Source organism: Actinomycetota bacterium, from assembly GCA_014360655.1.
Classification (GTDB): Bacteria; Actinomycetota; Geothermincolia; order Geothermincolales; family RBG-13-55-18; genus JACIXC01.
Genome location: JACIXC010000017.1, coordinates 1 through 57671, shown reverse-complemented (window position 1 = coordinate 57671; position 57671 = coordinate 1). Strand labels below are relative to the sequence as shown.

49 protein-coding genes are annotated in these 57671 nt (G+C 65.5%); 19 read left to right on the top strand and 30 right to left on the bottom strand.

What is annotated here, in order from left to right; genetic code table 11:
• Positions 1–176 precede the first annotated feature (176 nt).
• On the bottom strand, positions 177–335 hold the full coding sequence (locus tag H5T73_11085; GenBank protein MBC7248305.1) for a rubredoxin: 159 nt from the start codon (positions 333–335) through the stop codon (positions 177–179).
• Positions 336–738: 403 nt separating this feature from the next.
• Here H5T73_11085 and H5T73_11080 point away from each other — a divergent pair, with 403 nt between their 5' ends.
• From H5T73_11080 to H5T73_11065, 4 genes are all read left to right on the top strand, one after another.
• Positions 739–1755, top strand: coding sequence for a 2-hydroxyacyl-CoA dehydratase (locus H5T73_11080; protein MBC7248304.1), 1017 nt, complete (start codon positions 739–741; stop codon positions 1753–1755).
• 9 nt (positions 1756–1764) lie between these two features.
• Positions 1765–3018: a 2-hydroxyacyl-CoA dehydratase gene (locus H5T73_11075; GenBank protein MBC7248303.1), complete on the top strand. Its 1254-nt coding sequence runs from the start codon at positions 1765–1767 to the stop codon at positions 3016–3018.
• Between the two features lie 388 nt (positions 3019–3406).
• Positions 3407–3736, top strand: coding sequence for a hypothetical protein (locus H5T73_11070; protein MBC7248302.1), 330 nt, complete (start codon positions 3407–3409; stop codon positions 3734–3736).
• Positions 3737–3993: 257 nt separating this feature from the next.
• Entirely contained in the window at positions 3994–4269 is a 276-nt protein-coding gene (locus H5T73_11065; GenBank protein MBC7248301.1) for a GyrI-like domain-containing protein, read from the top strand.
• 532 nt (positions 4270–4801) lie between these two features.
• Here H5T73_11065 and H5T73_11060 read toward each other — a convergent pair.
• The 11 genes from H5T73_11060 to H5T73_11010 form a co-directional block, all read right to left on the bottom strand.
• Positions 4802–5161 (bottom strand): hypothetical protein, encoded by a 360-nt coding sequence (locus H5T73_11060; protein MBC7248300.1) that lies wholly within the window; start codon positions 5159–5161, stop codon positions 4802–4804.
• A gap of 121 nt (positions 5162–5282) precedes the next feature.
• On the bottom strand, positions 5283–7010 hold the full coding sequence (locus H5T73_11055; protein MBC7248299.1) for an NAD+ synthase: 1728 nt from the start codon (positions 7008–7010) through the stop codon (positions 5283–5285).
• 224 nt (positions 7011–7234) lie between these two features.
• Positions 7235–8566 carry a glutamine synthetase gene (locus H5T73_11050; GenBank protein MBC7248298.1) on the bottom strand — a complete coding sequence of 444 codons (1332 nt, stop codon included), beginning with the start codon at positions 8564–8566 and terminating at the stop codon, positions 7235–7237.
• A gap of 114 nt (positions 8567–8680) precedes the next feature.
• Complete coding sequence (locus H5T73_11045) at positions 8681–9019, bottom strand: P-II family nitrogen regulator (GenBank protein MBC7248297.1); 339 nt, start codon at positions 9017–9019, stop codon at positions 8681–8683.
• A 1-nt stretch (position 9020) separates the two neighbouring features.
• Positions 9021–10355 (bottom strand): ammonium transporter, encoded by a 1335-nt coding sequence (locus H5T73_11040; GenBank protein MBC7248296.1) that lies wholly within the window; start codon positions 10353–10355, stop codon positions 9021–9023.
• 838 nt (positions 10356–11193) lie between these two features.
• A complete protein-coding gene (locus H5T73_11035) occupies positions 11194–11841 on the bottom strand; it encodes a winged helix-turn-helix domain-containing protein (protein ID MBC7248295.1) in 648 nt (215 codons plus the stop codon).
• 447 nt (positions 11842–12288) lie between these two features.
• Complete coding sequence (locus H5T73_11030) at positions 12289–13086, bottom strand: hypothetical protein (GenBank protein ID MBC7248294.1); 798 nt, start codon at positions 13084–13086, stop codon at positions 12289–12291.
• 256 nt (positions 13087–13342) lie between these two features.
• Entirely contained in the window at positions 13343–14854 is a 1512-nt protein-coding gene (locus tag H5T73_11025; protein ID MBC7248293.1) for an alpha-hydroxy-acid oxidizing protein, read from the bottom strand.
• 19 nt (positions 14855–14873) lie between these two features.
• Positions 14874–16040 (bottom strand): glutamine amidotransferase family protein, encoded by a 1167-nt coding sequence (locus H5T73_11020; protein ID MBC7248292.1) that lies wholly within the window; start codon positions 16038–16040, stop codon positions 14874–14876.
• Between the two features lies 1 nt (position 16041).
• Complete coding sequence (locus tag H5T73_11015) at positions 16042–17394, bottom strand: NAD(P)/FAD-dependent oxidoreductase (GenBank protein MBC7248291.1); 1353 nt, start codon at positions 17392–17394, stop codon at positions 16042–16044.
• A gap of 3 nt (positions 17395–17397) precedes the next feature.
• Complete coding sequence (locus H5T73_11010) at positions 17398–17835, bottom strand: 4Fe-4S dicluster domain-containing protein (GenBank protein ID MBC7248290.1); 438 nt, start codon at positions 17833–17835, stop codon at positions 17398–17400.
• 349 nt (positions 17836–18184) lie between these two features.
• Between H5T73_11010 and H5T73_11005 the strand changes: the two genes are divergently transcribed.
• The 4 genes from H5T73_11005 to H5T73_10990 all read left to right on the top strand — a co-directional run bounded on the left by H5T73_11005 (position 18185) and on the right by H5T73_10990 (position 22015).
• The gene (locus H5T73_11005) at positions 18185–19180 is read left to right on the top strand and encodes a DUF128 domain-containing protein (GenBank protein MBC7248289.1); all 996 of its coding nucleotides are present in this window, start codon (positions 18185–18187) and stop codon (positions 19178–19180) included.
• A 46-nt stretch (positions 19181–19226) separates the two neighbouring features.
• On the top strand, positions 19227–20060 hold the full coding sequence (locus H5T73_11000; protein ID MBC7248288.1) for an ABC transporter ATP-binding protein: 834 nt from the start codon (positions 19227–19229) through the stop codon (positions 20058–20060).
• A 117-nt stretch (positions 20061–20177) separates the two neighbouring features.
• Positions 20178–20969 carry an ABC transporter permease gene (locus H5T73_10995; protein ID MBC7248287.1) on the top strand — a complete coding sequence of 264 codons (792 nt, stop codon included), beginning with the start codon at positions 20178–20180 and terminating at the stop codon, positions 20967–20969.
• A gap of 281 nt (positions 20970–21250) precedes the next feature.
• Positions 21251–22015, top strand: coding sequence for an acetoacetate decarboxylase family protein (locus H5T73_10990; protein MBC7248286.1), 765 nt, complete (start codon positions 21251–21253; stop codon positions 22013–22015).
• Positions 22016–22586: 571 nt separating this feature from the next.
• Here H5T73_10990 and H5T73_10985 read toward each other — a convergent pair.
• Genes H5T73_10985 through H5T73_10970 form a run of 4 tightly spaced genes read right to left on the bottom strand, consistent with a single transcriptional unit; the run spans position 22587 to position 25906 of the window.
• Positions 22587–23030, bottom strand: a complete 444-nt coding sequence (locus tag H5T73_10985; GenBank protein ID MBC7248285.1) for a Zn-ribbon domain-containing OB-fold protein — start codon at positions 23028–23030, stop codon at positions 22587–22589.
• A gap of 13 nt (positions 23031–23043) precedes the next feature.
• Positions 23044–24282, bottom strand: coding sequence for a hypothetical protein (locus tag H5T73_10980; protein ID MBC7248284.1), 1239 nt, complete (start codon positions 24280–24282; stop codon positions 23044–23046).
• A gap of 6 nt (positions 24283–24288) precedes the next feature.
• Positions 24289–25434, bottom strand: coding sequence for a thiolase family protein (locus H5T73_10975; GenBank protein ID MBC7248283.1), 1146 nt, complete (start codon positions 25432–25434; stop codon positions 24289–24291).
• 13 nt (positions 25435–25447) lie between these two features.
• The gene (locus tag H5T73_10970) at positions 25448–25906 is read right to left on the bottom strand and encodes a Zn-ribbon domain-containing OB-fold protein (protein MBC7248282.1); all 459 of its coding nucleotides are present in this window, start codon (positions 25904–25906) and stop codon (positions 25448–25450) included.
• 432 nt (positions 25907–26338) lie between these two features.
• On the opposite strand from H5T73_10970, the gene H5T73_10965 reads away from it, so the two are divergent.
• Positions 26339–27673: an alpha/beta hydrolase gene (locus H5T73_10965; GenBank protein MBC7248281.1), complete on the top strand. Its 1335-nt coding sequence runs from the start codon at positions 26339–26341 to the stop codon at positions 27671–27673.
• 90 nt (positions 27674–27763) lie between these two features.
• Here H5T73_10965 and H5T73_10960 read toward each other — a convergent pair whose 3' ends face one another.
• From H5T73_10960 to H5T73_10950, 3 genes are all read right to left on the bottom strand, one after another.
• On the bottom strand, positions 27764–28513 hold the full coding sequence (locus tag H5T73_10960) for a class I SAM-dependent methyltransferase (GenBank protein MBC7248280.1): 750 nt from the start codon (positions 28511–28513) through the stop codon (positions 27764–27766).
• A gap of 8 nt (positions 28514–28521) precedes the next feature.
• The gene (locus tag H5T73_10955) at positions 28522–29628 is read right to left on the bottom strand and encodes a DUF362 domain-containing protein (GenBank protein ID MBC7248279.1); all 1107 of its coding nucleotides are present in this window, start codon (positions 29626–29628) and stop codon (positions 28522–28524) included.
• A gap of 154 nt (positions 29629–29782) precedes the next feature.
• A complete protein-coding gene (locus H5T73_10950; protein ID MBC7248278.1) occupies positions 29783–30583 on the bottom strand; it encodes a C_GCAxxG_C_C family protein in 801 nt (266 codons plus the stop codon).
• A gap of 418 nt (positions 30584–31001) precedes the next feature.
• Between H5T73_10950 and H5T73_10945 the strand changes: the two genes are divergently transcribed.
• Positions 31002–32942, top strand: a complete 1941-nt coding sequence (locus H5T73_10945) for a HAMP domain-containing protein (GenBank protein MBC7248277.1) — start codon at positions 31002–31004, stop codon at positions 32940–32942.
• Between the two features lie 242 nt (positions 32943–33184).
• A complete protein-coding gene (locus tag H5T73_10940; protein ID MBC7248276.1) occupies positions 33185–33994 on the top strand; it encodes an enoyl-CoA hydratase/isomerase family protein in 810 nt (269 codons plus the stop codon).
• A 295-nt stretch (positions 33995–34289) separates the two neighbouring features.
• Here H5T73_10940 and H5T73_10935 read toward each other — a convergent pair whose 3' ends face one another.
• From H5T73_10935 to H5T73_10915, 5 genes are all read right to left on the bottom strand, one after another.
• On the bottom strand, positions 34290–35495 hold the full coding sequence (locus H5T73_10935; protein ID MBC7248275.1) for an acetyl-CoA acetyltransferase: 1206 nt from the start codon (positions 35493–35495) through the stop codon (positions 34290–34292).
• 1 nt (position 35496) lies between these two features.
• Positions 35497–36954, bottom strand: a complete 1458-nt coding sequence (locus tag H5T73_10930) for an OB-fold domain-containing protein (protein ID MBC7248274.1) — start codon at positions 36952–36954, stop codon at positions 35497–35499.
• A 73-nt stretch (positions 36955–37027) separates the two neighbouring features.
• On the bottom strand, positions 37028–37279 hold the full coding sequence (locus tag H5T73_10925; GenBank protein MBC7248273.1) for a hypothetical protein: 252 nt from the start codon (positions 37277–37279) through the stop codon (positions 37028–37030).
• A 243-nt stretch (positions 37280–37522) separates the two neighbouring features.
• Positions 37523–38995 carry a radical SAM protein gene (locus tag H5T73_10920; protein MBC7248272.1) on the bottom strand — a complete coding sequence of 491 codons (1473 nt, stop codon included), beginning with the start codon at positions 38993–38995 and terminating at the stop codon, positions 37523–37525.
• Between the two features lie 338 nt (positions 38996–39333).
• Positions 39334–39849 (bottom strand): ferritin, encoded by a 516-nt coding sequence (locus H5T73_10915; protein ID MBC7248271.1) that lies wholly within the window; start codon positions 39847–39849, stop codon positions 39334–39336.
• A gap of 441 nt (positions 39850–40290) precedes the next feature.
• On the opposite strand from H5T73_10915, the gene H5T73_10910 reads away from it, so the two are divergent.
• Both H5T73_10910 and H5T73_10905 read left to right on the top strand, forming a co-directional pair.
• Entirely contained in the window at positions 40291–40782 is a 492-nt protein-coding gene (locus tag H5T73_10910) for a rubrerythrin family protein (GenBank protein MBC7248270.1), read from the top strand.
• A gap of 342 nt (positions 40783–41124) precedes the next feature.
• Positions 41125–42903, top strand: a complete 1779-nt coding sequence (locus tag H5T73_10905; protein MBC7248269.1) for a hypothetical protein — start codon at positions 41125–41127, stop codon at positions 42901–42903.
• Between the two features lie 180 nt (positions 42904–43083).
• On the opposite strand, the gene H5T73_10900 is transcribed toward H5T73_10905, so the two are convergent.
• The 4 genes from H5T73_10900 to H5T73_10885 form a co-directional block, all read right to left on the bottom strand.
• A complete protein-coding gene (locus tag H5T73_10900) occupies positions 43084–43863 on the bottom strand; it encodes a crotonase/enoyl-CoA hydratase family protein (GenBank protein ID MBC7248268.1) in 780 nt (259 codons plus the stop codon).
• Positions 43864–44100: 237 nt separating this feature from the next.
• On the bottom strand, positions 44101–45219 hold the full coding sequence (locus H5T73_10895; protein ID MBC7248267.1) for a hypothetical protein: 1119 nt from the start codon (positions 45217–45219) through the stop codon (positions 44101–44103).
• Positions 45220–45553: 334 nt separating this feature from the next.
• Positions 45554–46162 (bottom strand): TetR/AcrR family transcriptional regulator, encoded by a 609-nt coding sequence (locus H5T73_10890; GenBank protein ID MBC7248266.1) that lies wholly within the window; start codon positions 46160–46162, stop codon positions 45554–45556.
• A gap of 297 nt (positions 46163–46459) precedes the next feature.
• Entirely contained in the window at positions 46460–47374 is a 915-nt protein-coding gene (locus tag H5T73_10885; GenBank protein ID MBC7248265.1) for an alpha/beta fold hydrolase, read from the bottom strand.
• 613 nt (positions 47375–47987) lie between these two features.
• Here H5T73_10885 and H5T73_10880 point away from each other — a divergent pair.
• The 6 genes from H5T73_10880 (at position 47988) to H5T73_10855 (ending at position 55652) form a co-directional block, all read left to right on the top strand.
• Positions 47988–48443 carry a hypothetical protein gene (locus H5T73_10880; GenBank protein ID MBC7248264.1) on the top strand — a complete coding sequence of 152 codons (456 nt, stop codon included), beginning with the start codon at positions 47988–47990 and terminating at the stop codon, positions 48441–48443.
• On the top strand, positions 48440–50032 hold the full coding sequence (locus H5T73_10875; protein ID MBC7248263.1) for a GMC family oxidoreductase: 1593 nt from the start codon (positions 48440–48442) through the stop codon (positions 50030–50032). The genes H5T73_10880 and H5T73_10875 overlap by 4 nt, the downstream gene beginning before the upstream one ends.
• 51 nt (positions 50033–50083) lie before the next feature.
• Positions 50084–50881, top strand: coding sequence for a hypothetical protein (locus H5T73_10870; GenBank protein ID MBC7248262.1), 798 nt, complete (start codon positions 50084–50086; stop codon positions 50879–50881).
• A 596-nt stretch (positions 50882–51477) separates the two neighbouring features.
• A complete protein-coding gene (locus H5T73_10865; GenBank protein ID MBC7248261.1) occupies positions 51478–53247 on the top strand; it encodes a methylmalonyl-CoA mutase in 1770 nt (589 codons plus the stop codon).
• Between the two features lie 17 nt (positions 53248–53264).
• Positions 53265–55109 (top strand): radical SAM protein, encoded by a 1845-nt coding sequence (locus H5T73_10860; GenBank protein ID MBC7248260.1) that lies wholly within the window; start codon positions 53265–53267, stop codon positions 55107–55109.
• Between the two features lie 117 nt (positions 55110–55226).
• Entirely contained in the window at positions 55227–55652 is a 426-nt protein-coding gene (locus H5T73_10855) for a cobalamin B12-binding domain-containing protein (GenBank protein MBC7248259.1), read from the top strand.
• A gap of 184 nt (positions 55653–55836) precedes the next feature.
• Here the strand turns inward: H5T73_10855 and H5T73_10850 are convergent, their stop codons facing one another.
• Both H5T73_10850 and H5T73_10845 read right to left on the bottom strand, forming a co-directional pair.
• Positions 55837–57198, bottom strand: coding sequence for an MmgE/PrpD family protein (locus H5T73_10850; protein MBC7248258.1), 1362 nt, complete (start codon positions 57196–57198; stop codon positions 55837–55839).
• Positions 57199–57529: 331 nt separating this feature from the next.
• The coding region (locus tag H5T73_10845) for a transposase (GenBank protein ID MBC7248257.1) at positions 57530–57671 on the bottom strand (142 nt) is incomplete at its 5' end.

Here is a 57671-nt window from a genome sequence, read left to right as displayed (position 1 = left end):
CCCTCGATCACCTTTCTTCACGGCTACTTTTCCGCCGTCCACCCCTTTTCCTGTTTCCGACTTCCCCCTCTTCCCCTTCCTGCTGTCCCTTATCCACCTTTCCCCGCCCACCGTTGCGGTACGGCATGTCCTTCCTTTTCCCTGCCCGCCCCTTCCCCCACCGCACGCAGGAAGGCTCACACTTTCTCGAAGAGGTCCTTGTCGGCGCCGCACTGGGGGCAGACCCAGTCGTCCGGAAGGTCCTCGAAGGGTGTCCCGGGCTCGATGCCGCCCTCGGGATCTCCCTTGTCCGGATCGTAGATATACCCGCAGACGGTGCACTCGTACTTGTCCATGCTCTCCTCCTTTTTCACGAATCCTTTACCGTGGCCGTTCGGCTTGGCGAGCATCCCGCGCCGCTTTCTCCCTTATTACATGCCCCCATCAGGCAAGCTACCAGCGGCAAGGGCTGCGAAGGTTGCCCGGCCTTACCGCTTGCGCAACCGGGTCAGTCCTTACGTGCGATACCACGACCAATGCAGGCCGCGCGCCATATATAATATACCCGCAAGTCGATTTTTATACCGTCGCGGGAGACGGCGTATTGACGGGGGTCATGCGCACCTCCACAGACGATGATCGCGGTCGAGGGCGGCGGCCTGACGGGGACCACGCGGATGACGTTATCCTGTTACGCGGGAGTGCGTAAGCGGAGGAAGTGATAGCGTGAAACGATACGGGGAGGGTGAAGGGGTCGCTATGGACGAGGATCTCATAACCTGGTTCTGCGCCTATACGCCCCTCGAGCTCTTGACGGCAGCGGGCCTCAAGCCCGTGCGTTCCTTCGGAGACCCCGACCGTATCGACGACTCCGACGCCTTCCTGCACCCTGCCATATGCCCCTACGTGCGGTCCTGCCTGGCGCAGGCCATGCAGGAGGAGGGCCCGCATCATGCCGTCTTCGTCAACTCCTGCGACGGCATGCGCCGCCTCCACGACGCCTGGAAGGACCTCTTCCCGGACGGCTTCGTCTTCCTCCTCGACCTGCCCCGCAACGTGGGAAAGAGCGGCGAGCGCATGCTGGCCGGGGAATACCGCCACCTGCTGGAAGCCCTGCGCTCGTGGCGGGGGAGGGAGATAAGCCACGCGGAGATAAAGGCCGCCTGCCGCGCGAGGGAGGAACTGCGCCGGGAGTACATCCGCGCGGCGGAAGGGGCGGGCGGAGGGGAGAGGCTGCTCCTTGCCAGGCATTTCCAGTCCGCGCCGCAAGACGCCGCGAGCCCCGCGGCGACGCGGGGGCCCGCCGCCACCGCTCCCGGGGCCGGTCGCGGGGTGCCGGTGCTTCTCACGGGCAACATCCTCAACCCGGCGGGGATGGTCTCCCTCCTGGAGGAGGCGGGGGCGCGGGTGGTCTGGGCCGACCTCTGCAACGGCGACCGCGCCTTCGCGGCGCCCACCCTGGCGGAAGGGGAAAGCCTGGGGGAGGTCCTCGGAGCGCTGGCCGCCGCCTACCTGGCGCGCCCTCACTGCGCGCGCATGCTCGACGGGGAGAGGCGCCACCGCACCCTGGTGGAGAACGCGCTCCGCGCGGGTGCGCGGGGCATCATCTATGCCTCCCTGAAGTTCTGCGATTCATACCTGTACGAATACCCGCGCACGCGGGAGATGCTGCAGCGCGAGGGGATACCCGTCCTGCGGCTGGAGAGCGACTATGCCGACGGGCACGCGGGACAGGTGCTGACCCGCGTGGAGGCTTTCCTGGAAATGATCTCCTGAAAGGTCGCCATGGAGCTGCTCGAGCAGATAAAGGAGCGTTACCTGGACCGGCTCTCGCCGGCCACCTTCCGCTCCCGCCTCTTCTGGAAAACGGTGGAGGGGCTGGCCCTCTCCCCTCTCAACCGGCCGCAGTGGAAGGCGGACCGCGTCTCGCTGGCATACTTCCTGCGCGCCACCCGCGACGCCTACCTGCATCGCGCCCCCGTGGTCTGGTGCAACCTGCTCACCCCGAGCGAGCTGGTCCTCGGGTCTGGATGCATACCCTTTTACCCGGAGATGGCGGCGGCCGTGGCGGCCTCGGCCGGCCTGGCCCCGCGTTTCATAGACCGCGCGGCGGAGGAGGAGTTCCCGTCCGACGCCTGCTCCTACCACCGCTGCCTCCTGGGCTGCGCCCTGGAGGGCTTCCTCCCCGAACCCGACCTCCTGCTGGCCGTCAACTATCCCTGCGATTCCGCGCCCCTCTCCTTCGCCTTCCTGGGCGACCTTTACCGCGCTCCCCTCTTCGTCCTGGAGGCACCCCTGCCGGGCAGGGAACGCGGCGTGGAGGAGCTCGCCGGCCGCATGGCGGAGGCGGCGCGCGCCATGGCCGGCCTCAGCGGTCGCAGGGAGAGGGAGATGATGGAGGGGCTCTCCACCGCGGTGGAGCTCTCCAACCGCGCCCTTCGCCACCTGCGCGAGGTGGAGGAGATGCGCAAGCGCGACGACTGTACCCTGGACGGCAAGGACGCCATGGGGAACGTCAGCGTCCTCGCGGGGTGCCTGGGGTCGCAGGCGGGCGCGGATTTCTACCGCCTCCTCGCCGAGGAGCTGCGTGAGAGGGGGTGCAGGGGAAAGAACGGGCTGCGCATCATGTGGATGCACCTGAAACCCTGGTATTCCCAGACTATATTCCAGATACTGGAAAAACACGGCGCCCGCCTGGTTTGCGAGGAATACACCCACGCCACCTGGGAGGCCATGGACCCGCGGGACCCTTTCCCATCGCTGGCCCGCAAGCTGGGCGGTCATTTCCTGGTGGGAGCGGCGGAGAGAAGGGTGTCTCACCTGGTGCGCCTGGCCCGGGAGTACCGCGTGGACGGCGCCATCCATTACAACCACTGGGGATGCCGCCAGAGCTGCGGGAGCGCCCCCCTGGCGAAGGGCGCCCTGCAGCGCGCGGGTGTTCCCACCCTCATCATCGACGGGGACTGCATCGACGACCGCGAGTACCAGGAAGGCCAGGTCGCCACGCGCCTGGAGGCCTTCCTGGAGTCCCTGAAATAGGGGACGGCGGGATTCTCCTGCGGCAACCGCCAACAGGGCCCTCAAGCGATGCCGTATCGTTCCGGTAGGCGCTTTTCGGGTTGAAAGAGGTTGGGAGACCACCCTATCATCCTGGCAAAGCAGGCCAATTCGACAAGAGGAAAGGATTGATCTCCTAAATGTTCGATCCGAGAACCATGGCACTACGTCTGGTCTCCGAAGCGAAGGGTATGGATGAGATCGAGGAAAAGGTGACCGAGGCCGTCTTCGAGCTCGGCAGGTCCTCAATCCCGCTCCGCGACGGAACGCGCACGTCGGTTGTAGAATTGGTAGCATGTGCGAAGCGCGTGGGCCAGGTGGTGTCACCATCGAGGACGGCAGGCTCCGTAAACAGGGAGGTTAAAGAGAGATGGCTTTCGGACTACCCGCCGCATACGAGGAGGTACGCAGGTACAATGTCCACCACGACTACCTTGCCTCTGCCGTCAGCCGGGCGCTGGCCGACCTGGGGTGGAGGGCTTTCGCGTACTCCCCTTACCAGGTCGAGGTCAGGTTCCCCTTCAGCCTGCTCTCCTACGGGGAACGCATGAACATCACCATCTTCCAGGACGGCAGCATCCACGCCGTCAGCAAGTGCGTCTTCGTCCTCCAGTGGTTCGACTACGGGAGAAACAAGAAGCACGTGAACGAATTCTTCGACCGGCTCACCGCGGTCAGTGGCTATCGGCCCGTCGCCTGACCATGAAAAGTTGCGTCGCTTGTGTGCGGCGCTTGGGCGGAAAGGACGCGGTCAGGCCCAAGCTGAAACGCGAGGGCTTGCTTCGTGCCGGCCGCGCTGTCGGCAACCGGCATCCGGGAAGCGTCGTACATGTACCGCGACGTGCGTGCCGTCACGCGGGAAGGGTTTAGCGATGATGCCCTTGACATGCGTATAATCATGTCGGCACGGGAAAACACGTTTATGGAAAGACCTCACGCATAAAGACAGGAGGCAGCATGAGACCACTGGAACCGCCGGAGGAGATAAAGCGCATGGCGGAGACGGGGGAGGCCGGTGTGAAAACGGTGCCCGCCCAGGAAGTGGCCTTCCTGGTGCACAAGGGGCCGCACTCCGGGGTGCAGGACTCCTTCTTCAAGCTCATGCGCTGGATCTCCGAGAACGGGTACGAGCTCATGGGGCCGGGAGTGGCCGTCTTCCACAACGACCTCATCACGGTGAAGTCGGAGGAGGACCTGGTAACCGAGCTGCAGTTCCCGGTGCGCAGGAAGTAGTCCTCTCGCACGCGAAAAAAGGGTGGTCATATCACCCCCGGCAATGACCACCGGTGGCCCGATATGGAACACGGTGATGCCGCGCGAAGCCTCTCCCTTCTTCCCGCCGCGCTTCGCCCGTGTCCGGCAGCGCGGTGGCCCGTACGGTCATCGCCGCGCGAAAGCTGCCGCGAAACGGCGAGAAATATCCTGGAAGCGCCGTTTCTCGCCTCAGCGTGGACGACGATATGCCGTGGGAGATCCTCCAGGAGGAACCCGTCGATCTCGAGGCATTCATTCACGCCTTGGGGGATTTCCTCAAGCGCATCTGAAGCGCGGGTTCCCGCGAAGACCGGTGCTGCCGCCGGCCGCCCGGAATCTCTCTCCTTTCGTCTCTTTCCGCTTCGCGACCGTCTCCGCGCTGTAAGGATGCGGGAGAAGGACCCTTGCCGCAGCATGGCCGGAGCGGGCGTGCCGCGTGAATGGCGGACGTGCGGGGATTCATCCACGTCCGAGATGGGAGAGGCGACGATGTTACGTAAATATTTCCGGATCAGGGATTTTCCGCGCCGGGATGGAAGATGAACAGTTCGACGCCTTTGCGCTCGAAGACCCCGTCGAGAATGCCCTGCTTCACCTTCTCCAGCTCCTTGATCCCGGCAAGTATGTCGCTGTAGCTGCCCCCGGCCCCGCAGTTCCTGGAGAAGGCCTGTGACGATTCGCTGTGGGCGCCCGTCTGCAGGTGCACGAACCTCATCGCCCTTCCCCTCCAGGAGGTGAACAGTATCAGCAGGGAGGTGTCGGATGCCGGCGCGTCAAGATCACGCAAATCGGACGCCCTGTACTTCTCCGCGAGGGCTTGCCCTTCCTTGATGAAGGATTCGGCTTCCGCCAGGTCATGCTCCATGGCCATCTCATCGACCCCCCGACCTATGCCTTCCGTCTTGGCCAGTCCGCCACCTACACGGCGATTATATTTCCAACCGTGCAGGCGAGTAAACCCGGCCGCCGCCGTGGATGCGGGGATTCTGGCGTCAACGGTGAACGGAGATGGGGAGGCGCCAGTCGCGGCCGAAGGCGCGCGTGGTGATCTTGATGCCCACGGGGGCCTGCCGGCGCTTGTACTCGTTGGCGTCCACGCGCCGGACCACCTCTTCCACGAGAGCGCGCTCGTACCCCCTGGCGGACATCTCCTCCACCGTGAGCCCGTTTTCTATGTAATCCTCGAGGATGGGGTCCAGCAGCTCGTACGGGGGAAGGGCGTCGCTGTCTCTCTGGGCCTCACGCAGTTCCGCCGTAGGCTCCCGCTCCAGCACCACGGCGGGGATGATCTCCCTCCCCTCCCGTTGGTTGACATGTCTGCAAAGGCGATATACCTCGCCCTTCAGCAGGTCCTTGATGAGCGCGAAACCACCGGCCATGTCCCCGTAAAGGGTGCAGTATCCCATGGAGAGCTCGCTCTTGTTGCCGGTGGCCAGCACGAGCCACCCCCGGCTGTTGGAGATACCCATGAGGATGTTCCCCCGGATGCGCGCCTGCAGGTTCTCCACAGCCACGCTCTCGCCTTCTCCCCGCAACGACGTCCCCGCGTCGCGGACATAGGAAGCGAGGATGCCTTTTATGGGATATTCTTCCATCTCAATGCCCAGGGCGGCCACCAGCCTTTCAACTCCTTCCCGGGAAAGGTCGGAGGTGAGGCGGGAAGGCATGAAGATGCCGTGCACGCGATCCCTCCCCAGGGCCATGACCGCCAGGGCGGCGACCAGGGAGGAATCCACGCCGCCTGAGAGCCCTATCACCACCTCCCGGAAGCCGTTCTTGCGCACGTAATCGCGCAATCCCAACAACAGCGCCTGCAGCACCTCCTCTTCTTCCTCCGCTATGTCCGCCGCCTCATCCGGTATATTCAGGGGTGGGCACTCCCCCGCGGACGGACCCCGTTGTCCGTCCAGCTCGATGACCCGCGTCGTCCCGGGGAGAGCGCCCTGTCTCGCGTACCTGTGCAGGGGTCTGGACATCCTCCCGGCCCACAGCCCGGCCGTATCCAGGTCGTGAAGCAGCAAGTGTTCCTGGAAACGAGGAGAAGAGGCAAGTCTCCCATGGCGGGGGTGCACGACGAGCGAGCCGCCGTCGAAGACCAGCTCGTCCTGCCCTCCCACGCAGTTGACGTAGGCCACGACGGCCATGGCATCAGCGGCCCTTGACCGCACCAGGCGCTCGCGTGTGCCCTGTTTGCCGCGGTGATAGGGCGACGCGGAGATGTTCACCACCACCTCCGCTCCACCGAAGGCGACCTCCCATTCCATGGGGCCACCGGGATGCCATATGTCCTCGCATATGGTGATTCCGACGCGCGTGCCCCTCACCCTCACCACCAGTCCCTCCTTGCCGGGGGCAAAATAGCGGCTCTCGTCGAAGACGCCGTAACTGGGGAGGTAGCACTTGTGGTACGTGGCGGCGACCTTGCGGCGGTGCAGGAGGGCGGCGGAATTGAAAACGTCCTCGCCGAGCTCCGGCACGCCTACAAGGGCAGGAGTGTCTCCCACTTCCCGCGCCAGCCCGTTCAGGGCGCGGGCGCAGCAGAGCAGGAAATCCCGCTTGAGCAGCAGGTCCTCGGGGGGATATCCGCAGAGGGAGAGCTCGGGGAAGCAGACCAGGTCGGCCCCCATCCTCTCCGCCTCGCGCAGGGCTTGCAGGATGAGCGCGCTATTCCCCTCCAGGTCCCCCACGGTGGAGTTTATCTGCGCCAACGCGATCCTCATCCCCGCCACCTCTCCGGTGCCTCTTCGTGCTACCTGTTCCTGCCAGGTCCGTGCCGTGCGGCTTCAACCATTTATTTCCACATATCCGCCTCCGGACCCGGAAAGCCCCGCGAGCACTCTCCCATGCACGGGGTCCCCATGCACGGGGTCCGCCCGAGCCCCCACGCCGCGCATCCGAACGACATCCGCGCCCGGCATCGTCCTTTCCCTGGTCGTTTCGGGCCTCACAGCACCGGTAGGTACTGGCCCAGCTCCCACTCGGTCACCTGGGCGCGGTAGCGCTCCCACTCGATCTTCTTGTTCTCGATGAGGGACTCGAATACGGGGTCCCCCAGGGTCTTGCGCAGGAGCTCGCTCCTTTCGGCGCACTGTATGGCCTCGTAGAGGTCCTCCGGCAGCTGGCCGATATTGAGCTCCCTCCTCTCCGCCTCCGTCATCTCGTAGACGTTGCGGTCCACCATGGGAGGAAGCTCGTAGTCGTTGACGACGCCCTCCAGCCCCGCGGCCAGCATGCACGCGAATGCCAGGTAGGGGTTGCACGCCGGGTCGGGGGAGCGGAACTCTATCCTGGTGGCCTTCTCCTTCCCCGGCTTGTACTCCGGCACGCGGATGAGGTCGGAGCGGTTGCGCACCGCCCAGGTGAGATAGACGGGCGCCTCGTAACCCGGCACCAGCCGCTTGTAGGAGTTCACCCACTGGTTGCAGACCAGCGTTATCTCCGGCGCGTGGCGCAGTAGGCCGGCGATGAACTTCTTGGCGACATCAGAGAGGTGGTGCTCGTCTCCCGGGTCGTAGAAGGCGTTCCTCTCCCCCTGGAAGAGGGACATGTGGGTATGCATGCCGCTGCCGTTCTCCCCGAAGAGGGGTTTGGGCATGAAGGTGGCGTGCAGGCCGTTGAGGAGGGCGATCTCCTTCACCACCAGCCGGAAGGTCATGGCGTTGTCGGCCATGGTGAGCGCATCCGTGTAGCGCATGTCGATCTCGTGCTGGCTGGGACCCACCTCGTGGTGGCTGTATTCCACGCCGATGCCAAGTTCTTCCAGGGCGATGACCGTGTCCCGTCGCAGGTCGCTCGCCACGTCCATGGGGGTGAGGTCGAAGTAACCGCCGCGGTCCAGCACCTCCGGCGCCTGCGGAGACCTGAAGTAGAAGTACTCCAGTTCGGGGCCCACGTAGAAGGTGTAGCCCATCTCCGCCGCGCGTGCCAGGTTACGCTTGAGTATGTAGCGGGGGTCGCGCTCGTACGGCTCACCGCCGGGCCGGAGGATATCGCAGAACATGCGCCCCACGGCGTTGTGCTCCCGCGGCCTCCATGGGAGGATGGCGAAGGTGGATGGGTCGGGCATGGCGATCATGTCGCTCTCGTCGATGCGGGCATAGCCCTCGATGGACGAGCCGTCGAAGCCCATGCCGTCCTCCAGGGCCTCTTCCAGCTCGCCGATGGTGATGGCGAAGCTCTTGAGAAAACCCAGGATGTCGGTGAACCACAGGCGGATGAAGCGCACGTCGTTCTCGCGCGCCGTTTTCAGGACGTATTCCTTGTCCTTGGCGGTCATCTCTTTTCCTCCTTTTTCCCTCCCGCCCTTTGCGGCGTTTTATCTCTTCCGTGCCCTCATTTCAATTCTCTCCCAAGCCTGTTTCTGACCGTTTTCCGGCCTGTTAAATCCGTGTTAAATCGCGTTGAAACCGGTCTCGCCGGTGCGTACCCGCACCGCGTCGGCCACCTCGTAGATGAAGACCTTGCCGTCGCCGATGTTGCCGGTGCGGGCGGCGCGCACCACAGCGGACACCACCCTTTGCAGGTCCTCGTCCAGCACCACCGCCTCCAGCTTGAGCTTGGGCAGGAACTCCACGCGGTACTCCGATCCCCTCCACATATGGGTCACGCCCTTCTGTTTGCCGTGCCCCTTGACCTCGGTGATGGTCACGCCAGGGTAACCCAGATCGCGCAGCTCCTTCATCACCGGATCCAGCCGCTCCGGCCTGATGATGGCCTCCACTTTTTTCATCTCACAACACCCCCTTCTCGGAGGTCGTGGGCTGGAAATCCGGGTATGCCTCCAGGTTGTGCTCGGTCACGTCCAGCCCGATCTTCTGTCCCTCTTCATACACTCGGATGCCGATGGTTTTCTTGAGGATGAAGAAGAGGATCCCCGCCGCCACCGCCGCCCAGGCCAACACGGATAAGACGCCCAGCAGCTGTTTGCCCAGTTGGGCCACGCCGCCCCCGAAGAACAGCCCGTTCACGACAGCCACCCCGTTCGCCTCACCGTAGGAAGCCTGGGCGAAAAGGCCCAGGGCGACGGTCCCCCATATGCCGTTGACCGCGTGGACCGATATGGCGCCCACGGGGTCATCCACTCTCAGCTTTCGGTCTATGAACTCGACGGCGAAGACGACCAGTACGCCGGCCACCAGGCCTATCGCCACAGAGCTGGCCATGCTGACATAAGCGCACCCGGCGGTTATGGCCACCAGACCCGCCAGAGCGCCGTTGAAGGACATGCTGACGTCGGGTTTGCCGTACCGGATCCATGTCAAGAACATGGCCGCGGCGGCCCCGGCGGAAGCAGCCAGGGTGGTGGTCATGGCGATTGTGGCGATGGCCGGGGTCGCGCTGAGTGTGCTGCCGGGGTTGAAGCCGTACCAACCGAGCCAGAGGATGAAGGTGCCCAGAGCCGCCATGGGGATATTGTGCCCCGGTATGGCGTTCGGCCTTCCATCTGGACCATATTTCCCGACCCGTGGCCCCACCAGCCAGGCGCCAACCAGCGCGCATACCCCTCCCACGGTATGCACCACCGCGGAACCCGCGAAGTCGAGCATGCCCAGCCGGTAAAGCCATCCTCCCTCTGCCCAGACCCAATGCCCGACCACGGGGTAGATCAACCCGGTGATGCATACCGTCGCCACGCAGTAGGAGGAGAATTTAATGCGCTCCGACACCGCGCCCGCCAGGATGGTGGCCGCGGCCCCCGCGAAGGCGATCTGAAAGAGAAGGAAGGCATAAAGCGGAAGCCCGTTCCATTCCGGGTTCGCGAGGTTGGAAAAGAAACCTCGCGCACCTATGAAGCCTCCCCTGTCGGCGCCGAACATGAAGGCGAAGCCGACGGCCCAGAAGACCAGCGCACCCAGGCAGAAATCCATCACCCCCTTGAGCATGGCGTTGGAGACGTTCTTGGCCCTGGTCAGCCCGCCCTCCAGAAAAAAGAACCCCGCCTGCATGAAGAAGACCAGCGCCGCTGCGATCAGCACCCAGACCGTATCCAGGGAGGTCTGGATGAACAGCGGCGGCTTGGCTTCCTTGTCTTCCTGCGCGCAAGCGGGTGCGGCGGTGATCGCCATGATCAGAGCCAGCAGGATAAGAACGAGGAACCATCGCCTCAAGAGCCCTCACCTCCTCTCCTTCGCGCGGTCAATACCTCTTCACATCCCGTTTCCTTTACCATCTTTTACCACCCTTCCTTCAAGGCCACATCCTTATCGTCCGCTGTCACCAGTCTAGGGTCTCACCGTTTCTCGCTTGTTGCGGCCCCATTAAAGCTCCGTTAAGGGCCTGTTTCCGTATCGTTAAGCGGGGACTCCCGCACGCCGCCGGGAAGCCGGCCCGGCCCGGCGAAGAGGAATAGCGCTTTATCGGCATGAGCATGTCGCCTGACGGTCCCGCGGGCTCTCGTGTCTCCTTCCCTGCTCCCCGGCGCAAGGATCGCCGGCGCGACGAAGCGGGTGTAAGGGGGTTTAAATGAACTCACCGTTTAGGGACACGCGGCAAGCGCCATCCTGCGGGCTCCGGGTGAGGCGATGGAGATTCCGGAGGAACTGATAAGCCTGGCCCAGGTACTGGACGCCTATTACATCCCTTCTCGTTATCCCAACGGGTTCGACGGCGGCAAACCGGCCGATCGTTATAGCCGGAAAACGGCATCGGTGGCCGCGGATGCGGCGGATACGCGGATATATTGCCCTTCACGGGAAAGGAGCTGGCTCTCATCAAGAAGCGGGGAACCGGACACGGGCAGGGTTTGCCGGATGGGAGCATCCTCCTGGTCCGACACCGTTACAACCCTTCCGGGTCCCCGGGCTTGCGGGGTCTACCCTCGTGAAGAAAGGCGCCATTCCCTCTCATGATCCACCGGTATCTTGCGCGAGACCGGCCACGGGAGGATCGTGGATCAGGCATGGATCAGGCATTCTCGCCCGGTTCGAAGATATAGCCGACGCCGCGCACGGTGCGGATGTAGGTATGGCCCTCCCGCTCGATCTTTGCGCGGATGCGCCGCACGTGCACGTCCACGGTGCGCGAGCCGCCGAAGTAATCGTATCCCCACACCTGCTCCAGGAGCACCTCGCGGGTGAAGACCTTTCCCGGCCGGGAGGCCAGGAAGCGCAGCAGCTCGAACTCCTTGTAGGTGAGCTCCACGGGGGAACCGTCAACCCTCACCTCGTAGCGGTCCTCGTCTATCACCAGGCCCTCATCCCGCGCAGGGGCGCCCGCTTCCCCGGGCAACAAGCGGCGGACGCGCGCCTTTAACTCCTCGCCCGTCGATCCTTCGAGCAAGAAGTCGTCCAGCGGGTCCTCCTTCGCCAGCCTTCTCATCTGCTCGTAGCGCAGCACGCCGAGGATCTTCACTCCTTCCTGCAGGGAACCCCTCAGCGCGTTCATCTCCTCCTTCCAGTCGCCCGCATGGTCCGCGAGGTCGACAAGGACCACGTCCCCGGGGGAGGCCCGATCGACGGATGTCTTGTCATATATCACCAGGTGGAAATCATTCCCGAGGATGTCCGCAAAATACCGTCCCCTCTCCCCGGGGGACAACAGGTAGACTTTCATCCCTGCCATGTCCTCTCCGCCGCCAAGCAATCCGCAAGCACGACTTCGGATCCGCGCCCGCCACGTCTCAATGATATGCGGAGAAACACGCCCTCCGGCACCTTTATCCCCGCATTGACAGATACTACTATCATAAACCATCGGGGGGCTGCCTTCCGGTCAGCGGCCGTCCACCCCCCTTCTTTCGCCGACCCCGTCCTCCCGCTTTCGCGCTCCGGCCATGTACGGCGGGGCGGTCCCACGCCGAAAATCATCCTCTACCGACATTCTGCCCTTTGCACCATGATGAGAGGGATACTCTTCACCCGGGGGATCTCCATTCACCGGCTGACGCCGCGCAGGAGGAAACACGCCCGGACACCGTCCGCAAGGAAGGTGGAACGTAACGAGATATCGGGTGATCGGAAGCACGAGATCCCGGTGCGAAACCTTCCCTCCCGGCCGGGATCAATAGGCGTAGAGGCCGCCGAAAGGCCGGTGTGACCTGGCTTGGATCTTGAGGAAATCGGAGCGCAGTATCTCCCCGGGGTCCCCTCCGAAATAACCCGCATATTCCTCCACGTAAGGTTCTATCAGCGCCTTGTCTTCATCGCCCGCCGGGACGGCCGCCGCCTCCTTGCCCAGCTGGTGCTCCTCCACCTCCCCGCGTAGGAAGATGAGCCCTCCGTGCATCCCCGTGCCTATATGACGGGCTCCGAATCTCGCCTTTCCCTTATTTCCCAGGCCCAGGACGATGACGAGCCCTCCCGCCATGTACTCGCCGAGGAAATCCTGCGTCTCGCCGCCGATGACCAGCACGGGGCGGTACTTGCGGTACTCCTTCATGTGGATGGCGGCCCGGTAGCCCACGCCGTCCCGGATGAAGATCTTCCCGCCCCGCATGCCCATGGCCACGATGTCGCCGGCCCGCCCGTGCACCACGATGACCCCGTTGTTCATGGTGTTCCCCACCCCGTCCTGGGCGTTGCGGTCCACGGTGATGCGCGGGCCGTCCATGAAGGCGCCAAGGTCGTTCCCGGGCACGCCGTGCACGGTGATGTTCACCGCCCTGCGCACTCCGGAGCCGATGTAGCGCTGGCCGTAGACGTTGTCGACCACGATCTCCTCCGCGCCCTCCGCGGCCGCTCCCTTGATCATGTTGTTCAGCTCGCGGTAGTGGAGCTGGCGGGCGTTTATCCTCACCTTCCCGTCGACGCGCACGAAAACGCCGGGCAGGCCCGCGTGGTGATCGACCTCGATCTTCATCCCCTCACCATCCTCGTCCTTGCTCTCTTCCCTTCCGCTCTTTCTGTTTTCTTCTTCGCTTTCCGTGTTTTCCCTTTTCACCTTCGACCTTACGCGCGCGCCGTTTGTTCCTCAAGCGTTGCGAGCAAGAGCGGCCTTGCCCGCTACTTCCGCTGACCGCCTGCTCTTCATCTCCCCGCTGCCGCGCTCGCCCCACCGTCCGCCGCAAAGCCACGTGAACCCCACGCCATTCGGTCCCGGTAACAAAAGGGCGCTCTCAGGCGCCGGCGTGCTTGATGCCCAGGATGTCCAGCTCCTCCTGGGAGAGTCCCACTCCCCGCAGGCGCAGCCGGTTGCCGCGCAGGCTCTCTATGGCGTTGATGCCCATTCCCCCCAGCATCTCCATGATCTCGTGGGACCAGGCGGTGAGGAGGTTGACCAGCCTGCGCGCGCCCACCTCCGGGTTGAGGCGCTTCGAGAGATAGGGGTCCTGCGTCGCGATGCCCCAGTTGCATTTGCCGGTGTAGCATTTCTGGCATACGTGGCAGCCCATGGCCACCAGTGCCGCCGTCCCTATGTACACCGCGTCCGCCCCCAGGGCGATGGCCTTGATGACGTCGGCGGAAGAACGGATGCCCCCCGCCACCACGATGGAGGCGCGGTTGCGTATTCCCTCCTGGCGCAGGCGGTCGTCCACCGCGGCCAGTGCCAGCTCAATGGGGATGCCCACGTTGTCACGGATCATGGTGGGGGCTGCCCCCGTACCGCCGCGGATGCCGTCCAGGGCGATGATGTCCGCCCCCGCCCTCACCATGCCCGAGGCGATGGCCGCCGAGTTGTGCACGGCGGCTATCTTAACCGATACCGGTTTCTCCCAGTGAGTGGCCTCCTTCAGGGCGTAGATGAGCTGGGCCAAGTCCTCGATGGAATATATGTCGTGGTGTGGCGCCGGCGAGAGGGCGTCCGTCCCCTTGGGGATCATGCGCGTGCGGGATATCTCCGCGCTGACCTTCTCACCCGGGAGGTGGCCGCCTATGCCCGGCTTGGCCCCCTGCCCGATCTTTATCTCCAGCGCCGCCGCCACCTCCAGGTAATCGGCGTGAACCCCGAAGCGGCCCGAGGCCACCTGGCAGATGGTGTGGTCCCCGTACTTGTAGAGGTCCCTGTGGAGCCCGCCCTCGCCGGTGTTGTAATAGGTACCCATCTCGGTCGCGGCGCGGGCCAGCGACTCGCAGGCGTTGAAGCTGATGGCCCCGTAGGAGATGGCCGAGAACATGATGGGGGTCTCCAGGCGCAGCTGGGGCGTGATCTTCGTCTGCAGTGACGGCCTCCCGCCCTTTCTCGCCACCTGCAGGGAGTCGGGCTTGGCGCCCAGGAAGGTGCGCAGCTCCATGGGTTCCCGCAAGGGGTCTATGGAGGGGTTGGTCACCTGGCTGGCGTCGAGGACGATGCGGTCCCAGTAGATGGGATAGTCGCGGTCGCAGCCCATGCCGGTGAGCAGCACCCCGCCCGTCTCCGCCTGCTTGTAGATGTTCTGGAGGACGTCCCGGGTCCAGTTGGCGTTGGGGGGGTGCTCGGTGGGGTTGTGCCGCACCACGAGGGCGTTGGTGGGGCAGAGGGTGGCGCAGCGCAGGCACCCCACGCACTTGCTCTCGTCGGCGAAGACGGCGTCCTCCTCGTCGTCGTACCAGTGCACGTCGAAGGCGCACTGGCGCACGCAGACCTCGCAGCGGATGCAGCGGTAATCGTCGCGCTCGACGAGATATTGCGGCAGGATATAGCTCTTCAAGCCAGCGACCTCCGTTCGTTCAGGCGGGATCCGGGCCGCGCAGGGAGAGCACCCTGGCGCCCTCCTCCTCTTCTTTCATGGTATATTCTTCCAATTCTGCCACGATGGGCACTCCACCCTGCGGTATCCAGGTTTCGCGCAGCGTGTCGTCGACCAGGTGCATGGGAGCCTCCTCCGAGGATATGTACATGAAATCCCCGTTGCGCCCCGCCACCAGGGGCCGCAGGCGGATGCGGTCCGTGAGGCCGATCATCTGCCCGCGGTTGGAGATGATGACGCTGAAGGGCCCGTTGAGCAGGAGGGACCCGTAGGTCTGCCGCAGGGCGGTGTGCAGCTCCTTCTCCCGTTCCGGCATGCGGTCTATCTCCGTCCACAGGGGGGCGGCCAGCACCCTGGCCGTGTCCTCCACGGAAAGCCCGTGGCGGCGCACCAGGAGGTCCACGGCGTAGGCGATGACCTCCGTGTCGGTGTGCAGGGTGCAGATGTACCCGAACATCTCAAGGTAGCGCCGGTTTATGCCGTATGAGGAGATCTCCCCGTTGTGCACCACCGACCAGTCCAGGATGTTGAAGGGATGGGCGCCGCCCCACCATCCCTGGGTGTTGGTGGGGAACCTGCCGTGGGCCACCCATATATACCCCTCGTATTCCTCGAGGCGGAAGAAGCGCCCGATGTCCTCGGGAAAACCCACCCCCTTGAAGACCCCCATGTTCTTGCCGCTGGAGAAGACGAAGGCGCCGTCTATGCGCACGTTGATGTGCATGACCGCGCGCACCACGAAATCGTCGACGTCCGCCGCCTCGCAGACCAGGGCCTCGCGCGGCTGCAGGAAATATCTCCAGAGAAGCGGCGGGTCTTCCACGCCCTCGCAGGCGCGGGTGGGGATGACCTCCGCCCCTTCCACGGAGAAAGATTCCTTGAGAAATTCCTCCGTCTCCTCCCTGGCGCCCCCGTCGTCGTACATCAACTGGAAGCAGTAGAGATCCGCGTACTGGGGGTAGATGCCGTAGGCGGCGAAGCCGCCCCCCAGGCCGTTGCTCCTCTCCTTCATGTTGGCGATGGCGGTCATCACCGGCTCGCCGTTGAACTTTTCCCCGCGCAAGTTCATCATGCCGAAGATGGAGCAGGCGGAGAAATCCTTGTCGTCGCGCAGGCGAGCGTTTCCCGGCATCTCGTTCCTCAGCATCTTACCGTGCCCTCCCCTTGCCTCTGTCCGCCCTGGCCTTCCCCTTCCCAGCGCCGGCCTTCTCCCCGGCGGGCTTCGGCAACCCGGCCACGGCCTCGATTATGCGTTCCTCCCTCACGGAGCGCGGGAAGTGGATGTGGCCGAACCCCTCCTCGAGTAGGAAGCCCTTCACCCTCCTCACGTTGGCCCTCTCCTGGATGAGCGAGGTGAGGATGCCGGCGCGCTCGATGTTACCGGCGACCAGCATGCCCACCAGCACGTCGCCGCGCAGAACCACCTTGCGGTAGTCGCCGTCGTCCCCCTGCCGGGTGATCACCTCGTAGGTGGCATCTGGGGGGTTCACCACCCCGGCGGAGAGCACCGGCAGCCCGAAGAACTCCACCGCGTTCATGGAGTTGCCGCCGGGATACGGGACCTCCCGCCCGGCCATGTTCATCCCGGCGTACTTCCCCTGCAGGGCCGCGATGGGCCAGAGGGCGTTGACCGCCGGCTCGCCCCGCACCAGGTCCATGGCCTTGACCGCGTCGCCGGCGGCGAAGACGTCCTCGTGGGAGGTGCGCTGGTGCTTATCCACCAGCACCCCGCCAGCGCACTCGAGCCCGGCCTCCTCGGCCAGCTCCACGCGCGGCCGCACACCCACCGCCACCACCAGCAGGTCAAAGGGCACCTCCGAGCCGTCCTCCAGCACGGCCTTGCCGCGGTGGCCGCCCCGCGGCTCCAGGCGGGAGACGCTCTGCCCGGTTATTATCCCGATGTTCTCCCGCCGGCAGCGCTCGGACACCATGGCCGATGCCCTCTCGTCCAGCGCCAGCGGAAGGACTCGCTCCATCTTCTCCACCACCGTCACCGCGCTGCCCCTTGCGTGCAGGGCCTCGGCGGCCTTCATGCCGATGAGCCCGGCACCGATGACCAGTGAAGCTACGGGCTTCGCGGTGAGCCGCAGCATGCGCTTGGCATCGTCCCAGTCCACAAAGGTGAGGTAGTCGACTTCCTCGAGGCCCTCGATGGGCGGTATGAAAGGCCGGAAGCCCGTGGCCAGCAGGAGCTTGCGCCACTTCACCTTCTCTCCCTCCCGGGTGACCAGCAGGTGTCCGGCAGGGTCGAGCGAGGTCACCTTTACGCCCGCGTGAAAATCTATTCCCATATTCTGGTAATACCTGGCGGGGCGGTAGTACATGCCGTGCGCGCTTACCTCCCCCGCCACCAGGTAGGAGATGAGGGGCCGCGAGTAGCAGCGGTACCTCTCCTCGCTGAACACGGCCAGGGAGCCCTCCCCGTCGAGGGAGCGTATGGCGTCGCAGGCGTTCACCGCGGCGGCGGAGTTCCCTATCACGGCGTAACGGTAACTTTTCATGGCCTACTCCTCGACCAGCACCAGGGCCTCGTTGGGGCAGTTGGCCACGCAGGCGGGCACCTCGAGGTCGGGACAGAGGTCGCACTTGCCCACCACCCTGCGCTCCTCGCCGTCGCGGCGTATGGCCCCGTAGGGGCACACCAGGATGCACGTCCAGCAGCCGACGCAGCGCTCGGGGTCGTGGACCACCGCCCCGGAAGCCCTGTCGCGCTGCATGGCCCCGGAGAGGCAGGCGGTGATGCAGGGCGCCTCCTCGCAATGGCGGCACTGCAGGGCGAAGGAAACGTGGCCGTGCTCCTCCACCTCCACCCTCTTCACCGGCCTCCGCTCCCGCTTGAAGGCCTTGATGATGTTCTTGCTCTTGGAATGCTGCACGATGCAGTGTATCTCGCAGAGGCGGCACCCTATGCAGTATTCCTCTCTCGGCACGATTCGGATCACTGGCTTCACCTCTCGTCCCGGGAAAACGCGATGTTTTCCTCTCCTCGCGGGCCGTAAACCCCTTACGGGAGAAAGCAGGCTCCGTCCATCGACAGACTTGCCGTCACCAGGTTGATGCGCTGAACGGGAGAAGCCCGGCCCTCGCCCGCCAACCAACTACACATAATAAATATAAACGCGCTCGCTGACCATAACTTCGAGCGGTCATTCGCCTCCGGCCACGTTCCGCCGGCGGCTGTTTACCGTCCGCCAGAAATGATCTATAATATAGGCAATAGGTGACCTATTGCCTATATTAAGCCATCATAAGGCCGTGTCAAGCCCGGTTGTCGGAAAAGGATTGCCGATTATGGGACACGAGAGGGCACTTGAAAGGAAAACCCTTGCCATACTCGAGATCCTGCAGGAGGCGGGGCGGCCCCTTGGCGCACGCTCAATCTCCCAGGAACTCGCCCGCCGCGGCGTGGAGCTGAACGAGAGGACCGTCCGCTATCACCTGCTCCACCTCGACGAGCGCGGCTTCACCCGCCTGGTGGGAAGGAACGGGCGCCTCCTCACAGAAAAGGGGGAGCGGGAGGTGGAGGGCGCGCTCGCGGTAGACCGCGTGGGTTTCGTCAACGCGCGCATAGACGACCTCGCCTGCCGCGCCCATTTCGACCTGGAAGGCCGCCGGGGAAGGGTGGTGGTCAACGTCACCTTCCTCCCTCGGGAGCAGGAGACGCGCGCCATGGAGGCCATGCGTCCCGCCTTCGCGGCCGGGCTCTGTCTATCGGACCTCGTGATCCGCGCGGAAGCCGGTGAGAAGGTGGGTGATGTCGAAGTGCCCGCAGGCATGGTGGGATGGGGTACGGTGTGCAGCGTGACCCTGAACGCCGTTCTCCTCCGGCACGGGATACCCGTGGAATCCACCTTCGGGGGGTTGCTGGAGATCGTGGACGGGGCGCCGAGGCGTTTCACCGAGATCATCAGCTACGCGGGCTCCACCCTGGACCCCATCGAGATCTTCATCAAGGGCAAGATGACCGGGGTGCACGCCGCGGCCACCGTGGGCAACGGCAGGGTATGCGCCTCCTTCCGCCAGGTCCCCGCGAGCGCCGTCGAGGTTGTGGCCGGTCTGCTCGCCAAGATGAGGGCCGCGGGCCTGGGGGGAATGGCGGTGCTGGGAAAGCCGGGTCAACCGTGCCTGGAGGTCCCGGCGGGGAAGGACCGTGCGGGGCTGGTCGTGGCGGGAGGCCTCAACCCTCCCGCCGCGGCGGAGGAAATGGGGGTGGATACCTACTCCAAGGCCATGGCCGCCCTGGTGGAATACGAGCAACTGGTGCCTTTTTCCAGGCTGAGGATATGAGCGCCGGAAGCGTTGAGGATGGCGGCTGCGACACGAGAGGGAGGACGTGAGCGGGAAGGCCCTTGAGGCGGTCGACCTGGTGAAGGACTACCCGCGCCCCGGGGCGGGCATGCGCTCCCTCTTGTTGCCGGCCTGGAAAAGGGGCGTGGTGCGCGCCCTGGACGGGGTGAGCTTCGCCGTCGAGAGGGGGACGGTCTGCGGCCTTCTGGGAAGCAACGGCGCCGGGAAGACCACCTTCATCAGGATCGCCGCGGGCCTGCTCCTCCCCACCTCGGGGTCCGTGCTGGTATGGGGAAAGGACGCGGGCGGAGGGGGGACGCAGACCAGGGGCAGGCTGGGCATGGCCATCGGCGAGGAGCGCAGTTTCTACTGGAGGCTCACCGGCAGGCAGAACCTGGAATTCTTCGCCTCGCTGCACGGGATGGGCGCGCGCGCCACCGCCGAGCGCACGCGCGAGCTGGCGGAGCTGTTGGGGCTGGATGAGGTCCTCGACGTGCCCTTCTCCGATCACTCCGCGGGCATGCGCCAGAGGATGGCGCTGGCCCGCGCCCTCCTGCACGACCCGGACCTCCTGCTGCTCGACGAGCCGACACGCTCTCTCTCCCCCGAGGCCGCCCTGCCCCTTCAGTGCTTCATAAGGGAGGAGCTGGCGGGAAGGAGGGGCAAGACGGTGCTCCTCGCCACCCAGGACATGCGCGAGGCGGAAAGGCTCTGCCGGGACGTGGTCCTCCTGCACCGGGGACATGTCCTCTTCGCCGGTCCTCTCTCCCGGCTCCTGGAGGAGGGACGGAGGGAGTTGGGCGCGGACGCCGCCCTGGAAGACATCTTTATCCATAAAATGGAAATAGAGGAGGAAGGTTACAGGAGGGGCTATGCGTGATCCCGGACCGGCCGCTGCAGGCAGAGGCGGTTTCTATCCCCGCCTTTTAAGTGTGCCGCGGCCTGCCCGCGCCATGCGGCCCGCCCACTCCGTCTCCGATCACGGGGAGGCCGGGCCATGAGAAAGGCTCTCGCCTTCCTCAAGCGCGACTTCCTCATCGAGATCAGCTACCGCTTTAACTTCTTCCTCTCCCTGGCGGGGCTTGTCGTGACCATATCCGTGTTCTACTTCCTGGGCAAGATCGTCGACCCGGAAACGGTGCGGGATTCCGCCGGCGACTACTTCTCCTTCGCGCTGGTGGGGATGGCCATGGCCATGTACCTGCGCGCCGGCCTGGGCTCCTTCGCCGAGAGCGTGCGCGAGGAGCAGATGATGGGGACCCTTGAAGCCATGCTCGCCACGCCCACATCCCTCACCACCATCGTCCTCTCCTCCTCACTTTGGCGTTTCGTCTTCACCTCGCTTTCGGTCTTCGCCTTCCTGCTCGTGGGGGCGGCCTTCGGTGTGAGCTACGCGGGCGCCAACGTTGTAGCGGCCCTCATCCTGCTTGCCCTCACCGTCGCCGCCTATGCCGCCCTGGGGATAATCTCCGCCAGCTTCATCATAGTCTTCAAGCGCGGCGACCCTGTGAACTGGGTCGTGAGCAGCCTCTCCATCCTTCTGGGAGGTGTCTTCTATCCTCTCTCCGTCCTGCCCGGATGGCTGCAGGCCCTGGCGCGCCTTCTGCCCATTACCTGGTCACTTGAGGGGATACGGGGAGCGCTGCTGCGTGCCCAGGGTTACGCGGCCCTCGCCGACGACTTGCTGGCCCTGGCCCTCATCGACCTGGTGCTCCTTCCCCTGGGACTTCTTCTCTTCCGCCTGGCAGTAAACCACGCCCGCAGGGTCGGCAGTCTCATGAAGTACTGATCCCTTCCCGGATACGATCCCGCCCCGCAAACGATCCCTCCCGGACACTCCGGTTTACGCCGCAAACGAAACGGGGAAGAAAAATATATTATCGTCGGTCACGCCCAAGGTCGTTCTCCCGGGTACACAAGCGCCCAGGTACGGACACGCACACGACTGAGGCCGGGAACGACCGGGTCGGTCGCAGCGAGCCTGCGAGCGAGACCGTTACCCTGAGGCCCGGCCGTCGGAAGAAGGACGGATACGCAGGGACACGGCGCGAACAGGGGAAAGGAGGAGCGATGGAGGGAGATATCTTCGGGCACGTTGCGCAGCGCGAGGTGGAGATAACCGGAGGCACCTGCGCAGTCCCCATCATCTACCGTGACGTCTTTGCGGCGGCGGGCATCTTCGCCGCCCCCACCCCGCAACTGCGCGGGCTTCTCCCCACCTCCAAGCTGGTGCCGGCCGAGGTCTTTCCCGGAAAGGGCCTGCTGGCGGTCATGGCCTTCGACTACCGGGACACCAGCATCGGGCCCTACAGGGAGCTGGCCGTCGCCGTCCCGGTCCGCTACCGGCCCCGCCTTAACCCGCCCCTGTTGCCGGCCATGCGCATGGCGGTCTCCTTCTCCTACGAGGCCTTCGTATGGCAGCTCCCGGTGACCACTGAGACCGCCCTGCACGCGGGCATCGACATCTGGGGTTATCCCAAGTTCCTCGCCGACATAACCTTCGACGAGGACGAGGAGCACGTCACCTGCGCGCTGGTTGAGAACGGGGAACATATACTCACCCTGCGGGTAAAAAAATCGCTACCCAGGATGAAGACCTACTTCGACCTCAACACCTATTCGGTTAAGGGTGACGACTTGCTCTACACCTCCGTGAAGGGGATCTCCAGCTCCCTGGGGAGGAGCTTCCGTCCCGGTACCGCCTCCCTTATCCTCGGCGAACACCCTGTCTCCCGCACCTTGCGCGACATCGCCCCCGGCAGGAGTATCCAGAGCATGTACATCCCGCGCGCCCAGGTCCTCCTTCCCGAAGCGGATAAGCGCCTCCCTCTGTAAGCACCCTACCGCCTATGGATGGTGAGCCCGTACATGTCGGCACTTGGCCGCTGAAGGAAGTACGGATACGCACCCAGCAAGGCCGGGAACGACCGGGTCGGTCGCAGCGAGCCTTTACTGGACCACCCACCCGGGCCGGGTCCGGGGTCGGGCGAGCGACATCGCAAGCGGCCTTCATATTCCCACCCAACTAGCCCGGGGAACTACAGGGTCGGTCGCAGCGAGGACGCCTTTCCCAAGGCCTCGGATCTACGAGAAAGGAACGCGGCGCCGAGCGAGACCGTTACCCTGAGGCCCCGGGCCGGAAGAAGCACATATACGCAACCACCAAGCCCGGGGAACTACAGGGTCGGTCGCAGCGAGGACGCCTTTCCCAAGGCCTCGGATCTACGAGAAAGGAACGCGGCGCCGAGCGAGACCGTTACCCTGAGGCCCCGGGCCGGAAGAAGGGAAAGGGGAAGGTGAAGGGAGGGGGCGTAGCCTCCTCCCTCGACACCCATCGCTCTCCTCCCTGCCCCCCCGTGCCGGATCACCCATTCCGGGTCAACCGTGCCGGAATCCCCGCGCCGGGTCACTCGGGGACGAAACTCCGCATGTCCTGGAGTGAGCCCGTCCTCTCCTCGCTCCACTTGACCTTGACCCGCATACCGATGTGCACTTCCTCGGGCTTCATCTCCTGGCCCACGCCCATGATCCAGGTGTCGCTCCCGTCCAGCTTGACCATGAGGGAGACGTTCGGCACTTCGAGGGGATTGCCGCGCACGTCCGCGTATCCGATGGTGTAGCTCATCACTTCACCGTGATCGCTGACCTCCGCCGGCTCTTCGACGGGCACGTGGCACTTGCGGCAGTAGAAGTTGGCCGGGAGGTAAACGGTACCGCACCGGCCGCACCGGGAGCCCACCAGCCTGGCCTCCTTCATCGCCTCCAGCATGCGCTTAAGGCCGCTTCCCTCGATGCGGAACCTGAACGTGGAGAGGTCCCACGTGGCGTTGACGATCCTGGTCTCTTCCATCCCCCTCACCTCCTCATAGCTTCTTGGGCTTGTCCGCCAGGATGGTGATGGTCACGTACTGCATGAGGCCTCCCCAGCCGTGGGCCAGGGCCTTGTGCACCTCCTTCTCCACCTGGTGCTCGCCCGCCCTCCCCATGATCTGCAGGGCGCACTCCGTCACCCGGTTCATGGCCGAGGTCCCGATGGCGTTGGTGCTCACCACACCGCCGGAGGCGTTCACCGGCAGGCGGCCGCTCATCTCCAGCTCCCCCTTCTCCAGGAGCCTGTGGGCCTCCCCCACCTCGCACATACCGACTTTTTCCAGGAACATGAGGGTCTGGTGGGCGAAGCCGTTGTAGATCTCCACGTAGTCTATCTCCTTCTTGGGATCCTCTATGCCGGCCCTCTCATAGGCCTGTCGCGAGGCGATGACCGCCGGCATCTGCTCCGCGGGATCGGTGATGATGCCCTCGATGAGGTTCCCGGTGGTGGCGTCGCTGCAGCAGTTGGACACCGCCCATACCCAGGCCGCCCTGTCCACCAGCTTGGCCGCCTTCTCCTCCGAGGCCAGGATGCACACGGTGGCCCCGTCGGAGGTGGGACAGATATGTCCGAAGCGGATGGGGTAGGATATCAGTTGTGTCTGGGCGATCTTCTCCGCCGTGGCCTCGGGGTCCTTGAGGTGGGCGTAGGGGTTCTTGGCGGCGTTGCGCCTCTCCATGGCGGCGACGGCGTCGATGTGCTCGATACCCGCACCGGAGTGCGCCAGGTAGGAGGAAGCCTGGTAGGAGATGCCGCCCGCGCTGCCGCCCCCGATGGCCCCCATGCCGCTCTGGCCGCTTACGTCGATGCCCATGGCCAGCATGGCCATGATCTCCGGGGTGATGATGCCCATGAGGCCCACCTGCGAATCGCCCTCCGACTGCTTCTCGTAGGTGACCACCATGACCACGTCGTGCAGCCCGGAGGCGATGTGGTAGTATCCCGCGTGGAACGCGGACATGCCCGTGGTCCCGCCGGTGGCGATGCGCATCACCGGCTTTCCCAGGGAGGCGATGTAATCCGCCGACCAGAGGTGGGGCAGGTTCACCCCCTCGAAGGTCTGCATGTTCCCGAATACCACGGCATCGATGTCCGTGGGGGTGAGGCCGGAATCCTTAAAGGCGTTCTCCACCGCCTCGGAGATCATCTCCGGGATGCACACGTCCCGCCGCTTGCTCACGAAGACGGGGGTGTACCCGATGCCCACGATCGCCACGTTACGCATCTCCATCACCTCCTATACCCCCAGGACGAGGACGGCGTTCTGCTGGGCGCATATGCCGTCCTGACCGTGCGCCACGGCGACCTCCGCCTTTCCCACCTGGTTATCTCCGGCCTCACCGCGCAGCTGCCGTACCGCCTCGGCCACGCGCATGAGCCCCGTGGCGCAGATGGGATGGCCGCCCAGGGCGCCCCCGGAGGGGTTGAGGGGGAGCTTGCCCGAGATGCCCGTGTCCCCGGAGCGGTAGGCCTCTTCCGCCTTGCCCTCCTCCAGGAGTCCCATGGCCTCCGCCAGCAGGGGCTCCTGGTGGGCGAAGAGAGCCGAGATCTCCGCCAGGTCCACTTCTGCCCTCGGGTTCTTGATTCCCGCCATGGAGTACGCCCTTTCCGCCGCCTGGGAGGTGGAGCGCGACACCGCGAGGTCGCGTTCGCCGATGTAGAACGTCTCGATGCTCTGTCCCATGCCCAGGATCCACACCGGCTTGTCGGTCAGTTCCCGGGCCCGTTCCGCGGAAGCGAGGAGCATGGCGCACCCCCCGTCGGTGGGCGGGTAGCAGTGCAGCTCCCGCAGGGGTTCGTAATAATGGGCCGAGGCGGCTACCTTCTCCCTGTCCACGCCGGAGAGGCGCCTGGCCTGGAAGGGGTCGCGGGCGGCGTTGGCCAGGGCCTGTGCCGCCACCTCGTCCAGGAGCTCTTCGCCGTAACCGTACTTCGCCAGGTAGGCGCGGGCCTGCAGGGCGGCGCCGCTGAGCTCGTTGAGCAGCTTCACCTGGCGGTCATAGTGGGCGCTCAGGGTGTAATCGATGTGCAGGTAGGGGCTGACCTGGCTTCCGGTGAGCCCCAGCGCCACCACCATGGCCGTGCGGTATTGCCCCGAGAGGATGCGCATGCACGCGTACATCAAAGCGTTTACGCCGTCCATCTCGACCTTGCTCTCGTCCCGCATGTAGGCCCCGGCGGGCCCGTCCAGGAAGACGTTGGAGATGGTGCGCCCGTCCAGGAAATCGTTGGAGTCGATGATGGTGGTGTCCACGTCGAGGCGGTCGATGCCCAGGTCGTCGAAGAGACCCCGGGTGAGCTCGAAGACGAGGCGCTCGCGCGTGGTCACCAGGTCCGGGGCGCTCATCACGCGGAAACCCACGATGGCTACCTTCCTGTCCATGCCCTCACCCCCCTCAGGCCGGCGTGAAATGGTCGAGGTCGCCGTAGTCCCCCTCGACCTCGTCCTTCCAGACCGCCTTCACCCGCAACCCCGGCCGCGCCTCCGCGGGATCGAGCCCTTCCACCCTGGCCAGGAGGAGGGAGGCGTTCCCATCCAGCCGGATGAGGCCCAGCAGGTAGGGGGCCTCCGCCGGCTTCAGCGCGCCCTTCTCCAGGACCACGTGCCCCACGGTGAAGTTTTCCAGCGTCCCCTCCTGCGGAAGCTCCACGAACTCCTCCATGACCTTGTTGCACACCCCGCAGTACTTGCGCGGCGGGACGGCGATCTTTTTGCACCCCGGGCACCTGGAACCCAGTATCTTCTTCTCCTTGAAACCCTCCAGGTAACGCGTCATGTAGGGGCCGATGCGGTAATTGTAGGTGAAGTCCATGGGGACCACGGGCGTGATGAAGGTCTCCTCTGCTGCACCCATATCTCCTCCTTTCTCAAGGGACAATCCGCCGCCGACTGTTCACATTAGCGGGATTTCTGCCGAGCAATGACATCCTATAACTTTCGCGCGGGATTGTAAATATCTTAACTATAGCTCGCTACTTTATATATAAATAAGCAACGTGCTTGCGTTGTACTCTTGCGCGCATCGTGCCCGCTTGCGCCTCTTGCTTGCCAACGCCATGGGTAATCCTCCAGCGTACACGGGGCTTCCCACCTGCCCGGCGCGTGATGCATCGCCTAGCTCGCCCACCGGGACACCTTGTCCTCTGCGCGATGGGCCACTATATTAAGGTAGGGGTTTATGTTCACCACCTCGCGCCCGGCTTCTGCCGACGCCGCGGTTGGGGGATGGCACCCGACGGAAAAACGATTGAAAACGCGAGGCTATCGGCATCTTGGGGGGATCACCATGAAGAAGAGCGCACTGAACATCACCGCTTTTCTCGTCGTCGCCTTCCTGCTCGCCCTGTCCGCCGCCCCGCCTTCCCTGGCGGGCGCAACGCAGGAAAGCGACCGTTACACGGCGCGTACCGCCGACGGGGTGGACCTGGCCCTGAAACGCTACCGCCCGGACCCGCAGGCGCCTTTCCGCAAGGGGAGGCAGCCCGTCATCCTCATGCCCGGGCTTCTCAGCAACATGAACGAGTTCGACGTGTGCACCCCGCCGGGCGAGAGATACAACGTTAAGCTGCCCTCCACCCTCGCTCCCTGGGCGCAGGGCGACCCGTACATCGCGCGCGACCCCATGCGCTATTACAGCCTCGCCCACTACCTCTGGAACCAGGGTTACGACGTGTGGCTGGTCAACTACCGCGGCGAGGGCAAGGGGTCTTACGTCAGCGGCGGCATGGGGGGTTATTCCATCGACGACCTGGGCGTGTACGACGTGCCGGCCGCCGTGGAGAAGGTCTACGAGGTGACCAGGAGGCACCCCGTCTACATCGGCCACAGTATGGGATCGAGTATGGCCTACATCTTCCTGCAGGGCGCCAGATACGAGGACGCACCCGACCCGCACGTGGTCTCCGACCCCGCCCTGGTGAGGGAGCGTAACGCCGGCCGCGGCAGACAGTCACTGAAGGGGCTGGTGGTGCTGGACGGGCCCATGGGCACGACGGGCGTGAACGCCGCCTTCGACCCCGTCATCTTCCAGGTGCTGCGCGATCGCTGGTATCTCAACCTGAGGTGGCTCAACCCCATACTCGACATGTTCGCGAACAACACGTACCAGTTGTACAGGGTCCTGTGGTTCTTCTGCCAGCTGCTCAACTGGCCGGACCTCGGGTTCCTGAACCTGCTGCTCTCCACGAACCCCAACAACATCCACTCGGAGGTGAACCGCTACTTCCTGAAATACGCCGTGGACGGCATGAGCACCCGCACCGTGGCGCAGTTCTCCTCCGCCTACGCCACGAAGAGGTTCCGCGAGGACTGGTACAACGGGGTGGACGATTCCACGGTGCCGGTTCCCCCCGCACCCGCCCCCGGGGACGGCTATTATTACTACAGCGACCACCTGGGACTCATCTCGCTGCCCGCCCTGGTCATCGCGGACAACACGGTGGACATCACCCATCCCGACGACATCAAGAACTTCTACCTCGGCAAGGCCCGGCACCGGCTGGACTCCTTCCTGCGCTTCCCAAACACCGCCCACGTGGACCTCGTGGCGGGGCTCAACGGCCCCACGGAGGTCTTCCCTGCCATCGGCGACTGGCTGAAGAAACTCTGCGCACGCTGGTAAATGAAGTGAACTCAGGCGGTTAAGACCCTGGGGACATCGAGAAAAAGCGGGCATGCCCCGCAGGTGCGGGCGACACGCGTTTGCGCGCTATCAGGCCGCCGCCTGTTCCTTCTGCGCCAGCACCGCCAGCGAGGCCCCTCCCCGCAGGTCGAAACGGGAGATGAGGCGCGCCTCCAGCGCGAGGAGCGCGCGGAGCAGCCCCTGCGTGGCCGGGAAGACGGTATCCATGCCCCAGGTGTATTTCCCCTTGCCCTCGACGATGTTGCCCCGCCGCATGTAGTAGCGGACCAGCGGGTGCACGAGCACGGTGTACGAGGTCAGGCGCAGGGGACGGAAACCGCTGCGCCGCAGCAGCTCCCGCGCCTCATCCAGGGTGTAGCGGCGCAGATGGCCGGCCAGGCAGTCGAAATCGCTGTAGAGACCCGGCCTCGCCGGAAGCGTGACCAGGAGGTGCCCTCCCGGTCTGAGCACCCTTGCCAGTTCCCGGAAGGCCGGGAGGTCGAGCCGCAGGTGCTCGATGACGTCCAGGCAGGTCACGAGGTCGAAGGAGCCGTCCTCGTAGGGGAGTTCGTATATGCTGGCCTCCCGCACCGGCGCCGCGCCCCGCAGGCGGCAGAAGCGCACCGCCTCCTCGGAATAGTCGCACCCTTCCACCACGCCGTAGCGGGCGAGGAAGGGGAAGTTGCCGCCCGTGCCGCAGCCCACGTCGAGGATGCGGGTCTCATCGGGCAGGTCCAGCCGGTCGAGGAGGGCGCCGAGGACCTTGCGCCTTCCCACGAACCACCAGTGCTCGTCCTCCTTCTCGTAGATGACGGCGTACGCCTTCTTGGTCAGCTTCATCTTCTCTCCTATGCCCGGGAGAGGGCCCCGCGGGGACATGCCTCCGCGCAGCAGAAACAGGCTATGCAGAGGGAGGTGTCGATGGCGGGCAGGTCGTCGGACATGGTGACCGCCTCCACCGGGCATGCCTTCACGCAGATGCGGCACCCGTCGCACCTGGCCCTGTCCAGCCTCACCTCGCCGAAGCGCCCGCTGAGGGTGCGGCCCAGCAGGCGGTCCAGGGGCCTGCGCAGGAAATCGTAGATCTTCAGGAAGACGCCGCTGATCATGAAGCGGTTGAGGTCCGGGTGCGCGGGGAGCTCGAAGGGCCGTCGCACATCCTCGATGCCGTCTCCCAGCACCTCGAAACCGTCCAGGCGGCCGAGGCCCCTGTCCGCTGCCAGGCGTATGTGGGCCACCTCCCGCGGGTCCAGGCCGATGATGCGGGCGCAGGCGGCGTCCACCTCCACCACGTTGTCCCCCGCCACGATGGCTCCCACCCTCACCGCTTTCCCGTTGGTGGGCCCCAGGCTCCCTTCCATGCCCACCAGGGCGTCAACCACCACCAGGCGCGACCTGATCACCGTGTTGAGGTCCACGATGCCCTGGTCCAGGCCGTTGATGTGGATGATGAGCTTGTCCTTGCCCGGCACCACTCCCTTGAGGTTCTTCAGCCCCAGAGAGACCACCGTCTGGAGGTGGGTCTTGAGCACGGGCATGTTGATGATGCCGTCGCACTCCAGGACGGGTTTGGCCACCACCTCCTGCTTCACCGCCACCCCGTGGGGGATGCGTATCTCCACCCTCTCCTGGCTGTCCAGGTCGAGGAGGGGGAAGCCGTAGCGCTCCCGGAAATCCCCGTAACCGGCGCGGGGGAAGACGCGCGAGGAGCGGAAGGGATGGATGGGGCTCTCTCCCACCACCACCTCGGCCCCCGCCGCCGCTGCCAGGCGGCACACCTCGGCCACCAGCTCCGGGTCGGTGACCGTCCCCGTCTCGCTGCCCTTTGCCGCGCATATGTTGGGTTTTACCATTATCCTCTCTCCGGGGGAAACGAACCTCTCCATCCCCCCCAGGAGGTCCAGGGCTTTCTTCACCTCTGCGGGTCCGGCGGCCTTTATGATGGCTACGGCCATCTTTCCTCCTTATCCTCCGTTTCCTGCCCTATCGCTCCCCGCCGGCGCGAGATCCGCCTGCCTTCCGGCGCTTCGTTGCTCCCGTTTCGTTCTTCTCCAACCCTTACGGGCCGCGCCCGTACGGGCCCCGCTCGTCCGAACGCTCGCACCCTCGTCACCCTTCCCCCACGTCCCTCAATGCCTCCACGGCCTTTTCCCGGCACCACTCCTTCACCTCGGCGCAGCGCGGGGACGCTGCAACGAAGGCCTCCAGCTCCACCCCGCTCGCGAAGGAACGCCCCGTCAGATCCCTGCACTCCAGCGATGCGAACCTGCGGCGGAATTCCCGCACCAGCGGGTTGGCCACCGCCCAGAGCTCACGCTCCCCCTTTCCCGTGTACAGGTTGAAGTGTCCGCGCAGGAAGGCGCGCACCGTGCCGGCTATCCCCTCTTCTTTCGGGTCTATTCCCCAGACCGCGCCCAGGGGCAGGAGAGCCCCAGCCAGGGCGCCACACAGGCCCCCGGAAAGCCCGATCCCCCCGTCGAACGATATGGATAAAATTTCCAGATAAAGGCTCCCTGTCCCGGTCGCCTCGCGTATGCCCCGCAGGACGTCGGCCGCGCAGCACCCGGCCGCCCTACCGGCGGGTTCCGCCCCCTCCACCCGTGACGCATCTCCCGCTCCCTCGCCCTCCGGCAGGGGCCGGTTGACCATCTCGATGAGCTTCATGACCGCCTTTCCCACGTGTGCCACGCAGCGGGTGAAGACCTTGCCGGTGAGGATGTAATCCAGGAAGCCGGCGACCCTGGTGAGATCCACGCCGCAACGCTCCCGGCACAGCGTGCTGCCGAAATTCTCCTCGAACCACAGGGCGTATTCGCGCATGCGGCCGTAGAGCGCTTCCTTCCTGGCGGCGTCGCCCTCCAGCAGGTCGGCCAGGTGCCCCAGGGCCAGGGCCATGCAACCCCCGGACACCACCCCGCAGGTGGAACCCTCGCTCGCCGCTCCCCCCTCCAGGGGGCAGGCGGCCTTGACGGCGCTCCTGTCCGCGAACCCCAGGTACCCTACCAGGGTACCGAAAGTGGCCTGGTTTCAGTTCAGGTAGCGGATGAGGCGCACCTGTGCCAGCGTGGCTATCCACCGGTTCACCAGCTCGTCCATCCTACGTTCTTCTCCTTCTCTCCAATCGCCCTCCCCGCATAAATGCGGGAACACGAAAAGCAAAGTTATTATATCCAATGCGTTCCCCGGCGTTAATGAAACTCCTTTCCCTGTGCCTCCCGGTCCCTGGTGGCCCCGTCATAAAGAAAATCCTGCCCGCGTCCGAAATAAGCTTATGAACAACGTTGGCATGCCGAGCGCATGAATTTTCGCGAAGCAGCAAGGGAAAGGCATGGCCGAAAGCGCAAGCGATAAGAAAACCTCGCGGGGATTGCGGCGCAAGAGGAGCCGCACCCTCTACCAGGTAACCCTTCTCTTGGTCGCCGTCTTCGTGCTCTCCGGGCTGGCGACCTATTTCATATACAGCGGCTCGCACGGCCGCCTGCTGAGCAAGAACAAGGACAAGCTGCTCCAGATGCACGTGGACACGGTGCGCGGGAACGCGGACTTCGCCATCGACTTCCTCGTCCGCCTGGGCCGGGACAAGCTGGAGAGCATGGACCTGCCTTCGTTGCTCGAGGCCTCCGCGCGCGGCGAGGCCACCGCGGGGCAGCAGTACCTGGAAAAGATGCTGGACATCTTGGTCGAAGCCGACTTCTCTGGTCTGCAGGGCGCCGTGCTGGTGGTGCCCCCATCGGCATCCAACCCCCGGGCAGTGGTGGTGGCGGCGAGCGGTTCGCTGGACCTCCCCGAGCTGCCGGCGGAGCTCCTGGGCGAGGCCGGGGCGGGCGATACCTACTTCTGGACGGACGAGGCGTTCAGAAGGGACTCCGACGGGCGCAACCTGGTCGTCACCAAGGAAGTGGACCTCAACGGAAAGGGGCTCGCGGCGCGCTTCATCGCTGCGAAACCCATGGATACAGAGATCGCCGCCATCGAGCGTTTCTGCGACGACAAGCGGGGCGACGGGAACGTGAACCTGGCCCTGCTGAGCGTCATCGGCATCGTGGTCATGTCGTTCCTGGCCTACCTCTTCATGAGCTTCCTGGTCCGTCGCAGGATAACCGGCCCCATAGAGGAGCTGCAGCGCGCGGCGAGCGAGGTCATGTCCGGCGACCTCGACGTGCAGGTGCCCCTGCGCCGCGGCGAGGAGTTCACCGGGCTCAAGCTGGCCTTCAACACCATGGTCACCAACCTCAAGGTGATGCTGCTCCTGCCCCTCGCGGAGGAGGACTCCCGCCACCTCGATGAGCTTGCCGCAAAGCCCGGCGCGGGCGCCGTCCCGGGCGGGAAGGCGCGGGAGAGCGACAGGGCGGCCGGAGGGAGATGGCGCACGCTGCTCCTGATAACGGTCTTTCTCGTCGTGGCGTTCGTCGCCTACGGTTTCGCCGGCTTCGCGATCTTCAACCACTGGCAGAACGGCCTCGTCAGCGAGGGCACCGACGAGATGATCCGCGGCATCTCCGCGTATTTCGTGAACGAGTCCGACTTCATCCGGCACACGCTGGACCCGGTCATCACCGAGAAGCTGGTCCGGGAGGGGATGCGGGAGCTATCACTCGAGGAGCAATACTCGCTCATCGTGAACAAGCAGTTCTCCGATTACCAGCGCTTCTACAACCAGTTCTGCGCCGACCTGGTGGAGCGCAGCGCGCTGGGTCTGGACGCGGTCTTCGTGATACTCTCCGGCATGGGCATCCCGGGAGGGTCCACGGTCGTGGTCTCCAACGACGAGTCCATGATCTACGAGTGGCCGGTCCCTTCCTACCTGCTCGAGGCCATAGACGACGAGACGCCATACCTCTACCTCGAAGACGGCGTCCCGGAACTGGGGCTGGAGGGCGAGCACATCATCTTCGTCGAGGTCTTCTCCTACGCCCAGCTCACGCAGGCATACGTGGGGGTGAAGTCGATACGGGCGGAGGTGGGCGAGATAAGGGATTTTTACGAGGGCGAGCGGAAGGCGGTCTCCGCACGCTACATACCCACCGTCGCCGTCTCCCTGGTCGCCCTGGTGCTCCTCTCCCTGCTGGTCCTCGGCTTCCTGCTGCGGCGCAACATCACGCGGCCGGTGGAGGAGCTCTCCGAGGCGGCCGGCCGCGTCATGCAGGGCGACCTGGATGTGGATATCGCGGTGCGCGAGGGAGAGGACCTCGCGGGGCTGCAGCGTGCCTTACGGGAGATGGTGGAGAGCCTCCGCAGGCTGATCTCCCGCTCCGTTGAGGGTGATTGACGATAAAGCCCATTGCTCGTCCATGACGGACCCTCCTTCCCTCCATGACGGATCTCCTCGTATCTCAGGGCGGGCGTTCATCATCGTCGTCCCCCAGGTGCCCGTGTTGCCCGACGCCGCGGGAACCCGGCACGGCACCGACCTTGTCGAATCCCACTCGGTGCCGTAGCATCGTCCCTGGGTGAGGATCACGGGAAGGATGGTATATCTCTGCTGTCCATGTCCTTTCCCGTGGAGCAGGAATGGAGGTGGAGGCAGTGTCATATCGAAACCTGGTGGTGGAGCGAAGGGGTCACGTGGCCGTCGTCACCCTCAACCGCCCGGAAAGCGGGAACGCCCTCAGCGTGGAGATGATGCGGGAGCTGGAGAACGCCGCCCTCTCCTTCCGGGAGGACACGGAGACCCGGGTGGTGGTCTTCACCGGGGCGGGCAGGCACTTCTGCGTGGGTATCGACCTGAGGGACCCGGAACACGCGGAATCCGTGACGGCCCCGCTCCTCCTCCGCCAGCGCCTCTTCCACCTTGGTCCTCGCATGATCCGCGCCCTGCGGGGAATGGACCAGGTGACCATCGCCGCCGTGAACGGGGCGGCCACGGGAGGCGGCGCCTGCGTCGCTTCCGCGCTGGATCTCCGGATGGGAGCCGCCGACTGCCGGGTAGGATACCCGGAGAGCAGCCTGGCCATCCCCCTGAGCTGGGTGAGCCTCCCCCTGTGCGTCCACCTGGTAGGCCCTTCCAGGGCCAAGCGCTGGCTCATGTCGGGGGAGAGGCTGGGCGCGGAGGTCCTCCTGCGATGGGGCTTCCTGGACGAGGTGGCGCCCGCGGACGAGCTCCTGGAGAGGGCGCTGGAGATGGCCGAGTCCTATGCCCGCCGGGCCCCGGTGGCCGTGCAGATGATCAAGCGCAGCGTGAACGCCCTGGTGGGCGCCCTGGACGAGGCGGTCATGCACATGGACAGCGACCAGGTCCTCCTGGCGGAGACCACCCGCGACTTTCGGGAAGCGGTGCAAGCCTTCCTGGAGAAAAGGGAGCCGGAATTCCGGGGCGAGTGAGTCTCGGCTCTGGGGCGAAGCACGCCTCGGTGGAATCATCTACCATGTCACGGGTTATCCCTTGCCGGGGCGCGGGGAACGGCCCCCAGGCGCCGCCCGACAGGGTCGCCTTAACAGTACGGGACCGACGGCAAGGCGTTGGATGTATGCCCGGAAACGAAAGCCTGCCGCGCTCCCTGAGCGGCCTCCGGAAGGAGGGGGAGGCCCGGACCAACCCCTTGGTCTCGGCCGGTCCGGGCTGAGTGCTCCCCCGTACGACCGGGTCATCAAAGCCGCAGGTTATCCAGGCCCCGGTTCAGTCCACGCCGAAGATGGCAACCGAGCAGACGTTCTGGGTGGGCACGCCGCCCAGGTTGTGGGTGAGCCCGAACCTGGGGTTCTTCACCGCCCGGTCCTCCGGCCAGCGCCCCAGGAGCTGGTTGTAAACCTCGAAGATCATGCGGAGCCCCGAGGCGCCGATGGGATGCCCGAAGCACTTCAGGCCCCCGTCGGGCTGACACGGTATCTGCCCGTCCAGGTCGAAGAAACCGTTCAGGATATCCTCGGGCGCCCCGCCCGGAGCCGAGATACCAAGGTCTTCCATGGTCACCAGCTCGGTTATGGAGAAGCAGTCGTGCACCTCCATCATGGATATCTCCTCGCGGGGGTTCTTGATGCCGGCTTCCTTGTAGGCCCTGCTCGAGGCGGTCCGGGTGGTGATGATGCTCGCGCCGTCCCAGCGGTTGAACATGGCCTCCTCGCCCGAGCTCACCGAGATCTGCAGGGCCTTGACTTTGACCAGGGGGTCGTTGGGCTTGAGCTTCTTGGCCACCGCCGGGGTGCAGACGATGGCCGCCGCGGACCCGTCGCTCACCCCGCAGCAGTCGAAGAGGCCCAGCGGGTAGGCCACCATGGGAGCGCCCATGATCTGCTCCTTGCTGACCTCCCGCCTCAGGTGCGCGCGGGGGTTCTTGGCACCGTTCTTGTGGCTCTTCCAGGAGACGTGGGTGATGGCCTCCTTCAGCCTCTCCATGGGTATCTTGTGCTTTGCCGCGTAAGCCGTGGCCAGCTGCGCGAACATGCCGGGGGCGGTGGCGTTGGGCCCCAGCATCACCACCTCCTGTCCGAAGGCGGGGCTGTCGGGGAGGCCCCCGTACCCGGTGTCCTTGAGCTTCTCCACCCCGATGGCCAGCGCTATCTCGCAGGCACCGGAGGCCACGGCGTAGGCGGCTCCCCGGAAGGCCTCCGTCCCCGAGGCGCAGAAGTTGTCAACGCGGGTGAAGGGGATGAAGGGCGTGTGCAGTGCCATGCTGGCATAGGTGGCGCCCTTGCCGATGTTCACCTCGTCGATGTGGATGCCCACCCAGGCCGCCTGGATGTCCCTCTTCTCGATGCCCGCGTCCTGCAGGGCTTCCGTGAAGGACTCCACCAGGAGGTCGTCCGAGCCGGCGTCCCAGCGCTCCCCGAACCTGGTGCAGCCCATGCCCAGGATGACTACCTTGTCCCTGATTCCCTTGGCCATCTCACTTCACCTCCCCCGTTGCCGGGACGGCTTTCCAGAAGTAGTTGGTGATGTCGCGCTTGGGGTCGTAGAACTTGATGCGGAAGCTGAATTCCACGGGCATGCCCACGGAGAGGTCCTCGACTGTGCAGTCTGTGAAGTCCATGAGCATGCGGCCGCCGCCGTTGAACTCCACGTTCCCGTAAACGGCCGGTGGGCTCACCGACGCGGCCAGCATGTCGCCGGTGTAGGTGAAGACCTTGCCCCCCTTGTCCGCCAGGTAGACGGGGTCCATCTCGTCCATGGCCTGGCAGTCGGGATTGATGCAGATGCGCTGCGCGGGGATCTGCTGCGTGCCGCACTTGCGGCACCTGCCGCCCCACAGCCCCAGGATGGTCTTGTGCTCGCGCCACACCAGGGACCAGCGCGTCTCCTTGTCCGTCTCGCCGCGTATGCCCGTCTCGGCCGGGGCCATGCCCCTCCATACCAGGTACTTCTGGTAGTTGTCCAGGTCGGCCCGCCTGGCCAGCCAGCGGGACACGCCTCGCCCGTCCTGCACCTTGGAGATGTTGTCCGTGACCTCGAACCAGAGAGCGTCGCATCCGCTTCCGTAACTTACCAGGAGGATCTTCTGCCCCGGCTGCGCGCTCTCCAGGGCCGCGGCCAGCATGAGCAGTGGATGGGCGCTGCCGGAATCCCCCACCGTGGCCAGCATGTCGTCCTGCACCTTCTCGGGCTCGGCCTGCAGAAGACCGTTTATCTTCTTGCGGGCGCCCCCGTAGATGCAGGGATAGACGATCTTGTCGAACTCCGCCGGGCTGATACCGTACTTCTCGCACAGGCCCTGCACCACCTGGGGGATGAACCTGGCGTAGCCCATGTCCCTTATCCAGCGCTCCTCCCACATGCGGTTGTACTTGGTGTTGGCGCCCCGCAGGTTGTCCACGAAATCGTGCGACACGGAGAAGCTGCCCTTGTACTCGGCTACTACGTCCCGGTCGGATACCATGACGGACGCTCCCGCGTCGCCGAAGACCATCTCCTGGGTGGAGGCCATCTTCCCCAGCCGGTTGTCGGCGGCGCACACCACCGCCTTGCCTCCGTTGCAGGACACGAACTCCAGGGCGGAGAGCAGGGCGCTGGTGCCCGCCTTGAGCGACCCCGCGAAGTCCGCCGTGCGGATCTCGTCCCGCGCTCCCAGGGCGCCCGCCACGATGTTGGCGTTCTGCCTCTCCCGGTAAGGGGCGGTGGTGGTGGCGAAGTACACGGCGTCGATGTCCGCGCGGTCCACCCCGCGCAGGCAGTCCATGCCGGCCGCTACCGCCATGGTGACGGAGTCCTCGTCGAAATTGGCGACGGCCTTCTCGCCCCGCGCGTTGGTGATGATCACCGGGTTCAGCCAGCCCATGCTCCCGAAGATGAGCATGCGGTTCAGCCGCCAGCGTGGGACGTAGCCGCCGAAGGAGCCGATGCCTACCATCTCTTTCCTCCCTTCCCTCTTGCCTTGCTGCCTGGAAAGAACGACTCGCGCCGCGCCAGACCCCGGCTTGCACTCACGCGAACATTATCTGTTGAAAGCCGGGGTGTCTTTTCTTCAGGGTTTCCGTTATCTCCCTGCGTTCCTCGGCGTCGTCGACGCGCTCCACCTGCGAGACCCAGAGACCCTCCTCGTTCCTGCGTCCCCGCAGGTCGACGACGTACCCGGGGACCATGATGAATCCCATCCCCGCTCCGCCGCAGCAGGAGGTGTCGGCGGCGGCCGCCTCCACCAGGTAGAGGACCTCGCGGCCCTTATATTGTAACACGGCCTCCTCGAGGACCATATAGTATCCAGCGATACTTCTTACTTCTTCCCCGATGGGCTGATGGACGTGTTCCGGCACCCCCCTTACTCACCTCCCCGCTCTCAGCGCTTCCTCTCGCCGCTTATTATACTATCCCTTCATGCTTTCCCTTCTGCCGCCGCCGTTTTCTCCCGCCCACCTCTGCCCTCCCGGCTTCCGCTCCTTTCTCCGCCCCTGCCCCCTTGCTTTCATGCCCTTCCGGACTCACGGGCTCCCGACCGCCGCCTTCCCGTCACGGCGGGGCCAGGCCAGCTTCTTCCCGCCGGGGCGCCCGTTCCTCAGGGCGCGGTGCAACCTTATCATGAAGCGGTGCGAATAGAGGACGGCCATGGCCACCAGCCAGAGGCATTCCTTGAGCGGCCGGTAGCCGCGGTAGATGAGGAAGGGGAACCATGCCCGCAGGAGAGCCACCCTCCACTTGGGAAAATCCGGCAGGCTGAGAGCCGGCTTCCTCCTCTCCAGGCTGGGGTCCGGTTCCTGCCGCAGCAGCCCCTGCTCGCGGCACCTCTCGTAGAGCTCGGTACCGGGATAGGGGAAGAACACGGCCAGCAGGAACCAGTCCGGCTGGCAGACCCTGTTTAGCCGCACCGTCTCCCGGAAATCCCGCGGCGTCTCCCCCGGCAACCCGATGAGGTTGTAGGTCCCCACCTGCAGACCGTGCTTGCGGGCCGTCCTCACCGTGCGCACGATGTCCTCGTTGGAATAGATGCGCTTGAGGACATCGCGGCGTATCCTCTCGCTCCCCGACTCCAGGCCGATGTTGACGAAGCGGAAGTTGCTCTCCGCGAAGGCCGCGAAAAGGTCCTCGTAATCGGCGTTGGGCGTCACCCTCAGGTTGGCCCCGAAGGCCAGGGGGACCTCCAGTCTCCCGTTCAGCTTCCTCAGCTCGTCGCAGAGCTCCAGGGCCCATTCCTGCTTCGCCCCGAGGGTCTCCACCTCCAGGTAGACCTCGGCGAAGTACGGGTTCTTCTCCTTCATGGCGACGAGCTCCTCCACGATGTTGCGCGGGCTGCGCACCCGCACATACCTGCCGGGCGCAGCCTTCCTGAAGGCGTGGTTGCAGCAGTAGGTGCACTGGAAGGGACAACCCCTTCCCACCAGCACCGAGGGGCGGGAGTGGGGGTCGGCGACCCACGGCTCCCACATCTCCCGGTCGGGGAAGGGGAGGGAGTCCAGGTCCTCGAGGAAAGGCCGTGGCGCGTTCTTCTCCACCTCGCCGTTCGGGCGCCTTATGTAGAGGTTGGGGATGTGGGAGGGCCAGCGCCCCGCCTCCAGCTGCTCCGCCAGCTCCAGTGCGGGATACTCTCCCTCGCCCACGCACACCGCGTCGAGCGGCGTTTCCTTCATGCAGCCGTCGGGATCGAGCGAGGCGTGCGCCCCTCCCAGGACGAGAAACAGCTCCGGGTGCTTCCTCTTCGTCTCCGCGATGACCCGCGAAAGGAAACGGTACTCGGCGTAAACGGAGGTGAAACAGACCATTGCGGGGTCGAAGGATTCTATGTATTCGTCCAGGAGATGGGGGGTCTCGCGGCATAGGACCACCAGGCCGGTGCGGTGCCCCTCGCCCTTCAGCACGGATGATATGTAGGAGATCCCGAACTGCACGCGTTCCTGGATCTGGAGGGGCTTTTCGGGCGAGAAGGCATCCTCCTCGGAGTGGACGAAAAGTACGTTCATTATGGCCTCGTGTCCCGGAAAGTCGCTTTCCTCACCTGCCGCGTGCCTTGCCGCGATGTGCGTCACCTGTTTCCCGCGGATGCGTCCTTCGACCCCTTATTTATACCAGCCCCGCACCCCTTCCGCCAGCCGGCCATTTATACCAGCCCATCACCCCTTCCGCCAGCCGGCCGAGGGGCTGTCTCCCGACCTTTTTATGACCTCGAGCGCCCACCGCGACGATACGGCATCTTTTCCGGAACGTGTCCCGATTCCGGCGTAGCGGCGGGTGGTCGTAAGACCAGCCACATGGAAGACCAGCCACATGGGGTTGTTGTGCCGTTCGCCGGCCCGAGCCCTCATTCCGCCGCGGCGGCGGGGGGCCGGAAGACCCTCTGGGCCAGCTCGCGGTCGAGCATCATGAGCGCGTGCCCTTCCTCCTTCACCATCTCCAGCTGGTCGAGGATCTTCTGCGGCGAGGCCACCTCCTCCACCTGCTCCTTCACGAACCAGTCCAGGAAGCTCGCCGTGGCGTGGTCCCTTTCCTCCAGGGCCAGGGTCATGAGGTCGTTGATGCGCCGTGTGACCAGCTTCTCGTGCTCCACCGTGGCTCGGAAGACCTCCGTCACCGAGGGGTACTCGTTCTCCATCTGGTCAAAGGCGCGGATCTCCGGCCTGCCTCCCGCGTCCGCGATGTAGTTGAAGAACATGATGGCGTGGGTCCTCTCCTCCTCCGCCTGGACCATCATCCAGTTCGCGAAGCCGTCCAGGCTGCGCGACTTGAAGTACCCGGCCATAGCCAGGTAGAGGAACTCGGAGTAGAATTCCCACTTCATCTGGTCGTTGAGCGCCTCCTGCATCCTCTCGGAAAGCATCTTGACTTCTCCTTTCTCTCCCCGGGCGGGCGTCGCCCGCATTCATGCCTGTGCAGCTATTCCTGTACCCTCACTCGTCCCCATGCCCTGTCCTTTTCCGAGCCCCTTTACTTGAGCCTCCTTTACTTTTATACCCTACGCTCCATGGCCGTAACATGAGGCGGCTCACCCGCGGGAACGCGGTGGCCGCGACCCGCGCGGGATCGCCCCACGGCTGAGGGCGAGGCGACGGCAGGCGTGAGGTGGGCTTACCCGTGCCCGGGGCGTGGGAAGCCGTCCGCCCCGGGGGTTCCGGTGTCGCGGGAAACGCCACCAAACGCCGTGAAACGTGCCTGACATGCATCATTTCCCCTGTCCGCGGGTATAAGATATTTACTACCGGCAGGAAAAACGCGGCGCAAACCGCATGAGGGCAGAGCAAGGAAAACGAGGAGGTATGACATGAGCACCCTGGACAACCTGAAGGAAGCCTTCGCCGGCGAGTCCCAGGCCAATCGCAAGTACCTGGCCTTCGCCAAGAAGGCGGACGAGGAGGGCTACGCCCAGGTGGCCAGGCTTTTCCGGGCCGCGGCGGAGGCGGAAACGGTGCACGCCCACGCCCACCTGCGGGTGATGGGGGGCATCGGGAGCACGGAGGAGAACCTGCGCCAGGCCATCGAGGGGGAGACGGCGGAGTTCCGCTCCATGTACCCCAGGATGATGGAGGAGGCCAAGGCGGAGGGGAACGACGCCGCCTACATGTCCTTCGCCAACGCCAACGCCGTGGAGGAGATACACGCCGGCCTCTACCGGAAGGCACTGGAGAACCTGGGCAAGAACGAGGAGGTGGATTACTTCGTCTGCCAGGTGTGCGGCAACACCGTGGAGGGGGAAGCCCCGGACAAGTGCCCCATCTGCGGCGCCCCCAAGAAGATGTTCAAGCTCGTTGAATGAGCCTTTGCCGTTGAACGAGCTTTCCGCGGTCGGTTCCGGGGCCCGGGCAACCGGGCCTCCCGTTCCCTTCATCCCTTGATGGACCGCTTTCTTGCCCCGCCTGCACTTTCGCATAGCACCCTTCGGACATATATGTGTTCAAGTTGAATCCTTTTCCGTTGTTTCCGGTACGGCCCAGGCCCTTGCCTCTCACGCTATTCCCACGCGGACGAGTCTTCGCCGTGTCCCCGCGATGGTTTACATTGATAGAGGGGCCGTGTCCAAGGATCCTCAGTCGCGTCGGCGGGATTTTCCACGGCTGCCACACCCGTTCAACCCGGTCGGAGAAGGAGGCGGGGTGGAATGGACTGGAAAACGCTGGTGGCCATACTGAGCATCTTCCTCGGGGGCGGAAGCGTCGCCACCGTGCTTCTCAACCATCTGCTCAAGACGAGGGAGAGGCTGCGCGAGGAGACCGTGGAGCTCTACGCGGGAGGGCTCCTGGATCGTATAAATGACGCCCTTACCCATATCTTCGACGAGGTCCGCCACGAACGCGGCACCCGCCTCGACCTGGATGGATACCTCCACGACGCCTTACGGGACCGCATGCGCGAGGTTTCCGGAATGGAAAGGCTCTCCGGCTTGCCCCACGGCTTCCACCGCCTGCCGCCAATCTGCTTCTCACTCCTGGAAAGGTACGCGGTGTGCCGCCTGGGCATGCGCGATCGCAGGCGCCGGGGTGAAGACGCCACGGACCTCGTGCTGGCCTGCCAGGAGATCGAGGACATGGTAGACCAGCTCCGCGGCATTCTCATGGACGCTTCCTCCAGGATCCGTTCCCTCGGCGCCTGGGGACCATGCGGCATGGCCTCCAGGCTCAGGAAAGACGGGACCCTCACCCGCCTGGGAACCCGCCTCCTGGAAATGGAGGAGTCCCTGGAGAGCCTGGAGGTCCGCGAGGCGGAGGGGGTGACGGCGCCCGTGGCCGCGAAAGTCGCGTGCCTCGTCGCGGAAAGCGAGAGGCTGCGGGCGGAGGGGATCAACCTGGTGGCCTCGGAGAACCGCCTCTCAATGGCGGCGCGCATGGCGCTCGCGAGCGACCTCTCCGGGCGCTACGTTGCCACGGGTTACGGTGGCTCCCGCTTCGCCGCCCAGGTGGTGGAGGCCACCGAGGAGCTGGCAAGAGAGGTCTTTGCGGCGGAGCACGCACTGATCTCACCGATCTCGGGCAACATGTGCGTGCTCGCCGTCCTCTTCGCCTTCACCTCCCCAGGTGATGCGGTGGCCACCATCCCCTTCTCCTCCGGCGGCTACCCCTTCGGGGTGGAGAAATTCCACCGCCGCCGCGTCTGGATCCCCACCGACAGCAACACCCTGGACGTGGACGTGGAGAAAACTGTCGAGGTCCTGGTGCGCGAGGGTGTCCGGGTCGCCTTCCTTGGCGCTTCCTTTCTCCTCTTCCCCCAGCCGGTGGCGGCGATAAGACGGGGGCTGGAGAAAACCGGCCACGGCTGCCTACTTGCCTACGACGCCTCCCATGTCCTGGGCCTTATAGCCTGCGGTGAGTTCCAGGACCCACTGAGGGAGGGAGCACACGTGCTCATGGGCAGCACCCATAAGACCATGTTCGGTCCCCAGGGAGGCGTCATCCTCGTCAACGACCGCGCCCTGGAGGTGACCCTGAGGAGGTTCCTGGAGCTGGATCTCGAGGAGGGGATCGCCCTGGTCGACAATCCCCACGTGAACCGCATCGCGGCGCTGGGAATCGCCCTGGAGGAATTGCTGGCGGACAGGGACTACGGTCGCCGCGTGGTGGAAAACGCCCGCTCCCTGGCGGCTTCCCTGCATGAAAGGGGGCTGCCGGTGCGCTTTTCCGAACGCGGTTTCACAGCTTCCCACCAGGTGCTATTGCATCTCGAGGGGAAGGAGGCCGCGAAGCTGTGCCGTTCACTGGAAGAAAAAGGGATCTTCATCGATGCCTGGGGCAGGCTGGGCACCGCCGAGGTCACTCACCTGGGCATGGGTCCCGGGGAGATGGATACCATCGCAAGGTGGATGGTCGACATATACCGGGGAAGAGCGAGAGACGACCTTTCCTCCGAGGTGAGGGAGCTGGCCGCCCGCTTCGCCCCCACCTGAACCCCTCCCCGGGGTTTCCCCCAGGTGAATCGCCTGCCACTTACGCCCCGATCGCCCTTCCCGGGACCCGGAAGAAGGCCCGGAGGCGTTCCCTTTCGCCCCCGCCATCCGTCTTCAGGCACCCGGAGGCCGAGGCAACGGAGCAGGGCGCATGGGAGGAAGCCGGGGGTTTCTTGCATTCTACTTGAACTCGCCGTGCTTGCCCTCGCCCCCGGAGAAGCGGGTCGCTCCCTCCACAGCCTCCCCGCTTTGCAGCGTCTGCATGCCCAGGCGGTACTCCATCTCCAGGCCGGCGGGGAACTCCAGGCCGATGCCCCGGTAGACGGCCAGGCGGTCGTTGCGCATGCAGACCTGCGGGAACGCGGCGAGCTCCGCGGCCAGCCTCTCCGCCTCCTCCCTCGCCTTCCCCCTGGGCACCACGCGGTTCACCAGCCCCATGGCCAGAGCCTCCTCCGCCCCCACCGGCCGGCCCGTCAGGATGAGGTCCAGGGCGCGGCTCATGCCGATGAGGCGGGGCAGGCGCTGCGTTCCCCCGTCGATGAGCGGCACCCCGAAGCGGCGCTCGAAGATGCCCAGCACCGCGTCCTCCTCCGCTACCCTGATGTCGCACCATATGGCCAGCTCCAGCCCGCCCGCCACCGCGTAACCGGAGATGGCGGCGATCACAGGCTTGGAGAGGAGCATGCGCGTGGGCCCCAGGGGTCCGTCTTCCGCCATGTCCTCGTTCAGGCGCAACGCTTCCTGGAGTGGATTCGCGGCCAGGGCCTTGAGGTCCGCGCCGGCGCAGAAGGTCCCCCCCGCGCCCCAGAGCACCGCCACGTAAGCGCTCTCGTCCGCCTCGAAGGAGCGGAAGGCGTCCGCCAGCTCCCGGGAAGTCCGGTAATCGATGGCGTTCTTGACCTCCGGGCGGTTGATGATCACCGTGAAGACCCTGCCGTTCTTTTCCACTTCCACCGCCATGGCCCACACCTCCCCGCTTTATCCTCTCCGTCCCTACAGGCACAGGAGCCAGGCACAGGGTTCAAGTCTCTTCTCGTGCCCGAACGTCCTGTCCGCATTTTCCAACACACGGGAACCGTCCACAAGCCGCCGCCGGGGGCAACGCCTGAGAAGCGACCCCGAGAAACGACCCCGGGATAGCGCGAAAAGGGCCGGCCCCGCCGTGCTCGAGCGGAGCCGGCCATGCGGGCGAGGTTATCAGGCCGTGGCGGGTGCGAGTTCCTTTTCCGCCTCCAGCGCCCGCCTCGCGAGCTCCTCCACGGGGACGTCCTCCAGCGACTCGATGCCCATTATCCTCTTGAGGAGCACGTTTGCCAGCCCCCACTTGCTGATGAGGAGCCCGGTCATCCCCGCGGTGAGGGAAAGCCCCTTGGCCCAACCCAGGTGATGGATGAGGAAGGTGGCTATCACCGCGGGAAGCAGGGTCCCCCCGAAGATGCCCACGTTGATCTCGATGAACTTCCTTATCGTCCTGGGCAGGTCCTCGAAGATATCGACCTCGCCCTCGTTGCCCTTCTCCAGCTCCTCGCCCTCGATGAACCACTTGGTGATCCAGTAGTACATGAGGGGCAGGAAGGCGGCGCCGTAGACAAGGAGTATGGCCGCCACGTCGGAGACCGCCCAGCCGAAGATGTTGCTCCACTTCCAGTCCTCGAAGGCCTCGCGGTTCCTGGAGAAGAAGCGCTGGTAACCCTTGTTGTCCCAGCCGTTGGCCAGGATGAAGAAGAATCCCAGGTAGGCAAGGACGGTCTGCATGGCTGCCTGGTAATATTTACCTTTCATGAGCAGGTTGTAGGTCACCAGGAAGCCGAGGATACCCTGGGTCACGTTGGTGGTGGTGAAGATGCCCACCAGCCACTGGGGGATGGTCTCGTAACTGCCCACCTGCATGGTCTCCCAGTTGGGGTTGGACCACAGGAGCACCGATCCCGAGGGCACAAAAAGCAGGGAGAGGAAGAGCAGGTTCTTGAGGAAGTACTCGTTGTTGAAGGCGTCGCTGTATTTCTCCGCCCACTTCTTCACCACCTTGAGGGCCTTCCCCAGGTCCTGGACCTTCATCTCCCCCGGCTTGAAGCCGTTGGCCTTGAGCTGGCTTACCAGTTCCTGGAAGGCCATCTCGTGGGCCTCCTGCAGGCCCCCGGACCCGGCCTCCGGCACCGCGCCCTCCGTGCCGGCCTCCAGCTGCGGCTGCTTCTTCCAGCCCAGCTTCCACCTACGCACCTCGTTCTCCGCCTTCAGCCTGCGCAGCTGGCGGAAGGCGGCCAGGGCGAAGCTGGAGCCGATGCCGTAACTCCAGAAGACATCGACCTGTACCATCTCCTACCTCCTTCCACGACGAGCCTATCATTCATCCGCAACGGCCGACCTGCCCGGACTTCCGCGACGTCATCCCCTGCCGCCGCGGAGGACTCACAAACCCTGCGCCTCGCGTCTTTGCGCCTGGCGGCGGCCGGCCCTGAAAGCCCTCATCACGATCCGGCTTTTCTCACCTCCTCCCGCTACACCCCGTGCCTTTCCCTGCTTCGTCGACCGCAACGGTGCTTCGAGAAGCCTTGCTCGCGCCCTGCCATCACCCCTTCGTCGCCCCAACACACGCGGCCCCGCCGCGGCATTCCGCCCCCCCGCCGCGCAACGCGGACCGCGTCGTCGCTCAACGCGCGACGATACCGTCCAGCATCAGGTTGATGATGGTCTCCTTCCACACCGCCACGTCGCGGTCAGGGTCGTCCGAGGATACCACCCTGCGGCAGGCCTCGAAGAGGGCGGCGTTGACCGCCAGCGCCGTCTCCCTTATGTGGAGGTCCTTGCGCAGGTATCCCTTGGCCACGCCGTTCTCAAAGTACATGGCCGTGTACCTACCTATAAGGTCGAAGGCCTCCCGGATCCTTTCCTGGACCGCCGCGTCGTCTATGCCGTGTGCCTCGTAAAAAAGTATGGGCGTTATCCGCGGGTTTTTCTTGAAGAGGTCGAACATCCTGTCGCCGATCTCCTCCAGCTGCTCGCGGTATTCGCCCAGGGTCTCCGGCTTCCAGGGATCGACGCCCGCAACCAGTTCCGCAATGTTGGTAAGTATCCACTCCATGACGTGGTTGAAGATGTCCAGCTTGTTCTTGAAATAGCGGTAGAAGGTGCCGTGACCGATGCCGAGAACGGCGGCGATATCCTCTATCTTCGCGGCATGGTAGCCCTTCTCCCCGAAGACCTGAAGCGCAGCGTCGATGATCTCTTCCCTGCGCTTCTTCACCAAGGCTGTGTCCATCCGGCCCTCCACTGAATGACATGTCATTCCGTGTATATCTTAGTCGCTGCCGCCGGGCCGGTCAACCGCAACCAAAAGCTTCCACTTCTATCCATCCCTATCCACTCTCGACCCGTACAATGCCCGTTTTCCGCCCCGTGGCACCCCTTTGCATCCACTTCCATCCACTTTTCCTGCCATCCATCACCGGGTACCCCGTATCACGGTCGATCCCGTGCCGCTTCTTCGATGTCGCGTTTCGGGAAGGCGCCTCCGCCATGCGCCGCTCCACGGGCGGGGAGTGGACGGTGGACGGCCCTACGGGCGGAGGTGTCGCAAGAGGAAATCCGACTGCATGGAGACGACCTTCTCGAACCACTCCCCGTGGTAGACATCGAAATGCCCCACCGGGAGATGGACCAGGGTAACCTCGCGCATGCGGGAAGCGGCCCTCTCCACCGCCGCCGGCCTGATGAGGGAGTCCTTGTCGCCCATGATCACCAGGGCCGGGCACTGCACCTTCCGCGCCCTACTGGTGGGCCTGTACAGGAGAAGCTCGAGCACGGCGCGCGCCGGGCACTCGTTCTTCCAGCCGCTCCCCTCGGGGACCAGGGCGAGGTAGCCGGGCTTGCTCTCCGGCGTGTTCATGATGCCGAAGACCTCGGGGTCGGAGACGATGGGCACCCGGTAAGGCTCGCGGAGGGTCAAGGCCCGCAGGATGTCCCTCGTGGACGCCACCGTCGCCTGCAAGGCGTGTTTTAATCCCGTGTAAAGGGCGGAGGAAACGCCGTCCACGAAGGGCACCTGGGCGCACACGGCGGCCACACCCTCGTCGCGCGCCGCCGTCACCAGCACGTGCCCCCCGCTGTACGAGGAACCCCACAGCGCCACGCGACTCCCGTCCACCTGCTTCAGGGAGCGCACGCAGGCAAGCGCGCTCCTCCAGTCACGCAGGTGGCGCCAGGGGTTGACCAGGTTGCGCGGCTCGCCCTCGCTGGCCCCGAAGTTGCGGTAATCGAAGAGGAAGACGGCCATCCCCCGCTCCGCGAACCTTTCCGCGTAAGCCGGGAGTCCGAAGTCACGCTGCGCCCCGAAGCCGTGGGCCATGACCACCACAGGCGGCCTCTTCTCTCCCTGCGGCAGGTACAGCCATGCGGCGCAGCGCTTGCCCCTGCTCTTGAAATAGTGGTCGGTCCTCGTAAAAGCCCCGCTCTCTCTCCTCTCGTCAGCCATGGAAGCACCTCCTCCGCCTCCGGGAATCACCTCCGCGCATCATCGGCAGATCCTTGCGTCCCCACTTGCCTTCCCTCTCCTTCCCCTCCCCCTTTGTTTCCTGTTCTTCCCCCTCCCCCCTCCGGCGGCGTGCCCACCGGCATGCCCGAACGTCGCGCCCGGGCCATCCCGACGACTCGACACGTGCAACCCTTCCCAACCCATTATATTTTCAAACCCGGCCCCTTTCCCCCTGCGGCGCTCCCCCGCCTCGCAAACCACAAGGCGTCACGGCACGGCGCCACCCGCAAGGACACCGCGGTCGGCCGCTCCCCTGCCGTGAGTCCGCTCCCCGGCCGTGATTATGATAATATCGACGTGACGGGAGGGAGCGGCGGGCGCACCGATGCGGCGGGGACGACCCGCTGCCGTGTCGTCGGGCCGCGCCGCCTTGGGAGCGCTCCGCGTTTCATGCCCGCGGGCGTGATGGTGAGCACGCATGCAGGGAGGATGATATGAGCAAGCGTTCGCGTACTAACCATTTTCTACACGTCGCACCCACGGCATCACGGGCCGAAAAGGGCTGGAAAGGCGGGAAAGGCGGGTGTGGCCACAAGAAAAAGGCGGTGTCGCCGTGAAAACGCTGACGCGCGAGCAGTGGGGGGCGCTGCTCGAGGCCTTCACGGGCCGCCCCGCAGGACTGCCCCCTCCCGAGGCGGCCGAGCAGGTGCCCTTCATCGAGGAATACCTGCGCGCGGGGGCGCCGGAACTGCCGGGCGCCTTCCGCGCCTCCTACGCCTTCCTGAACTTCCTCTCGCTGCTCCTGAAGGGCAGGACCTTCACCCGCCTGGACCCCGCGCGCAGGGAGGAGCTCCTCAACCGCCTCCTCTCCTCCCGCAACCCCCTGCCGCGGGGCGCGGCCACGATCCTCGCGCTTCCCGTGCTCACCTCGTATTACCGCCGTCCCGAGGTGTCCGTGCCGCTGGGCTTCGATCCCCGGGCCCTCAAGGAGGAAGCCTCGCTGCGGGTGGTGAGCCGCGACCGCTCCCTGCCCCCGCGCGAGGGCGCGAGCGAGGAGGCGGAAGGATGATCATCCCCTCCCGCGATGTCCGCCAGGACCTGCGCCGCGCGGTGGACGTGGCCATCGTCGGCTCCGGCGCGGGCGGCGGCCCCCTGGCCCGCGAGCTCGCCTCGGCGGGACACGCGGTGCTGGTGGTGGAGGAGGGCGCCCATTTTACCCGCGAGGACTTCAACCTCAAGCCGGCCGAGGCTTACATGCGCATGTACCGCGACGCGGGCCAGACGGTGACCATGGGCCTCCCCTTCATCCTCCTCCCCCTGGGGAAGACGGTGGGCGGCACCACCACCGTCAACTCGGGGACCGCCCTGCGCATGCACCCCCCGGTGCTCAAGAAATGGCGCATGACCCACGGCCTTGACGACATCACGCAGGAGGAGCTCAACCTCATCTACGGGCACCTGGAGGAATACCTCTTCGTGAAGCGCGCAGACCCCGAGGTGGCGGGAAAGGTGGCCACCACCTTCCTCTCCGGCGCGGAGAAGCTTGGCCTCTCGTGCGGCTGGCTGCCGCGCAACGCCAAGGAGTGCGAGGGCTTCGGTTCCTGCGTCTTCGGCTGCCCCTCCGGGTCCAAGCAGAGCGTGGACGTCACCTTCATCCCCGACGCCGTCTCCTTCGGCGCGGACGTCTACACCGGCTGCCGCGCCGAGCGCATCCTGGTGAGGGACGGAAAGGCGGTAGGCATTTCCTGCCAGTTCCTCGATGAGGCCACCGGGAAACCCAACGGGAGAAGGCTGGAAGTGGAGGCGCGGGTGGTGGTGCTCGCCGCGGGCGCCATCTGCACCCCTTACCTGCTGCTGCGGCAGGGGCTGGCCAACTCCAGCGGCCAGGTGGGGAAGAACCTGGCCGTCCATCCCTGCACCCAGGCCGTGGCCCTCTTCGACGAGGTCCTGGGGCCGCCGCGGGGCATCCCGCAGGCATGCTACGTGGACGAGTTCCAGGGGGAGGGCATCATGCTGGAAGGGGGCACCGTCCCGCCGGAGATACACGTGCTCTCCCTCCCTTTCGCCGGGCGTCGCAGCGCGGGTCTCATGGTAAAATATCCCAACATGGGCATCTTCGGGGGCATGGTCTCGGAGAGCGTCTCCGGCGGCGTGGTGAAGGACACGGGACGTCCCGGGTACCGGCCCAACATCTTCTACCTGCTGCGCGGCCAGGACGTGGAGAAGGCGAAGGCGGCCGTGGTCCTCATGGCCGAGATATGGTTCGCCGCGGGAGCCCGCAGGGTCTTCACCGCCATCGCCGGCCATTACGAGCTCACGGGCCCGCGCGACCTGCGGAACCTGGAGAGGTCCCGGGTGCGGGTCACCGACTTCTACGGCATGAGCGCGTACCACCCACTGGGCACCTGCCGCATGGGGGGCGACCCCGAATGGTCGGTGGTGAGGCACACCTGCGAGACCTGGGACGTGGAGAACCTCTACGTCTGCGACGGCAGCGTTCTCCCCTCTTCCCCGGGGGTGAACCCGCAGCTGACCATCATGGCCATGGCCATGCGCTGCGCCGGCTTCATCGACGAGAAGCTCGGCGCGGGAGGGGCGGGACCACGAGAGGCGGAACGGCGCGCCGCCCGGGCTGACGGCGCGGCGAAGGGGGGGTGACGCCTCTTGGCGGAGGCCGCTTCCTTCGACCTCGCGGGCGAATTCCGGCGCCTGGTGGGCGACGCCGACCACCACAGCATCCACGACCTCAACCAACTGGAAGATGATACCAAGCTGAGGCTCTATTCCCTCCTCGTCCCCGCCCGGATCTACGACCTCCTGGGCATCGACCGCGCGACCTTCACCAACCGCGAGGGCGAGAGGGTGGTGGAGGTGAAGGCCCCGCGGCGGGGCACCTTCGCCATCATCGAGGTGCGGGAGCATCCCGGCGACCAGGACTGCGTCTTCTTCCTGGAGATCGAGGACACCGCCTTCTTCAAGATCGACATCAACTTCCTCATCGTCAACGACCCCCGCAGCCCCCGCTTCAACACCGACGTGGACGAGGCGGGGCGGCGCACCAAGTTCGCCACCGTGCGCCGCAACATCCCCGAGGAGATCCGGGCCATGGAGGCGGGGCTGGCGCCCGGGCAGGTGCGGAGGGGCCTGCGCGTCTTCAGGGACTTCGTGCCCCTGGCGCGCGATTTCGTGGCGGCCATGGGGCAGGACATGGTCATAGCCGAGCCCCTGGCCTACAACAACGCCATCATCTTCGAGAGCTACGGGTTCAACTACATCCGTGGACGGCGCAGGATGGAGGAGATCCATGCCGGCTTCCAGCCGGGAGGAGAGCTGTACGAGAGGTTGGACGGGAGTACCCCCTTCCGCCGGCCGGGCATGGAGAAGACGGTGCGCGGCCGCGCCTGGGCCATCCACGACGGCATACTGGGGGAGCCCTGGAGGGGCATCGAGATGTACCGCGGCAGGGAGCCCGCCAACGTCTGCACCTTCCCCGGCTGGGTATACTGACGGCGCCCCGCCGTTCGGCCGCGCCGGCAGGATGCACTTGCCAGGAACACCTCCCATGCGTTAACTTTACTTAGAGTATACATGTGTGGCGTTCCCGGCCCTTTCGCGGCCGCCCGATCCCGCGGCGGAATTACGGCGGGCGGGAAGCGGCGACAGGCGCATGAAAAGCCAGATGCGCGAAGGAAGACCCGGGCGAAAGGTAAAGTATCCGGTTACTCAACGGCATTTGATAAGTAGCGATGAGGACTTGCGGACTCCCGCACGACGGAACAATAATGGCTTCGTGGATGGTCGATGATGGCTTCACGGATGCTTACAGCTCGCTCCACGGCACCTGAGGCCGCGTTGTCGGTAAGCGTATCGATCGCCCGGGGCGGGCGTGCGGCGGGTCACGGAAGAACGAGGGTTCCTGCTGAGGGGAAGGTCGCCCCTTGCGGCACTCTTCCCGAGGCTTCGGAAAGCAGGCGCATCCCGTCCAAAGCCGGCGGCCGCGGCGGGGTCCGGGGTCTTAGCCACTCGCCGTGATCCCCTCTTGAAGCCAAGCGCCGCACGGCAGACCATAGCAAGGCTCATGAACCGGGAGGAAGGGGGAGAAGATGAAAGAGGACCTGGAGAAGATACGGGAAGCGAAGAAGGCCTGGGAGGAAGGGCCCCTGGCCAAGACCATCAAGAAATTTCCCTACTGCACGCCGGAGAGCAGCCGTTTCTACTCTCCCCTCGATATCGAGGACTTCGATTTCCTGGAAAAGGTGGGCTTCCCCGGAACCTACCCCTTCACCGCCGGGACCTTCGCCATAGAGCCCCTGGCGGGGCTTGCCCGCTTCGCCCACATGGCCGGCAGCGGGGAAGGCACGGGGCAGATCCCGGGCGCGGGTCCGACGCGCGCCGCCATCTATTCCGGTTACGGGACCCCCGAGGACACCCGCGACTACTACAAGGGCATGCTCGAGCGGGGCGGCCGGGGAGGGCCCAACCTCGCCTTCGACCTCCCCACGCAGTGCGGCTACGACTCGGACGACCCCCTGGTCGAGGGCGAGGTGGGCAAGGTGGGGGTATGTGTGGACACCCTGGCCGACTTCGAGATCATCTACGAACCCTACCAGGGCGACCTCAACCTGGACCGCATCGCCTCCAACTTCACCATCAACGCGCCGGCCAACTTCATCATCGCCATGTACGCGGCGCTGGCCGAGAAAAGGGGGATACCCCTCGAGAAGCTGCGCGCCACGCCCCAGAACGACATCCTCAAGGAGTACGTGGCGAGGGGCACCTATATCTTCCCGCCCAAGCCGGCGCTGCGCATGTTCCGCGACAGCCTGCTCTTCATATGCCGGCACATGCCCAACGTGAACATCACCAGCATCGGCGGCTACCACATCCGTGAGGCCGGCGCCACCCGCGAGCAGGACCTCGCCTTCTCCATGGCCATCGCCATGGAGTACCTGCAGGTGGGGGTAGACGCCGGACTGCACGTGGACGAGTTCGCGCCCCGCTTCACCTTCAACGCCTTCGGCGGCAGCATGGAGATCCTCAAGGAGATCGCCTTCCAGCGGGCGGCGCGCCGCATGTACGCCCGCATCCTCAAGGAGAGGTTCGGGGCAAAAGACGAGCGCAGCATGCGCATACGCCAGGTCCTGGGGGCCCACATAGGGCCCTCCTCCACCACCCTGCAGCGACCGCTGAACAACCTCACCCGCGCGGTGCTGGGCGCCGTGGCCAGCGTCATGTCCGGCGGACGGCCACTGCCCTTCCCGCCCTACGACGAGCCGCTGGGCCTGGGGTGGAGCATGGAGGCCATGCAGCTGGCCACCGACGCCGGAAGGATCATCACCTGCGAGGCCAAGCTGCTCGAGTACACGGACCCGTTCGCCGGTTCCTACTGCATGGAGGCCCTCACCGACGAGATCGAGAACGCTGCCTGGGAGGAACTGGAAAAGATAGAGAAGATGGGCGGTGCCGTTGCTGCCATCGAGAACGGCTACATGCAGCGGGAGGTCTCCCGCAGCGCCTACGAGCGGCAGCGGGCCGTTGAGACGGGACAGCGCCTGGTGGTGGGGGTCAACTGCTTCACCGGGGAGGGCGAGCTGGAGGTGACCACCAACCGCCTGGTGCCCAACCCCTACGACCCGGAGAAGCGCGAGCAGGCGGAGGAGAAACAGAAGGCGCGCCTGGCCGAGCTCAAGAAGAGCCGCGACAACAAGGAGGTGGCCCGCCTCCTGAAGGAGCTCAAGGACCTGGCGGCCAGGGAGGAGGAGAACCTCATCCCCCACCTCATCGAGTGCGCCAAGGCATACGTCACCGAGGGCGAGGTCTGCAACGTGCTGCGCGAGGTGTTCGGCGAGTATCAGGCGCCCTCCCCCTTCTGAACGGGGGTCACGCCGCCATGGAGGAGGAGAGCCTTTTCCGCTACCCGCTGCGTCCCCCCGGCGACGCCCGCGCAGAGCGCCGCGAGCCGTTCGTGGAGACGGTGCGCGAGCAGTTGCGCAACATCCTGGACATCGCTCTTCCGCTGGAGGGGGAACGGGTGGTGGAGGTGGACGGCTTCCGCCTCCTGGGACCGGAGCGCGGGCGCCACGGCCTGCAGGACGGACGGCGCCGCGGCACACCCGCTCCTCCCCTCCCCGCGGCCCGCGGCGCCGCCCTGGAGAACATGGACAACGTCTCCCTCTACGAGCCGCGCATAGCCTTCCTGGCCCGCCAGCTCGAGAGCCTGCTCTCCCTGGTGCAGCTGGAATGCGGGGGCAGGCCGGTGGAGGTGGACGCCTTCCGGCTGCGCCGGCCCTCCGACTGGGCGGACGCACCCGTGGATGACCCCGCCGACATCCTCAACCACGCCGCCACCCGCTGCCGTTGCGACTGCATATTCTGCTACAACAAGGGCTCCCTCCCCTCCCTCACGCAACCGGCGCGGGAAGCGGACATTGAATGGAAATACCTGGAAGAGCAGCTGCGCCACTACAACCCGCGGGCGCGACGGGGGCTCTTCCCCCGCTTCGGGGGACCGCGCGACGTCCTCGCCCATCCGCACGCCCTCCCGCTGCTGCGCGCCCTGCGGGAGAAGAGCGACCGCCCCCTGCGCTTCTCCACCAGCGGCGACAACCTCACGACCGAGGTCGTCTCGGCGCTGGCCGAGCTCGCCCCTCTCTCCCTGGACCTCTCGCTCAACAGCTCCTCCCCGGCGCGGCGCTCGTACCTGATGCGGGACCCGCGCCCGGAGACGGCCATCCGCTCCCTCCCCCTGCTCGCGGCGGCGGGCATACCCTACGCGGTGACCGTCGTGGCCTGGCCGCAGCCCTCCCTGGAGGAGATGCTCCGGGACCTGGGAGAGACGTGCCGCTACGCGGCGGACAACCACGCCCGCCTGGTGCAGGTGAACCTCCCCGGGTACTCGCGCTTCTTCTCGCCCCGCCCCCTCTTCGACAGCGAACTGGTATGGGAGGAGACCGTGCACCGCGTGCAGGAGCTGAGGCGCGAGCTCCCCTGCCCCATCGTGGTGAGCCCCTCCATGTACGAGGAGAACCTCACCCGCTCCCGCAAGAACCTCGCGGAGGTTACCGGCGTGGTGCCCGGCTCCCCCGCCGCCCGGGGCGGGCTGCGCGCGGGAGACGTCATCCTGGAGATGAACGGCATCAGGGTGAGGAACCGGCCGCAGGCGCGCGACCTGCTCACCCTCTTCCAGCAAAGCGGGCAGGACTTGATCTCCGTGACCGTGAGGAGGAACGGGGGGAGCGCGAGCCTGCGTCTTCACGCGGGGGATCACCGCTACCCCTACGAGCCGTGCACCTCGAGCCACCTCGGGGCGGTCTTCATGGGCACGGGCCTGAGGAGCTCGTACCTGGAGGACCTGCGGGGCATGATCGCCGCCAGCGGGGCGCGCTCGGTGCTCTTCCTCACCTCGCGCCTGGTGCGTCCCACCTTCGAGCAGCTCCTGGCGGAACATCCTTCCGCCGTACCCGGAGACGTCGACTTCCGCCTGGACGTCCCGGAGAACCGCTACTTCGGGGGGAACATCATCCTGGGGGACCTCCTCGTGGTGCAGGACTTCATAGACCACCTGCGCGAGTACGCGGCGGCGGAGGGGCGGCGTCCCGACCTGGTCGTCATCCCCTCCAGCCCCTTCCAGCTCAGCCGCTGGGGACGTGACCTCACGGGGCGTCCGTACCTGGACATCGGCCGCGAGACGGGCATGCGGGTGCGGCTCCTGGAGTGCCGGCCCATATGGGAATAGGCGGGAAATCGCGGGAAACGGGGACCACCGGAAGCGGAGAAGGTAAAATAAGGAAGGCATAAGGAAGGCTAACGTGGAGAACGCGAAACAGAGGCGAAGCGAGCCGAGGAGGTAGCCATGAGCACGACGACGGGCAAGAAAGTCATCCGGGTCCTGGTGGCCAAGCCCGGCCTGGACGGCCACGACCAGGGGGCGAAGGTCATCGCCTACGGCCTCAAGGACGAGGGGTTCGAGGTCATCTACACGGGGCTGCGCCGTACCCCGGAGGAGATCGCCAACGCCGCCGTGGACGAGGACGTGGACGTCATCGGGCTCTCCATCCTCTCCGGTGCCCACCTGAGCATCGTCCGCCGCCTCATGTCCCTGCTCGAGGAGAAGGGCGTCGGCGATAAGATGGTGCTGGTGGGCGGCATAATCCCCGAGGAGGACATCCCCAAGCTCAAGGAGATGGGGGTGGCGGAGGTCTTCGTGTCCGGCACCTACATCTCGCAGGTCGCGGAGTTCATCCGCTCGCGCCTGGGGGAGTCGCAGGCGCCCGCCTGAAACGGTAGGGTCGCGGGCAGGGGGCCGTTGCGGCGCGGTCCGGCGACAGCTTTACGCCCCCCGCCGCGCTCCGCCGGGAGGGCCGCAGCGCTCCGCCGGGACGGCAAAGCCGCGGCCCGGGCACGGAGGAAAGAGAGAGCCCGGATCACGCGCGTGGTCCGGGCTTCGTCGCGTCCCGTCGCGGTCAGGCCCGGTAGGCCTGCATGAGGCTGTTGACGTCGTCCAGGTCTTCCATCCGCCGCAACATGCCGAGGGTATCCTCCGCCACCTGGAACCCGATGACGTTCCCCACGCACTCGCGGTACTTGTCGAATATCTGCTCGTCGCTCATGGGGTTCCCCGGCTCTCCCAGGGGCTTCTCGGTCTTCCCCTCCACCCTTTCACCGGATTTCAGGTGCACCACCACCTCGGAGGCGAAGGGGCTGGTGATGTCCCCCTCGAGGTCGTTCCACTCGAAGCGGCTTATGGCCTCGACTATGTGCGGGGCGGTGACCACCTCGTCGCGGAACTGTCCTATGCCGACCTTGCCCTCCAGCAGGGCCGCGGAAACACAGAACTCCAGGCTGAACTTGCCCTCCGTGCCCGTCTTGGGCTCGTGGTACATGAGTACCCCCCGCAGCCAGGCGGGGACCCTGCACTCAAGCTTCTCGATCTGGGCCGCGTCCACCTCTCCCAATTTTTTCCATTCCTCCCTCGCCAGCAGGGCCGCGTCTATGGCCCCCTGGGGACCGCGGCAGCAGGGGTACGGCTTGTAGGAGAGGCCGGGGTCGAGCAGTTCGTAGGGCTCTCCCAGGGTCCTCGCCAGCTCCTCCGCCCGCTCCGTGTCGCAGGAGAAGGCGCGGGCGAACCCGTTCTCCCCGAAGAGGACGTCCGGGTTGGAGGTGAAGCCGCGCGAGGCCAGCTGGGCCGCCATGACGCCGTTCATCGCCGCCACCCCCGCGTGCAGGGGCTTGGTCATGGTGCCGAAGTTGGCGCGCAGGCCGTTGGATAGCGAGCAGGCGATGCCCAGCGCGTATGCCATCTGCTCCTCGTCCAGCCCGAGGAGCTTGCCGCAGGATGCGGCCGCTCCCAGGGCCCCCAGGGTGCTGGTCTGGTGCCACCCCAGCATGTAGGCATTGCCGCCCAGGGTGGACCCCACCTTCGCCGCCACCTCCAGGCCCGCCACGTAGGCCGTGAGGCAGTCCTTCCCCGACGACGCGAGGACCTCTCCCAGCGCCACGATGGCCGGCACCAGCGCGACGGAGGGATGCCCCATCATGCGGAAGCTCACGTCGTCGTAATCCAGGGCATGCGCCGCGGTGCCGTTGGCAAGGGCGGCCCATGCCGCCGCGCTCTTGCGGAACTCGTAGAAAAGCGTCGCCTCCTCCTTGCAGGCCATGGAAGCCACCCAGTCCGCCGCGATGCGCGAGCAGTCGTCCTCCAGCCCGGCGACGGTCACCCCCAGGCAGTCGATGATGGGCAGCTTGGCCGCCTCCACCACCTCGCGGGGGAGCTGATCGTAGCTCAGCCCGCATACGTACTTGGCCACCTCCACCAACTCGTTCATGCAAACCCCCTCCTTATCGGTCTTCCTACCCGCTTCCAGAAACACACGCCCGCACCCGGGAACTCCCCGCCGCGGCCCGCGGCCGGAGCTGCGCCGCGCGGTGTTCCCTCCACCCCGCCGTCGCGGGAGGAACACGGGCATGCGGCGCGTGAAAACCCGTAAAGCCACCGGCCGGTGTGCGCCCCGTTCCTTGCGTGTTCCCTTTTCCGTCCTCCACCGCGGAACCGCCGTGGAGCGCAGCCGCGATAGGGATCGTGACGTGCCGGTGCAGCCCGAAGCACCTCGATATTAACAGAGAGTTTACATGCTGTAAAGTGGCTGTGCTGGTTCACTACATGGTGAACACTCCATCCCTATCCTTGCTCTCCTCCATCCACGCCTTCAGGAACTCCATGGGGGTGAGATAACCCAGGCTCTGGTGTGGTCTCACGTAATTGTACACGTAATTCCATCTGCAAAGGATCTCGTTGAGC

Coding starts and splice junctions, on each gene's coding strand:
- H5T73_10970 (MBC7248282.1), bottom strand. CDS start 25,906: ATGGGTGCAGCAGAGGAGACCTTCATCACGCCCGTGGTCCCCATGGAC.
- H5T73_10960 (MBC7248280.1), bottom strand. CDS start 28,513: ATGAAGCTGACCAAGAAGGCGTACGCCGTCATCTACGAGAAGGAGGAC.
- H5T73_11020 (MBC7248292.1), bottom strand. CDS start 16,040: ATGCTGAGGAACGAGATGCCGGGAAACGCTCGCCTGCGCGACGACAAG.
- H5T73_11030 (MBC7248294.1), bottom strand. CDS start 13,086: ATGAAGATCGAGGTCGATCACCACGCGGGCCTGCCCGGCGTTTTCGTG.
- H5T73_11050 (MBC7248298.1), bottom strand. CDS start 8,566: ATGACCGCCAAGGACAAGGAATACGTCCTGAAAACGGCGCGCGAGAAC.
- H5T73_10965 (MBC7248281.1), top strand. CDS start 26,339: ATGAAGAAGAGCGCACTGAACATCACCGCTTTTCTCGTCGTCGCCTTC.
- H5T73_11060 (MBC7248300.1), bottom strand. CDS start 5,161: ATGGCCATGGAGCATGACCTGGCGGAAGCCGAATCCTTCATCAAGGAA.
- H5T73_10895 (MBC7248267.1), bottom strand. CDS start 45,219: ATGGTACAGGTCGATGTCTTCTGGAGTTACGGCATCGGCTCCAGCTTC.
- H5T73_11055 (MBC7248299.1), bottom strand. CDS start 7,010: ATGAGGATCGCGTTGGCGCAGATAAACTCCACCGTGGGGGACCTGGAG.
- H5T73_10890 (MBC7248266.1), bottom strand. CDS start 46,162: ATGGACACAGCCTTGGTGAAGAAGCGCAGGGAAGAGATCATCGACGCT.
- H5T73_10945 (MBC7248277.1), top strand. CDS start 31,002: ATGGCCGAAAGCGCAAGCGATAAGAAAACCTCGCGGGGATTGCGGCGC.
- H5T73_11065 (MBC7248301.1), top strand. CDS start 3,994: ATGAGACCACTGGAACCGCCGGAGGAGATAAAGCGCATGGCGGAGACG.
- H5T73_10975 (MBC7248283.1), bottom strand. CDS start 25,434: ATGGACAGGAAGGTAGCCATCGTGGGTTTCCGCGTGATGAGCGCCCCG.
- H5T73_10865 (MBC7248261.1), top strand. CDS start 51,478: ATGAAAGAGGACCTGGAGAAGATACGGGAAGCGAAGAAGGCCTGGGAG.
- H5T73_10910 (MBC7248270.1), top strand. CDS start 40,291: ATGAGCACCCTGGACAACCTGAAGGAAGCCTTCGCCGGCGAGTCCCAG.
- H5T73_10860 (MBC7248260.1), top strand. CDS start 53,265: ATGGAGGAGGAGAGCCTTTTCCGCTACCCGCTGCGTCCCCCCGGCGAC.
- H5T73_10855 (MBC7248259.1), top strand. CDS start 55,227: ATGAGCACGACGACGGGCAAGAAAGTCATCCGGGTCCTGGTGGCCAAG.
- H5T73_10985 (MBC7248285.1), bottom strand. CDS start 23,030: ATGGAAGAGACCAGGATCGTCAACGCCACGTGGGACCTCTCCACGTTC.
- H5T73_11045 (MBC7248297.1), bottom strand. CDS start 9,019: ATGAAAAAAGTGGAGGCCATCATCAGGCCGGAGCGGCTGGATCCGGTG.
- H5T73_10995 (MBC7248287.1), top strand. CDS start 20,178: ATGAGAAAGGCTCTCGCCTTCCTCAAGCGCGACTTCCTCATCGAGATC.
- H5T73_10940 (MBC7248276.1), top strand. CDS start 33,185: ATGGAGGTGGAGGCAGTGTCATATCGAAACCTGGTGGTGGAGCGAAGG.
- H5T73_10885 (MBC7248265.1), bottom strand. CDS start 47,374: ATGGCTGACGAGAGGAGAGAGAGCGGGGCTTTTACGAGGACCGACCAC.
- H5T73_11040 (MBC7248296.1), bottom strand. CDS start 10,355: ATGGCGATCACCGCCGCACCCGCTTGCGCGCAGGAAGACAAGGAAGCC.
- H5T73_10990 (MBC7248286.1), top strand. CDS start 21,251: ATGGAGGGAGATATCTTCGGGCACGTTGCGCAGCGCGAGGTGGAGATA.
- H5T73_11075 (MBC7248303.1), top strand. CDS start 1,765: ATGGAGCTGCTCGAGCAGATAAAGGAGCGTTACCTGGACCGGCTCTCG.
- H5T73_11070 (MBC7248302.1), top strand. CDS start 3,407: ATGGCTTTCGGACTACCCGCCGCATACGAGGAGGTACGCAGGTACAAT.
- H5T73_11085 (MBC7248305.1), bottom strand. CDS start 335: ATGGACAAGTACGAGTGCACCGTCTGCGGGTATATCTACGATCCGGAC.
- H5T73_10930 (MBC7248274.1), bottom strand. CDS start 36,954: ATGGTAGGCATCGGCTCCTTCGGCGGCTACGTCCCACGCTGGCGGCTG.
- H5T73_10935 (MBC7248275.1), bottom strand. CDS start 35,495: ATGGCCAAGGGAATCAGGGACAAGGTAGTCATCCTGGGCATGGGCTGC.
- H5T73_11080 (MBC7248304.1), top strand. CDS start 739: ATGGACGAGGATCTCATAACCTGGTTCTGCGCCTATACGCCCCTCGAG.
- H5T73_10955 (MBC7248279.1), bottom strand. CDS start 29,628: ATGGCCGTAGCCATCATAAAGGCCGCCGGACCCGCAGAGGTGAAGAAA.
- H5T73_10980 (MBC7248284.1), bottom strand. CDS start 24,282: ATGGAGATGCGTAACGTGGCGATCGTGGGCATCGGGTACACCCCCGTC.
- H5T73_10920 (MBC7248272.1), bottom strand. CDS start 38,995: ATGAACGTACTTTTCGTCCACTCCGAGGAGGATGCCTTCTCGCCCGAA.
- H5T73_10875 (MBC7248263.1), top strand. CDS start 48,440: ATGATCATCCCCTCCCGCGATGTCCGCCAGGACCTGCGCCGCGCGGTG.
- H5T73_11005 (MBC7248289.1), top strand. CDS start 18,185: ATGGGACACGAGAGGGCACTTGAAAGGAAAACCCTTGCCATACTCGAG.
- H5T73_10850 (MBC7248258.1), bottom strand. CDS start 57,198: ATGAACGAGTTGGTGGAGGTGGCCAAGTACGTATGCGGGCTGAGCTAC.
- H5T73_10915 (MBC7248271.1), bottom strand. CDS start 39,849: ATGCTTTCCGAGAGGATGCAGGAGGCGCTCAACGACCAGATGAAGTGG.
- H5T73_10900 (MBC7248268.1), bottom strand. CDS start 43,863: ATGGCGGTGGAAGTGGAAAAGAACGGCAGGGTCTTCACGGTGATCATC.
- H5T73_10905 (MBC7248269.1), top strand. CDS start 41,125: ATGGACTGGAAAACGCTGGTGGCCATACTGAGCATCTTCCTCGGGGGC.
- H5T73_11015 (MBC7248291.1), bottom strand. CDS start 17,394: ATGAAAAGTTACCGTTACGCCGTGATAGGGAACTCCGCCGCCGCGGTG.
- H5T73_11035 (MBC7248295.1), bottom strand. CDS start 11,841: ATGAAAGTCTACCTGTTGTCCCCCGGGGAGAGGGGACGGTATTTTGCG.